56 protein-coding genes and 4 pseudogenes (2 of these 60 cut by a window edge) are annotated in these 55,273 nt (G+C 65.1%); 21 read left to right on the top strand and 39 right to left on the bottom strand.

Going from position 1 to position 55,273, the window contains the following annotated elements; translation table 11 throughout:
- From FOY91_RS00545 to FOY91_RS00535, 3 genes are all read right to left on the bottom strand, one after another.
- Positions 1 to 225, bottom strand: the beginning of a protein-coding gene (locus FOY91_RS00545; protein ID WP_145147071.1) for a class I SAM-dependent DNA methyltransferase. 2,664 nt of this gene lie to the left of the window's left edge; only the first 225 of its 2,889 coding nucleotides appear in the window; it begins with the start codon at positions 223 to 225; the stop codon falls past the left edge of the window.
- Positions 226 to 630: 405 nt separating this feature from the next.
- On the bottom strand, positions 631 to 1,029 hold the full coding sequence (locus FOY91_RS00540) for a type II toxin-antitoxin system VapC family toxin (RefSeq protein ID WP_116463056.1): 399 nt from the start codon (positions 1,027 to 1,029) through the stop codon (positions 631 to 633).
- Positions 1,022 to 1,384, bottom strand: a complete 363-nt coding sequence (locus FOY91_RS00535) for an AbrB/MazE/SpoVT family DNA-binding domain-containing protein (protein WP_198355614.1) — start codon at positions 1,382 to 1,384, stop codon at positions 1,022 to 1,024. The genes FOY91_RS00540 and FOY91_RS00535 overlap by 8 nt, the downstream gene beginning before the upstream one ends.
- Before the next feature lie 120 nt (positions 1,385 to 1,504).
- On the opposite strand from FOY91_RS00535, the gene FOY91_RS00530 reads away from it, so the two are divergent.
- Complete coding sequence (locus tag FOY91_RS00530) at positions 1,505 to 2,161, top strand: recombinase family protein (protein WP_018251285.1); 657 nt, start codon at positions 1,505 to 1,507, stop codon at positions 2,159 to 2,161.
- A gap of 107 nt (positions 2,162 to 2,268) precedes the next feature.
- Here the strand turns inward: FOY91_RS00530 and FOY91_RS00525 are convergent, their stop codons facing one another.
- On the bottom strand, positions 2,269 to 3,618 hold the full coding sequence (locus FOY91_RS00525; RefSeq protein ID WP_145147069.1) for a DUF4403 family protein: 1,350 nt from the start codon (positions 3,616 to 3,618) through the stop codon (positions 2,269 to 2,271).
- Between the two features lie 366 nt (positions 3,619 to 3,984).
- On the opposite strand from FOY91_RS00525, the gene FOY91_RS00520 reads away from it, so the two are divergent.
- Positions 3,985 to 4,554: a DUF4142 domain-containing protein gene (locus FOY91_RS00520; protein WP_018251282.1), complete on the top strand. Its 570-nt coding sequence runs from the start codon at positions 3,985 to 3,987 to the stop codon at positions 4,552 to 4,554.
- A 65-nt stretch (positions 4,555 to 4,619) separates the two neighbouring features.
- On the opposite strand, the gene FOY91_RS00515 is transcribed toward FOY91_RS00520, so the two are convergent.
- The 6 genes from FOY91_RS00515 to FOY91_RS00490 form a co-directional block, all read right to left on the bottom strand.
- Positions 4,620 to 5,051, bottom strand: coding sequence for a MarR family winged helix-turn-helix transcriptional regulator (locus FOY91_RS00515; RefSeq protein WP_145147067.1), 432 nt, complete (start codon positions 5,049 to 5,051; stop codon positions 4,620 to 4,622).
- Positions 5,052 to 5,151: 100 nt separating this feature from the next.
- Positions 5,152 to 6,579: an efflux transporter outer membrane subunit gene (locus FOY91_RS00510; RefSeq protein WP_145147065.1), complete on the bottom strand. Its 1,428-nt coding sequence runs from the start codon at positions 6,577 to 6,579 to the stop codon at positions 5,152 to 5,154.
- A complete protein-coding gene (locus FOY91_RS00505) occupies positions 6,579 to 8,105 on the bottom strand; it encodes a DHA2 family efflux MFS transporter permease subunit (RefSeq protein WP_018251279.1) in 1,527 nt (508 codons plus the stop codon). The genes FOY91_RS00510 and FOY91_RS00505 overlap by 1 nt, the downstream gene beginning before the upstream one ends.
- Entirely contained in the window at positions 8,105 to 9,343 is a 1,239-nt protein-coding gene (locus FOY91_RS00500) for an HlyD family secretion protein (RefSeq protein WP_018251278.1), read from the bottom strand. The genes FOY91_RS00505 and FOY91_RS00500 overlap by 1 nt, the downstream gene beginning before the upstream one ends.
- 33 nt (positions 9,344 to 9,376) lie before the next feature.
- On the bottom strand, positions 9,377 to 9,781 hold the full coding sequence (locus FOY91_RS00495) for a PaaI family thioesterase (RefSeq protein ID WP_162527088.1): 405 nt from the start codon (positions 9,779 to 9,781) through the stop codon (positions 9,377 to 9,379).
- On the bottom strand, positions 9,778 to 10,191 hold the full coding sequence (locus tag FOY91_RS00490) for a PaaI family thioesterase (protein ID WP_018251276.1): 414 nt from the start codon (positions 10,189 to 10,191) through the stop codon (positions 9,778 to 9,780). Before FOY91_RS00490 ends, FOY91_RS00495 begins: the two co-directional genes overlap by 4 nt.
- 90 nt (positions 10,192 to 10,281) lie before the next feature.
- On the opposite strand from FOY91_RS00490, the gene FOY91_RS00485 reads away from it, so the two are divergent.
- The 4 genes from FOY91_RS00485 (at position 10,282) to FOY91_RS00470 (ending at position 14,465) form a co-directional block, all read left to right on the top strand.
- Positions 10,282 to 11,226, top strand: coding sequence for an MlaD family protein (locus tag FOY91_RS00485; RefSeq protein WP_018251275.1), 945 nt, complete (start codon positions 10,282 to 10,284; stop codon positions 11,224 to 11,226).
- Positions 11,227 to 11,349: 123 nt separating this feature from the next.
- Positions 11,350 to 12,027, top strand: coding sequence for a TetR/AcrR family transcriptional regulator (locus tag FOY91_RS00480; RefSeq protein WP_145147061.1), 678 nt, complete (start codon positions 11,350 to 11,352; stop codon positions 12,025 to 12,027).
- Positions 12,027 to 13,625 carry an ABC1 kinase family protein gene (locus tag FOY91_RS00475; RefSeq protein WP_018251273.1) on the top strand — a complete coding sequence of 533 codons (1,599 nt, stop codon included), beginning with the start codon at positions 12,027 to 12,029 and terminating at the stop codon, positions 13,623 to 13,625. Before FOY91_RS00480 ends, FOY91_RS00475 begins: the two co-directional genes overlap by 1 nt.
- Before the next feature lie 162 nt (positions 13,626 to 13,787).
- Positions 13,788 to 14,465: a sigma-70 family RNA polymerase sigma factor gene (locus FOY91_RS00470; RefSeq protein WP_237751636.1), complete on the top strand. Its 678-nt coding sequence runs from the start codon at positions 13,788 to 13,790 to the stop codon at positions 14,463 to 14,465.
- 147 nt (positions 14,466 to 14,612) lie between these two features.
- Here the strand turns inward: FOY91_RS00470 and FOY91_RS00465 are convergent, their stop codons facing one another.
- The 6 genes from FOY91_RS00465 to FOY91_RS00440 form a co-directional block, all read right to left on the bottom strand.
- Entirely contained in the window at positions 14,613 to 15,437 is an 825-nt protein-coding gene (locus tag FOY91_RS00465; protein WP_145147059.1) for an SDR family NAD(P)-dependent oxidoreductase, read from the bottom strand.
- Positions 15,434 to 16,420 carry an aldo/keto reductase gene (locus tag FOY91_RS00460; RefSeq protein WP_030541330.1) on the bottom strand — a complete coding sequence of 329 codons (987 nt, stop codon included), beginning with the start codon at positions 16,418 to 16,420 and terminating at the stop codon, positions 15,434 to 15,436. The genes FOY91_RS00465 and FOY91_RS00460 overlap by 4 nt, the downstream gene beginning before the upstream one ends.
- A gap of 68 nt (positions 16,421 to 16,488) precedes the next feature.
- Complete coding sequence (locus FOY91_RS00455) at positions 16,489 to 16,920, bottom strand: DUF892 family protein (protein ID WP_203234444.1); 432 nt, start codon at positions 16,918 to 16,920, stop codon at positions 16,489 to 16,491.
- 502 nt (positions 16,921 to 17,422) lie between these two features.
- A complete protein-coding gene (locus FOY91_RS00450; protein ID WP_116463046.1) occupies positions 17,423 to 17,947 on the bottom strand; it encodes an RES family NAD+ phosphorylase in 525 nt (174 codons plus the stop codon).
- A gap of 2 nt (positions 17,948 to 17,949) precedes the next feature.
- The gene (locus FOY91_RS00445; protein WP_116463045.1) at positions 17,950 to 18,348 is read right to left on the bottom strand and encodes a hypothetical protein; all 399 of its coding nucleotides are present in this window, start codon (positions 18,346 to 18,348) and stop codon (positions 17,950 to 17,952) included.
- Positions 18,349 to 18,636: 288 nt separating this feature from the next.
- Positions 18,637 to 19,191, bottom strand: a complete 555-nt coding sequence (locus tag FOY91_RS00440; RefSeq protein WP_116463044.1) for a hypothetical protein — start codon at positions 19,189 to 19,191, stop codon at positions 18,637 to 18,639.
- A gap of 431 nt (positions 19,192 to 19,622) precedes the next feature.
- Here FOY91_RS00440 and FOY91_RS00435 point away from each other — a divergent pair, with 431 nt between their 5' ends.
- Positions 19,623 to 19,823, top strand: a complete 201-nt coding sequence (locus FOY91_RS00435) for a hypothetical protein (RefSeq protein ID WP_115381507.1) — start codon at positions 19,623 to 19,625, stop codon at positions 19,821 to 19,823.
- Here FOY91_RS00435 and FOY91_RS00430 read toward each other — a convergent pair.
- The 6 genes from FOY91_RS00430 to FOY91_RS00405 form a co-directional block, all read right to left on the bottom strand.
- Positions 19,808 to 20,215, bottom strand: a complete 408-nt coding sequence (locus FOY91_RS00430) for a hypothetical protein (RefSeq protein ID WP_115381509.1) — start codon at positions 20,213 to 20,215, stop codon at positions 19,808 to 19,810. The two genes, FOY91_RS00435 and FOY91_RS00430, sit on opposite strands and share 16 nt — an antisense overlap.
- Positions 20,216 to 20,291: 76 nt before the next feature.
- Positions 20,292 to 21,518: a Fic family protein gene (locus FOY91_RS00425; protein WP_116463043.1), complete on the bottom strand. Its 1,227-nt coding sequence runs from the start codon at positions 21,516 to 21,518 to the stop codon at positions 20,292 to 20,294.
- A gap of 153 nt (positions 21,519 to 21,671) precedes the next feature.
- Positions 21,672 to 24,665 carry a MobF family relaxase gene (mobF, locus tag FOY91_RS00420; RefSeq protein ID WP_116463042.1) on the bottom strand — a complete coding sequence of 998 codons (2,994 nt, stop codon included), beginning with the start codon at positions 24,663 to 24,665 and terminating at the stop codon, positions 21,672 to 21,674.
- Positions 24,662 to 25,474 carry a hypothetical protein gene (locus FOY91_RS00415; RefSeq protein WP_115381515.1) on the bottom strand — a complete coding sequence of 271 codons (813 nt, stop codon included), beginning with the start codon at positions 25,472 to 25,474 and terminating at the stop codon, positions 24,662 to 24,664. The genes mobF and FOY91_RS00415 overlap by 4 nt, the downstream gene beginning before the upstream one ends.
- Positions 25,471 to 25,788 (bottom strand): hypothetical protein, encoded by a 318-nt coding sequence (locus tag FOY91_RS00410; RefSeq protein ID WP_116463041.1) that lies wholly within the window; start codon positions 25,786 to 25,788, stop codon positions 25,471 to 25,473. The genes FOY91_RS00415 and FOY91_RS00410 overlap by 4 nt, the downstream gene beginning before the upstream one ends.
- Before the next feature lie 345 nt (positions 25,789 to 26,133).
- Positions 26,134 to 26,505 carry a hypothetical protein gene (locus FOY91_RS00405; protein ID WP_116463040.1) on the bottom strand — a complete coding sequence of 124 codons (372 nt, stop codon included), beginning with the start codon at positions 26,503 to 26,505 and terminating at the stop codon, positions 26,134 to 26,136.
- 77 nt (positions 26,506 to 26,582) lie between these two features.
- Between FOY91_RS00405 and FOY91_RS21500 the strand changes: the two genes are divergently transcribed.
- A complete protein-coding gene (locus FOY91_RS21500; RefSeq protein WP_162527087.1) occupies positions 26,583 to 26,756 on the top strand; it encodes a hypothetical protein in 174 nt (57 codons plus the stop codon).
- Positions 26,757 to 26,786: 30 nt separating this feature from the next.
- Here FOY91_RS21500 and FOY91_RS00400 read toward each other — a convergent pair whose 3' ends face one another.
- The 3 genes from FOY91_RS00400 to FOY91_RS00390 are packed head-to-tail and all read right to left on the bottom strand — an operon-like array spanning position 26,787 to position 28,356.
- On the bottom strand, positions 26,787 to 27,074 hold the full coding sequence (locus tag FOY91_RS00400; RefSeq protein ID WP_116463039.1) for a hypothetical protein: 288 nt from the start codon (positions 27,072 to 27,074) through the stop codon (positions 26,787 to 26,789).
- Positions 27,071 to 27,466: a hypothetical protein gene (locus tag FOY91_RS00395; RefSeq protein WP_115381523.1), complete on the bottom strand. Its 396-nt coding sequence runs from the start codon at positions 27,464 to 27,466 to the stop codon at positions 27,071 to 27,073. Before FOY91_RS00395 ends, FOY91_RS00400 begins: the two co-directional genes overlap by 4 nt.
- 53 nt (positions 27,467 to 27,519) lie before the next feature.
- The gene (locus FOY91_RS00390; protein WP_133177347.1) at positions 27,520 to 28,356 is read right to left on the bottom strand and encodes a hypothetical protein; all 837 of its coding nucleotides are present in this window, start codon (positions 28,354 to 28,356) and stop codon (positions 27,520 to 27,522) included.
- Positions 28,357 to 28,517: 161 nt separating this feature from the next.
- Here FOY91_RS00390 and FOY91_RS00385 point away from each other — a divergent pair, with 161 nt between their 5' ends.
- Positions 28,518 to 29,681: an IS110 family RNA-guided transposase gene (locus FOY91_RS00385; RefSeq protein WP_145147057.1), complete on the top strand. Its 1,164-nt coding sequence runs from the start codon at positions 28,518 to 28,520 to the stop codon at positions 29,679 to 29,681.
- A gap of 449 nt (positions 29,682 to 30,130) precedes the next feature.
- On the opposite strand, the gene FOY91_RS00380 is transcribed toward FOY91_RS00385, so the two are convergent.
- Both FOY91_RS00380 and FOY91_RS00375 read right to left on the bottom strand, forming a co-directional pair.
- Positions 30,131 to 30,499 carry a protealysin inhibitor emfourin gene (locus tag FOY91_RS00380; protein ID WP_133177346.1) on the bottom strand — a complete coding sequence of 123 codons (369 nt, stop codon included), beginning with the start codon at positions 30,497 to 30,499 and terminating at the stop codon, positions 30,131 to 30,133.
- Complete coding sequence (locus tag FOY91_RS00375) at positions 30,496 to 31,020, bottom strand: hypothetical protein (RefSeq protein WP_133177345.1); 525 nt, start codon at positions 31,018 to 31,020, stop codon at positions 30,496 to 30,498. The genes FOY91_RS00380 and FOY91_RS00375 overlap by 4 nt, the downstream gene beginning before the upstream one ends.
- A 118-nt stretch (positions 31,021 to 31,138) precedes the next feature.
- Between FOY91_RS00375 and FOY91_RS00370 the strand changes: the two genes are divergently transcribed.
- Positions 31,139 to 31,420 (top strand): helix-turn-helix domain-containing protein, encoded by a 282-nt coding sequence (locus tag FOY91_RS00370; RefSeq protein ID WP_115381532.1) that lies wholly within the window; start codon positions 31,139 to 31,141, stop codon positions 31,418 to 31,420.
- Positions 31,421 to 31,982: 562 nt separating this feature from the next.
- Here the strand turns inward: FOY91_RS00370 and FOY91_RS00365 are convergent.
- The 4 genes from FOY91_RS00365 to FOY91_RS00350 form a co-directional block, all read right to left on the bottom strand.
- Positions 31,983 to 32,201, bottom strand: a complete 219-nt coding sequence (locus FOY91_RS00365; protein ID WP_125471575.1) for a hypothetical protein — start codon at positions 32,199 to 32,201, stop codon at positions 31,983 to 31,985.
- 393 nt (positions 32,202 to 32,594) lie between these two features.
- Positions 32,595 to 33,785, bottom strand: a complete 1,191-nt coding sequence (locus FOY91_RS00360) for a replication initiator protein A (protein ID WP_116463034.1) — start codon at positions 33,783 to 33,785, stop codon at positions 32,595 to 32,597.
- Between the two features lie 79 nt (positions 33,786 to 33,864).
- Entirely contained in the window at positions 33,865 to 34,920 is a 1,056-nt protein-coding gene (locus FOY91_RS00355; protein ID WP_116463033.1) for a ParB/RepB/Spo0J family partition protein, read from the bottom strand.
- A gap of 50 nt (positions 34,921 to 34,970) precedes the next feature.
- Positions 34,971 to 36,119, bottom strand: coding sequence for an AAA family ATPase (locus tag FOY91_RS00350; protein WP_116463050.1), 1,149 nt, complete (start codon positions 36,117 to 36,119; stop codon positions 34,971 to 34,973).
- Positions 36,120 to 36,212: 93 nt separating this feature from the next.
- Between FOY91_RS00350 and FOY91_RS00345 the strand changes: the two genes are divergently transcribed.
- Both FOY91_RS00345 and FOY91_RS00340 read left to right on the top strand, forming a co-directional pair.
- A complete protein-coding gene (locus tag FOY91_RS00345) occupies positions 36,213 to 37,091 on the top strand; it encodes a site-specific DNA-methyltransferase (RefSeq protein WP_238995145.1) in 879 nt (292 codons plus the stop codon).
- Between the two features lie 344 nt (positions 37,092 to 37,435).
- Positions 37,436 to 37,747: pseudogene (locus FOY91_RS00340) on the top strand (integrase core domain-containing protein); the annotation flags it as partial.
- A 338-nt stretch (positions 37,748 to 38,085) separates the two neighbouring features.
- Here the strand turns inward: FOY91_RS00340 and FOY91_RS00335 are convergent.
- Positions 38,086 to 38,199: pseudogene (locus FOY91_RS00335) on the bottom strand (transposase domain-containing protein); the annotation flags it as partial.
- On the opposite strand from FOY91_RS00335, the gene FOY91_RS00330 reads away from it, so the two are divergent.
- Genes FOY91_RS00330 through FOY91_RS00320 form a run of 3 tightly spaced genes read left to right on the top strand, consistent with a single transcriptional unit; the run spans position 38,147 to position 40,409 of the window.
- Complete coding sequence (locus FOY91_RS00330; protein WP_232474430.1) at positions 38,147 to 39,166, top strand: acyl-CoA dehydrogenase family protein; 1,020 nt, start codon at positions 38,147 to 38,149, stop codon at positions 39,164 to 39,166. The pseudogene FOY91_RS00335 and the gene FOY91_RS00330 overlap by 53 nt on opposite strands.
- Entirely contained in the window at positions 39,163 to 39,816 is a 654-nt protein-coding gene (locus FOY91_RS00325) for a PIG-L deacetylase family protein (RefSeq protein WP_145147055.1), read from the top strand. Before FOY91_RS00330 ends, FOY91_RS00325 begins: the two co-directional genes overlap by 4 nt.
- A complete protein-coding gene (locus FOY91_RS00320) occupies positions 39,813 to 40,409 on the top strand; it encodes a class I SAM-dependent methyltransferase (RefSeq protein ID WP_145147052.1) in 597 nt (198 codons plus the stop codon). Before FOY91_RS00325 ends, FOY91_RS00320 begins: the two co-directional genes overlap by 4 nt.
- Positions 40,410 to 40,504: 95 nt before the next feature.
- Here FOY91_RS00320 and FOY91_RS00315 read toward each other — a convergent pair whose 3' ends face one another.
- Entirely contained in the window at positions 40,505 to 42,673 is a 2,169-nt protein-coding gene (locus FOY91_RS00315) for a catalase (RefSeq protein WP_145147050.1), read from the bottom strand.
- 337 nt (positions 42,674 to 43,010) lie between these two features.
- Here FOY91_RS00315 and FOY91_RS00310 point away from each other — a divergent pair, with 337 nt between their 5' ends.
- Positions 43,011 to 43,247 (top strand): diguanylate cyclase, encoded by a 237-nt coding sequence (locus tag FOY91_RS00310; protein WP_238995150.1) that lies wholly within the window; start codon positions 43,011 to 43,013, stop codon positions 43,245 to 43,247.
- Positions 43,248 to 43,346: 99 nt separating this feature from the next.
- Positions 43,347 to 44,522: a zinc-dependent alcohol dehydrogenase gene (locus FOY91_RS00305; protein ID WP_116732693.1), complete on the top strand. Its 1,176-nt coding sequence runs from the start codon at positions 43,347 to 43,349 to the stop codon at positions 44,520 to 44,522.
- Positions 44,523 to 44,646: 124 nt separating this feature from the next.
- On the opposite strand, the gene FOY91_RS00300 is transcribed toward FOY91_RS00305, so the two are convergent.
- The gene (locus FOY91_RS00300; protein WP_238995144.1) at positions 44,647 to 46,137 is read right to left on the bottom strand and encodes a putative bifunctional diguanylate cyclase/phosphodiesterase; all 1,491 of its coding nucleotides are present in this window, start codon (positions 46,135 to 46,137) and stop codon (positions 44,647 to 44,649) included.
- A complete protein-coding gene (locus FOY91_RS22175; RefSeq protein ID WP_238995143.1) occupies positions 46,134 to 46,544 on the bottom strand; it encodes a hypothetical protein in 411 nt (136 codons plus the stop codon). The genes FOY91_RS00300 and FOY91_RS22175 overlap by 4 nt, the downstream gene beginning before the upstream one ends.
- A 149-nt stretch (positions 46,545 to 46,693) precedes the next feature.
- Here FOY91_RS22175 and FOY91_RS00295 point away from each other — a divergent pair, with 149 nt between their 5' ends.
- The gene (locus FOY91_RS00295; RefSeq protein ID WP_145147049.1) at positions 46,694 to 47,404 is read left to right on the top strand and encodes a hypothetical protein; all 711 of its coding nucleotides are present in this window, start codon (positions 46,694 to 46,696) and stop codon (positions 47,402 to 47,404) included.
- A gap of 38 nt (positions 47,405 to 47,442) precedes the next feature.
- On the opposite strand, the gene FOY91_RS00290 is transcribed toward FOY91_RS00295, so the two are convergent.
- Positions 47,443 to 48,105 (bottom strand): recombinase family protein, encoded by a 663-nt coding sequence (locus FOY91_RS00290; RefSeq protein ID WP_238995142.1) that lies wholly within the window; start codon positions 48,103 to 48,105, stop codon positions 47,443 to 47,445.
- A gap of 61 nt (positions 48,106 to 48,166) precedes the next feature.
- Between FOY91_RS00290 and FOY91_RS00285 the strand changes: the two are divergent.
- Positions 48,167 to 51,063 (top strand): annotated as a pseudogene (locus FOY91_RS00285) (Tn3 family transposase).
- Positions 51,064 to 51,203: 140 nt separating this feature from the next.
- Positions 51,204 to 51,510 (top strand): annotated as a pseudogene (locus tag FOY91_RS00275) (integrase core domain-containing protein); the annotation flags it as partial.
- Positions 51,511 to 51,674: 164 nt separating this feature from the next.
- Here FOY91_RS00275 and FOY91_RS00270 read toward each other — a convergent pair.
- Together FOY91_RS00270 and FOY91_RS00265 are read right to left on the bottom strand one after the other, a co-directional pair.
- The gene (locus tag FOY91_RS00270) at positions 51,675 to 52,529 is read right to left on the bottom strand and encodes an SDR family oxidoreductase (protein ID WP_145147047.1); all 855 of its coding nucleotides are present in this window, start codon (positions 52,527 to 52,529) and stop codon (positions 51,675 to 51,677) included.
- Between the two features lie 29 nt (positions 52,530 to 52,558).
- Complete coding sequence (locus FOY91_RS00265) at positions 52,559 to 53,398, bottom strand: DODA-type extradiol aromatic ring-opening family dioxygenase (protein ID WP_238995141.1); 840 nt, start codon at positions 53,396 to 53,398, stop codon at positions 52,559 to 52,561.
- Between the two features lie 91 nt (positions 53,399 to 53,489).
- Here FOY91_RS00265 and FOY91_RS00260 point away from each other — a divergent pair, with 91 nt between their 5' ends.
- Positions 53,490 to 54,398: a LysR family transcriptional regulator gene (locus tag FOY91_RS00260; RefSeq protein ID WP_145147045.1), complete on the top strand. Its 909-nt coding sequence runs from the start codon at positions 53,490 to 53,492 to the stop codon at positions 54,396 to 54,398.
- Between the two features lie 218 nt (positions 54,399 to 54,616).
- Here FOY91_RS00260 and FOY91_RS00255 read toward each other — a convergent pair whose 3' ends face one another.
- On the bottom strand, positions 54,617 to 55,273 hold the 3' portion of the coding sequence (locus FOY91_RS00255) for a zinc-binding alcohol dehydrogenase family protein (RefSeq protein ID WP_075800947.1). 360 nt of this gene lie beyond the right edge of the window; 657 of the gene's 1,017 nt are visible here — the last part of the coding sequence; its start codon lies beyond the right edge, outside the window; its stop codon occupies positions 54,617 to 54,619.

Raw genomic sequence — 55,273 nt, 5'->3', positions numbered from 1 at the left:
ATATTCCCAGGCGAAGCAGCCTTTGCGCCAGACATCGGCCCACCCCTCTCCGCCGCTCGTTTTGCTGGCACCCTTCTCGAAGGTGAACCAGTCACCCGTAGGATCGGCCGACACCGGATCTGGCAAGCCAAGGAGCGCGCAGAGATCGATGAAGTGGCTCTGTGACGCCGACCGCTCCTTCAGTTCGTTCGCACGCCACTTGGTGAGAAAGTCGTAGGGCGTCATAACATCCAAATCGAAGCAGCGGGGAGGATGCAGGGCATAACTGATTGTGCTCCCCGGGCAATCGCGCTGGAGCAGCGGTCAGCCTCGTGGACCGACGCCACGCCCACATGGCGCCCATCCGGCACCCGCTGGAGCGAGTCCGGCGGACTGAACTCGATCGAGCGTCCGCATCCGGCGAACATAGTCGTATTTCCGGCATTACCAGACGCCGGCGACGCAACATCGGCAGTATGGCAGCTGCTTCCGGCTTTGCGATTGTAGGTTTCCCTGAAATAGTGGACGTAATCCGTCCACAGCAGCACCAGAAAAGAGTAGATTTGTGCCTTAACCAGTGGACGTCGGGCGCACTGGTCGACCGCGCCGCATCCGCGTGAGCCTGCCGCACCCAAAAGCACGAATGTGCGACTACTCTGCCGGAGGGCGCACGTTGGTGATGGTGATGCCTACATCAGCGCTCGCTAGTGGTCCGTCCGTCGTGAGCATCTCGGCCTGCAAGTCGATCGCCAAGGCAAGGCACGCCCGATCGCCGAGAGACAGACCGAGCGCCTTCGTTGCTGGCCGGAGGTCGCCTACTATGAGTGCCTGGGCAGGAGTGAGCGGCCGGACATCGAGGTGCAGCCCGCCAAGCGCCTCACGCACCTCGTCGAGCGGCAATCCCCGGTCCCGAAGCTTGGAAACGACCTCAGCGAGATTGGCCGTTCCGATGATGCTGCGGGTCAGGACGTCGACTACCCGATCCGCACCGGGTTCATCGTTCAGAAGGCAGAGCAGGGCGGAGGCGTCGAGTACGACTTTGCTACTCACGCTCCGCCTCACGCCGACGCTCCGCGATCAGCTCGTCAGCCAAGCCGACACCTTCGGGCACATACTTGCGCAGGATCGCGCGAGCACGCTCAAGTGCCTTAGGTACGGAACGTACCCGCAACTCGCCATCGTCCACATCGACGAGAACGGTGTCACCCGTGGTGATCCCGAGCTCACGGCGCATTGCTGCCGGGATAACGAGCTTACCACCGTCCACGATCTTGACCCTCTGTGCTTCCATCTGCACCAAACCCGCTGTTCCGACCTGTCCAACGGCTTTATACCGGAGAACAAAGTCGGACGCCAGTGCGCAGGTAGGGATCGATGCACGGCCGATCACCGAAATAGCGTTCATCGATGATGGAGCAGCTACTTAGACCCGGTCCGCTTGGCTACGCTACGTAGGATCGGTAGTTGCCGTTCTGAGCCGACTGGGGCATGACTGGCTCACAAGGGTGTACCCAACGGAGCCAACATGAGTACGACCGTCCGCGCTGCTCGCGTGTACCTGCGCGTCAGCACCGATGAGCAGGATCTTGAACGCCAAGAGGCGATGGTCGTGTCCTCGCGTACCGCGGGGTATTATGTCGCAGCTGTTTATCGCGAGAAGGCTTCCGGCGCGCGTCCTGACCGGCCCGAGTTGCTTCGCATGATAGCCGACCTGCAAATGGGCGAAGTCGTTATCGCCGAAAAGATCGATCGGATCAGCCGCCTGCCGTTGGCTGAGGCGGAGAGGCTCGTCACCGCTATCCGCGACAAGGGAGCGAGGCTAGCCGTACCAGGAATTGTGGACCTTACCGATCTTGCTGAGGACAATGGCGGGGTGACGCGCATCGTCCTAGAGGCCGTTCAAGACATGTTGTTGAGGGTTGCGCTTCAGACCGCTCGCGATGATTACGAACTGCGCCGCGAGCGGCAGCGGGAGGGCATAGCGATCGCCAAGCGGGAGGGACGCTATACCGGTCGAAAACCAGACTTGGCCCATCATCGCCGCATTGTCTCACTTCGTGAGGCAGGGATGAGCATAGCGAAAACGGCGGCGCTAGCGGGCTGCAGCATCGCACAAGTCAAGCGCGTTACAGCCCTCCACCGGGCGACCAAGCAGAGCGATGCGTGTCCGACGATACCGTGAGATAGAGCCGGACTCAATTCGACCTCTGAATAATTCTGCTAGGATGGAAAGAGGCGGCAGCGTTGCCGCTGGGACGGTCAAGCAGCCGTGAAGGCTGCAGCGAGATCTCAATTTCTGGCCCGTACTGGCGCAAGGCTAATCGTGGCCGTGCCGCGCCCCCATACCGGTAGGTAGACGCCTTGCCCCGCCGCCTTCAACTGGCCCGTCCGCACGTCCGTCACACGGGCACGCACGATTATGTCGCCAATCCGCTTTTCGTCGATCGCACGGGTGATCTTGCCGATTAGCTTGTCGAAATCCTTTTCGAAGTTCTGGGTCAGCGCGGCTGACACAGTGCCTGATATGCCGGGAGTGTTGGCGAGCTTCAGGAGCAGGCTTGTCCCGACCGAGTCGGCCACACCGGCGACAGTGAGATCGTCGAACGCTACACGGCGATCGTTGACGGCGTTCCGCGGCGTGGCGGTAAGCCAGATCGTGCCTTGCGCAGGCTCCCCACCTTCGGCTGCCGCACTGAAGCGAAGCCCGACCGCGATCTTGTCACCCGTGGTGCCGTAGACGGTCACCTGGTGAAACTGCGCGCGCACGGCCCCGACACCAGGCACTTCGAAGGGCCGGCGGGAACGCTTCGCCAATGCCTTGGCGAGCACAGGCTCCAGCTGAGGATAGTCGGCGATGACGGGGATGGCGAACAGGATGCGGCCGGGTCCGGGCTGCGTGCGCGTCATGTCGGGGAGCGGCCGGCGCTGCGGATCAGGCGGCCGATCGCCGACAAAAGTCTCCGTCCCCGCCGTCATCCCTAGCGCCAGGTTCACCCGGTTGCGCGAAATGGTGTAGCCTCCGTAGCTCAACTGCCGGGGCGTGATCCGCATCCACACCGGCGGGTTCGCCCGGTTCAGTTGGACGGGGGGGAACGCCGACCCCCAGACCTGCGCGATCTGCTCGCGCAGCTGCAATCTGCCGAGCTCCTGCGGCAGCGAGCGCTCCAGGCGCTCGACGACGCCGGCGAGCTTGGCGTCGGCCTTGCTGGTGAACTCGATTCGCTGGCCGAGGAAGTCGACGTGCGGCTCGTCGGTCCAGTCGTAGGCGATCGACACCGTTGCGCGCGGCGACCAGTCGCGGGCGATGTCGAGCCTGACCACGGCCCGGACGCGGGCGTCCGCCTCCGCCGTTTCCCGGCTGAGCACGCCGCCCACGTCGCGGGCGCTGATCGCGGCGTGAAGCGGCATGGTGACAATGATCGTTTTGCCCGAGCCCTCCAGCACCAGCGGCCCTCGGACGACGGTGCCGGTGATGCGGCACTGGATCGCGGGCGTCTTGATCTTCGCGAAGAGGATCTTGACCTTTTTCGGCGGGAGGCAGGTCTGCCCCGGCTTGTCGATCGACCAGAGGCGACGCGGAACCGCCTGTTCGAGGCTTGCCGCCAGCTTGTCCATGTCTGCAACAATCGGGACATCCATGGTAGAAGTCTGCGGGGGCACGCTGATGGTGTCCGTCGCTCGCGGAGGCGCCTCGCGAGGAGTCCGGTCGCAGCCACTAAGGCATGCAACGCAGAGCAGGGCGGACACGATCGAGACACTCGAGAGTTCGTTCTCGCGAAAAAAAGCCCCGGCAATCTGGCCTGCCGCTTCAGCTATCGACCGACTCGGCGTTGAGACGGTTGCCCGAGCGGTCGTGTTCTTCATCGCCGCGCACCTCCAGCCGTCCGAGCGGCCACCATCCCATAGGTTTGCCAAATCAGTTTCGCAAAAGGGAACCGTTCCGTTTCTTTATCGTTCGGCCGGTTGATTTCGGTCAATGCCTGACAACACCAACGGAGGCCCTCTATGAAGATTGCGATTGTCGCTGCGCTGCTCACCCTGGCGCCGGTTACGGTGTTGGCGCAGGCCGTTTCGCCCGCCACTTCGGGAACGATGACCAGCGCCGACGTCGGCGTCTCGCCGATCTCGGGCCAGAGCGGCCCTAATTACGTGCTCGCCGCGGCCGACGCCAACCTCTACCAGATCAAGGCCGCGCAGCTCGCCGCGACGCGCGCGCAGCGGGACGACGTCAAGGCCTACGCAAAGCGCGTGCTGGCGGAAACGCAGAGCAGCCACAAGGCGCTGCTGGCAGCGCTGAAGAATGATCAGCGCACGATCAAGGCGCCGCCCTCGAACCTGTCCGCCGACCGCGCCGCCCTCCTAAAGCTGCTCCAGAAGGCGCCGAAGAGCGCTTTCGACAACCTGTATCTGACCCAGTCGGCGCAGGTTCAGCAGGCTGCGTGGGCGGTGCATAAGGGCTATGCACAGGATGGGACCGACCCGGCGCTGCAGCAGGTTGCCGGTACTGCGGTCCCTGTGCTGGAAAACGAGCTCACCACCGGCAAGTCGCTTACTCCCTCCGGGCTTGCAGGATAGGTGATACCCGCCGGGCCAGGTCGACGAAGCCCCCTTCGACCTGGTCCGGCACTTGTTTGCGGCGATCACTGCCTGGAGTGCAGCCGGCGGAATTGCTCCCGTGCTTCGCCGCGCATGAGCTGCTGCATTACGATCCAGTAGCCCGTGACGGCTGTTTCTCCTGCCGCTTGGTAAGCGTTCGCCATGTTGCGCCTGAGATCCTCGAAAAGCGCGTTTTCGAGCGCTCGCCCCTCATCGGTCAAAGAAAGCAGCTTTTGACGACGATCGCGCTCCCCGACACGGCCGCAGACGAGCCCGCGATCCATCAGATCCCGCATTACCCTGCCAAGCGATTGCTTCGAGACGCAAAGAACGTCCAGCAGTTCGCTGACAGAGATTTCCGGGTACCCGCCGAGGAAATACAGGGCGCGGTGATGCGCCCGCCCGAGGTTACGCTTCGCCAGTTCGGCGTCGGCATGCGCCAGATGGGATCTGTGGGCGAAGAACATCAGGTCCATTCCTCCCCTGATCGCGTCATCACGCAGATACTGGGCAGGGGGCGGCAGAAGCGGAGCCGTCACGCGGTCGGCGCCCTCCGCTCGCATAGTTGGAAGACCGTCACGGCTGGCTCCATCCAAGTCCCATCGCCTTTTGAAGGGCAACGAAGGCACGATCAAGCTCGCCAGTGGCTTCCAGCACCGACTGGTCGGCAGCCAGCGCCGCGCGTTCGGCATCGATGGACGTGGTCAGCGGTATCGCTCCCTGCGCGTATCGCTGCCCGGCATAGGTCGCTGACTGCTTGGCGCCGTGCCGGCTCTCGATAGACGAAAACAGGTTCCGGCGCTGATTCCCGAAGCGGGTCAGGCTGCTTTCCGCGTCCGACAGCGCGCCGAGAACCGCCTTGCGGTATTGTGCTTCCGCCTCGTCGCGGTCGGCCCGCGCCTGCTCGACCCGGGCACGGTTACGGCCGAAGTCGAGGAAGCTCCAGCTGATTCGCGGCAGGAGGAGGCCCGCGACGCTGTCAGGATCGATCACATCGGCAATATTGGGACCACCGAGGCCAATGATACCCATGATGCTGACTGATGGGAACTGCCGGGCGACGTTGACACCGATCTGCGCGTTCGATGCCGCCAGCTGCCGCTCGGCTGCGCGAATGTCCGGCCGGCGTCGCAGCATGGCGGCCGGATCGCCGATCGCGACATTCCTCGGGATCATCGGGATCGGCGCGGGGGAAGACAGCAAGGCGTCGTGAGCACCGGGTTCGTCGCCGGTGAGCAGGGCAAGCTGGTCGAGCGTGGTTGCGATCTGCCCTTCGAGCGGCAACAGCCCGGCCTCCGTGCGGGTCAGCTCGGTCTGGAGCCGAACCACCTCGTCGCGCGACGATGCACCGCGTTGCTCACGCTGTTGAAGCAGGGCGAGTGATCGCTGCTGAAGCGCTGCGGAGCGGCGGGCCAGGATCAGACGCTGCTGAAGTTCGCGCAAGGTCACATAATTCTGGGCAACCTCCGCCGAGAGACGAACCTGCGCATCGGCCCTATTGGCTTCGGCTGCCTGCGCCTGGGCTTCGGCACCTTCGGCGCCACGGCGTCGGCCGCCGAACAGATCGATCTCCCAAGACGCGTCCAGGCCGGCGTTGTAGAATTCGGCCCTGGTACGATCGGATTGCTCGCCTTGCGTCGGCAGCGCGAGCGAGCCGGCGGGAAGATCGGCGACGATCGCAGTCCCTGACCCCGAGACGGTGGGAAGCTGGTTCGCGCGCTGTTCGCGCAAGCTGGCGCGCGCCTTGCGGATGCGCGCCTCGGCGATCGCCACGTCCGGATTAGAGGCAAGCGCCCGGTCGATCAGCATCGTGAGCTGCGCGTCGCCCATGCCTTCCCACCAGCGTGCGACAGGGGTCTGCGGTGACGTGACGGCCTGATCCGCGCGGCGAAATGTCGACCCGGCGCGCTCCCCGCTCGCAACGCCCGGCGGGCCTCCATAGTTGGGGCCGACGACGCATCCAGTCAGGAGTGCGGGGAGAATGGCCCAGCCAAGTCGCTTCATCAGTGCATCGCCATCTGCGTGTCGGAGGAGATCGGGCGGAGGAACAGCGCCAGCGGCGTCGTGATCGCGATCGCGACGCCCAGCGCAAAAAACAGGTCGTTATAGGCCATGACGGTAGCCTGTTCGAGAAGTTGACCGGCGAGCTGCCGATACGCGCCGGCTTCGCCGGACGGCATGACCATGGCTTTAGCGAACCATTCCTGCGTGGTCGCCGCGTTGGCCGACACCGTTTCGCCCAGCCGGTTGAAATGCAGAAAGGTCTGCCGGTCCTGGAGGGTCGCCATCAGCGCCAGGCCGATCGATCCGCCAAGGTTTCGCCCCGCGTTGAACAGCGCGGACGCATCGCCTGCGTCTTCGGGCGCCACGGCGCTGATCGCGGCCTGGTTGAGGAACATCATGGCGAAGATCTGCCCAAAGCCGCGCACGAGCTGAGAGTTCGTCAGGTCCCCACCGGCCGACCGCGCGGTGAGATGCCAGTCCATCGCGCAGCTGACGCCGATCAGCGTCATGCCGACAAAGACCGCCAGCCGGACGTCGAGATATTTGAACGCGAGCGGCAGGAACGGCATCAGCATCAGGGCGGGGATGCCGGAGACGAAGACCACCTTGCCCGATTGCAGCGCGCTGTAATCCGCCATCGACGAGAGAAACTGGGGGATGAGGAAGGTGACCCCGTAGAGCACGACGCCGATGATGAGGCTGAGGACGAATACGCTGCCGAAGGAGCGGCTGAAGATCAGTGACAGCTTGAGCACCGGATGCGCGGAGCGGACCTGTCCGATCGTGATGAGCGCGAAGCCGAAGACCGTGGCGATCGCGAGTTTCACGATCATGGCGGATTCGAACCACATCTCGCGCTGCCCCTCCTCGAGCATGACGGTGAGCGCACCCAGGCCGATTGCGAGCCCTGCGATCCCGAACCAGTCGGCATGGCGCAGCTGGTCGAGCCGCAGACGCTCATGCTTGAGCCCGAACAGCAGGAGCAGGACGAGCCCGGCACAAACCGGCACGTTCAGGAAGAAGGCGTAGTGCCAGCTGTAATTGTCGGTGAGCCAGCCGCCGATGATCGGCCCGAGCACCGGACCGAGGATCGCGGTGCCGCCGAACGCGGCGGTGCCGATCGGCTGTTGCGATGGCGGCAGCCGTGTCGCGATGATGGTCATCGCGGTCGGGATCAGCGCACCGCCGGTGAAGCCTTGCCCTACACGCCCGGCGATCATCATCGGCAACGTCGTCGAGATGCCGCACATGATCGAGAAGCCGGTGAAGCTGATCGCCGCACCCAGAAGGAAGTTGCGCAGACCGAACAGACGCACGAGGAAGGGGCTAAGCGGGATCATGACGATTTCCGCCACGAGATAGGCGGTCGCGACCCAGGTGCCCTCCGTTCCGCTCGCGCCGATCTCGCCCTGGATGGTGGGCAAGGCCGCATTGACGATCGAGATGTCGAGCAGCGCCATGAACGACCCGATCGTGCCCGCTGCGACGGCGAGCCAGTCGCGCAGGCCGGCGCGTTCGGCCGCCATCAGCGCCCGCCCTGCGTCTCGTCGTGCTTAAGCCGCTCGGTTTCCTGTTCGATCCGGTCACGACTTCCTTTTGCGCTGATCGTGTCGACCGTAACCTCGACCGACAGGCCGGGACGCAACACCCGGCGCGCCTCCGGCCCCGCTTCAATGCTGATCCGCACGGGCACTCGCTGAACGATCTTGGTAAAGTTCCCGGTCGCGTTCTCGGGCGGGATGAGCGAGAACTGCGCGCCCGTGCCTGGCGAGAAGCTCGCAACCCGGCCGCGCAGTTCGGCGCCGTCCAGTGCATCCACCTTGATGGTCACGGGTTGCCCGACGCGCATCAGCGCGACCTGGGTCTCCTTGAAATTGGCCTCGATGTAGAGTTGATCAACCGGCACCACCGACATCAGCCGGGTCGCAGGCTGGACATATTGCCCGGCCCGGACCGCCTTGTCGGCAACAACGCCGTCGATGCTGCTGCGGATCTCGACGGCGCCGAGGTCCGTCGAGGCGCGCGCAAGCTGCGCCTGCGCGGTGCCGCGCTGCGCCTCCGCCTGGCCGATGCGAGCCGCTTGTGTGGCGACACTGCGACGGGCGGCGAGGTAGGCGGCGCGCTGCGCGCGCAGCTCCGCGGCGGCTCGATCACGCTGCAGGACGAGGTTGGCGAGGCGCTCGCGCGATTCCGCCCCTGTCCGAGTGAGCGGTTCGTAACGTCTTACCTCGTTTTCTGCCGCTGCCGCGGCAGCCTCGGCGCTCGCAACCTGGGCGGCGGCCTGAGCGACAGTGGCCTGCTGCTCGTCAAGCGTCCGGCGCGCGGTCGTGATGTTGGCGCCGGCCGCGGCAATCTGAGCTTGCGCCTGTTCGACATTGGCGCGGTAGTCACGAGGATCGAGGACGGCGAGCAGCTGGCCGCGGCGGACAGGCTGGTTGTCGGCGACGAGGACACGCTCGACATAGCCGCCCACCTTCGGTGAAACGGTCACGAAGTCCGCGCGCACATAGGCGTTGTTGGTCGACTGCAGGTATTGGCCGCTCGCGCGGTAGTTCATGTACCAGACGACCGCCGCGACGATGCCCGCAACGAGCGCGGCGATGAGGACGTAGCGGATGATCGGATAGCGCTCGAGAAGCGAGGGCTTCTTTACGCCGTCGTTCTCCTCGACACCGTCCTTCGACCTAGCTTCTGGCTGGGAATGCGCATTCCGGTCGTCATGCGGCGCATCGCCGCCTCGATCTTCAGCATGCTCGTCAGCCACTCAGCAACCCTAACGTATGTAAACCGGACCGTATCATAGTATGTGGCGATCGGCACTGCCACCCACTCTGATGGGCTCGTGCACAGCAAACTCAAGCTGCGCGAAACAAACAGCCGCTGGATCTTCGCGGCGGAATGCTTCGGCGTGAACGACTGCGATCCGACGTCCGACACGCCTGACCTTCGGCGTCGTGACAAGTGCATCCAGCCGAGCAGAGGCAAGGAACTGGAGGTTCACGCTGATGAGCTTCGGGAAGTACCCGGGCGGAAGTTTGCGTGCAAGGGCACGCTTCGCTGCCACTTCGAGAAAGGATGCCACAGCTCCGCCATGCAAGGCGGGAAGGAGAGGGCTGCCGATCATGTACTCCACTGGCGTCAAAACAAAGGCGTCACCGCTCTCTGAAATCATGGAGCCTAGCAGCTGCGCGAAGCCGGTCATGGCCCGACAGCCCGATTGATCGAAAAGACGCCTTGGGCAGTCGCGATCAGGTGAGAAGGATCGGTATCCCAGACTTCGGTCCGTACGAACGCACGGCGCTCGGTAGCGTCGTAACAATGCGCCCACGCTGTCGCGGAGCATCTCGCCTCGGGGGACCGCACATGGTCCACCTTCAGGTTGAGGGTCGAGATTGCCAATCGCCTTCCCAGTCGGGACATTACGGCAACGCCGCAGGCCTGATCGATAAGGCTCGTCAACACGCCCGTTGCTAAAGTCTCGTCCTCGTCGGCCAGCTCCTCACGCCAACCGACACGTAGCGAGCTGAGGCCATCGCCGATCGAAACCAACTCCAGGCCAAGCCTGTTGCCCCACGGTATGTCGCCTGGTTGCAGGCTCCAGTCTCCAGCCACGATTCCATCCTCGTCCTGATCAGGCCTTGCCACCTTGGAAACGGTACGGTTTACAAATTTGGTCCGGCTTCCTAATGGTTATGGTCTCTCATGGAAACGCGGTCGAATAAATTCCTTGTGCTCGCGGTCACCAGCCTTCTGTTGGGTACGCTCCTCGTCTTTACCCTTTGGCTGTTTGATGCACGCAATGAAGACGGAAACCCTTATCTGATCCGCTTTACCGGAAGCGTTGCCGGTCTGGAGAAGGGGTCGCCGGTGACCTTCTCGGGCGTACCGGCCGGTCACGTCACGTCGATACGGTTCGACAAGGAGGACCCGTCAGCGGTTCTCGTCACCGTCAGCCTTGAACCGCGGATCCCCATCGTCGCAGGCGTGAAAGCGTCGATCGCAAGATCGGCACTGGCCGGCACCGCGAACATCAGCCTCGACGGTGCAACCTCTGGCGCGCCCCCGATCGTTGCGGCGAACGACGGGGAGCTTCCCGTCATCCCCACCAAGGAAGGCGGGCTCCTTGGCGGCGGAGGGGACCCCGTCGCACTGGTCGAGAAGATCAGCCGCACCGTGGACTCTGTCTCGCGCAACCTCGACGCCGCTCAGCAGCAGCGGGCCAGCGATCGGCTGGCGGCGCTCGCGGAGAGTTCCGCTGGTTGGGCTGACAAAGCCGGAGCAGCGTCCGATGCTCTCACCGGTGCGCGCGGCCGCGTGATTGCCGTGGGAGACGCCTTGCAGCGATCCGGCGACAGCGCCCAACAACTGAGAGCGGCAGCGGACGAACGCCGCGCGACCGTCCTCGCGAGAGCGAACCGAACATTGTTGAGAGCCCGAGACGGTGCCGATCGATTCACGGCTCGGCTAGAGGCTATTCGACCCACGATACGCGGCACGGCCGCCAAACAGGCCCAACTGCGTGAAACGGTTCGTTCAGCGAGGAACAAGGTCGGTGCTGTCAGGGATGCGGCCGTTCGCATCGATCAGGAGGGACTGGGCGTGGGGGCTCCGTCCCTTCCCATCTACAAGCCGAGGCCACGGCAGTGATCGGCCGCGATACAAGGACAGCCATTGGCTGAGATCTCGCTGGCGGGTGAGCAACCGACCGTCTCCGTTTGATTTCTCGCCAACCGGTCCGGATCGCGCTACTCTCGATCCAGGAGAACGAGATTGAGCGATGACGAAAAGAAACGTCGGCGTCCGAGGAAAATGGGCAGACCGACCACTGAGGATGCGCTCCGCCTGACCTCGCACATCCTCAAGAGCGCTCGCGAGCTGTTTTTCGAACACGGGTTCGACGGCGCCAGTGCCGACATGATCGCCGAACAGGCGCGCATTTCCAAGCGGACCCTGTACGCGCGCTTTGGCAGCAAGGCGCGTGTGTTCGAGGCGGTCATTCTCGACGAGATCGACACGCAGCTGCGGGCGCTCGAACCGTCGGGCAGCGACGAACCCGACATTGGATCGCGACTTGGCGTGATCGCAGATCGGTTGCTCGAGTGGCTCCTGACGCCCCGGATCGCGTCCATGGAACGCGTCGTCATCGCGCAAGCCGTGCGCTTTCCCGCGCTAGCGGCGAACATCCATGACTTCGGTTACCAGCGGGCCGTCCAATGGGTGGCGTCGATCCTCGCCCACGCCGATGCGAAGGGAGAACTGTCGCTGGCGGACCCCGTGTTCGCTGCCGAGCAGTTCGTCACGCTCGTCGTGGTCGCACCCATGCGCCGCGCAGCGCTGGGGCTGTCTCCTCCAGCATACGACGAGGCAGCGCGGGATCGCATTTCGCGCGGCATCGACCTGTTCCTCGATGGCTGCCGCCCGCGGCAGGAGGATGGTTGCAGCGCGTGATGCCCACCACCGACGACGAGTCTCAAATCGGTGAGCGCGCGCGGCTGGCCGAGCTCATCCAGATCATGGGGCGCCATGGGCTGAACGGGCTCGCCTCGCGCCTGGGCCTGCTGCCCGGTCGCTCAGAGCAGCCGGTAGACCTCGGTACGCCCGAGCGGGTCGTCGCGCTGCTGCGAGACCTTGGACCTGTCGCGGTCAAGCTGGGGCAGGTGCTCGCCACCCGCGAAGACCTGCTCGGGCCGGAATGGGTGCGGGCGCTGTCGACGCTGCAGGATCGCGTGACCCCGCTGCCGTTCGAGGCGCTGGAGCCGACGATCCTGGCCGCGCTCGGCTCCCCGATCGCTGATGTGTTCGCGAACTTCAACCGCGAGCCGATCGCGGCGGCGTCGATTGCGCAGGTTCATGCTGCAACCTTGCGCGACGGGACCGAGGTCGTGGTCAAGGTACGCCGGCCGGGGATCGCGGAACGCGTCGATGCCGACCTACGGCTGCTCCGCCGCATCGCGCGGCTCGCGGCCCGGCACTCACCGGAGATCCGCCGCCTCAAGCCCGACGAACTGCTGCGGTTTTTCGCGGAGAGCTTGTCGCAGGAAATGGACCTCAGCGCAGAAGCGGCAGCCTGCGAGAGCATCGGCGCGTTCCTGCAGCCGCTCGGCGTCCGGACGCCGGCCTTCTACTGGGATCAGGTCGGCCGCCGGATCAACGTGCAGGAGCGGCTTGACGGCATGCCCGTCCGCGAGGTTCTTGACGTGGCGGGTGAGGGCGGTGCTGACGTCGCCGGCAGATATGCCGATGCGGTGCTGCGGATGATCATCTTCAACGGTCGGTTCCACGCGGACCCCCATCCCGGCAACGTCTTTGTTCTGGCCGACGGGTCGTTGGCGTTCATCGACTTCGGGGCGGTCGGCGTGCTCAGTCCCGCCCGGCGGAACGAGGTTGTCACGCTCGTCCTTGCCATCGCGGGTGAGGACACACGATCGGTGACGGACGTACTGCTGCAATGGTCGGGCGAGACCGATGTCGATCGCCAGGCGCTGACCCGCGACCTCGACGCGCTGATCGGCCAGTTCCGCGGGGCGGTACTCCAGCAGATCGAGCTCGCCGACATCTTCGGCCGCGTGTTCGCGCTGCTTCGAACCTATCGTCTGGCGCTGCCGCCGGACCTCGCCCTGCTGCTGCGCACCTTGCTGATCGCCGAAGGGTTCGTGCGACGGCTCGATCCCGGCTTTGACATCACCGCGCGCGCCGCACCGATCGCGCGCGAACTGCTGCGGGAGCGGATCGGCCCGGCCGGCCTCAAGCGTGGCGGACGCCGGCTGGCGACAAGCCTTGGCCGTCTGGCCGCCGCCTCGCCCGAGCTGGTGGCCTTCGCCGAGCGGGTTGCGCGGTCGGGTGCGCTGCCGATCGAGTTGCAGAAAGGTGCCGTCTCCTCACCACCGGCATTGCCCCGGGGCGCAGATCCCAACGTCCTGTCCGCCGGCCTGCTGGTCGCCGGCGCGATCCTCCAGCACGACCATGATGTTGTTGGAGCAATCCTGATGGCTTCTGCGATACTCCTTGCCGGCTGCGCTTGGTACGCGAACAGGCAGCGGCGCTGACCTCTTGTTGTCAGCCTTTCATGTACCCAGTCGCGCGCGATTGTTTCGCTACTGATATTTCATCTCCGACGAGCGGAACGAACCAATCGGCTTGGCGTTTTCCGAAAGTAAACCGGTTGGTACCAAAGCAGCTGACCGGTTCGATTGAGCGAGGGGTTCCGCGTGTCCGAACAAACGGTTGACGAGCCGCATCTGCCATCTGAGGGCTGGTCGGACTTCGGTGCCGAGCTCAGCGCGCTTATGCCTAGTCTGGCGCGCTATGCGCGATCGCTGGCCAGGAATCCCGATACTGCACAGGACCTTGTTCAGGAAACCGTGCTGAAAGCCTGGCGCAGCCGCGCATCCTTCGAAGCCGGTACAAATATGAAGGCGTGGACCTTCCGGATCCTTCGCAACTCATTTCTTTCGCAGGTACGCCGTCGAGGCACGGTACAAGTTAGCGAGACCGCCGAACTCGCCGACATTCCGGTGGCGTCGAACCAGGAATCCGTTGTGACGCTGAGCGATGTTCGCCGTCTATGGCCGCGCCTGACGCCTGAGCAGCAGCGGTGCATCAATTTCATCGGGATCGAGGGATTGAGCTATGAGGAGACAGCCACAATCGAGCAGGTTCCCGTCGGCACAATCAAGAGCCGCGTGGTAAGAGGGCGGCAGATGCTGCGCGCACTCCTAGATCACATGAACAGCGATAAGGGATACAAAACGGAATCTCAGGTCGTGGCGGCCGGTGCAACCTGTCAGGCCGAGCCACCAGTTATCGACGAGGTGCACGAGAGACAGATCGAGCTGCTGCAAAGCTGGCGGACGAAGCGTGCGGCCGACCGCTGTTTGGTAGGCTGAGTGGGCCGGGATCTCTTGATCCCGGCTTCGTGCGGCCAATTTCAGGTCCTTTACCGTCTCGGTTAGCAGAAGACCTGTCGCTAGGGATATCGCACAAAAGGACGAAGAGACCACGGCTGGCCGAGCGGATATGTCCTGTGGTCTGCCCTAACAGCCTACATCCTCCAGCGTGTCAGTTGTGGGCTGACTTCCGGGCTGCTCTCCCATCCACCGCCGGGCATCCAGGCGCTTACCCGTCACCGCCGCGGCAGCGTCAGAGCAGAGCCAGAGCAAGGGCGGCACCACGATCTCGGGCGACAGCAGTCCGTCGCGTGCACTATCCGGCAGTCCTTCGGGAATCATGCCGGTCAGCGTCGCGCCCCCCGGCAGGAGCGCGTTCACCGTGATGCCGCTGTCCGCAAGGTCCTGCGCCCAGATCGCGGTCTCCGATTCCAGCGCCGCCTTGGACGGGCCGTAGGGCGAGAAGCCGCGCCGTCGCATCGTCTCGCGGTTCATCGAGATGTTGACGATTCGGCCCCATCCCGCCTCCAGCATGGCGGGGACGGCGGCGCGCGCCATCAGGAACGGGCCGTTGACGTTGGTGTCGGTCACCATGCGCCAAGTGTCGGGGGCGACCTCCCAAAACCGGGTCGGTTCTGTCAGGAAGGTGTCGCTCACATACTTCATGCCGCGCCCGGCATTGTTGACCAGGATGTCGAGCCGGCCGAAGCGCACGAGCGCCGCGCGCACGACTGCGGCACAATCCTCCACCCGCGTCACGTCGGCGAGCAGCGGCCGCACCCGATCGTCGCCGCATGCCCGCTCTGCCTCCCGTGCGACCGCTTCGACCTCGGCGAGTTCGCGCGCGGCGGTGGCGACGACCCGCACGCCGGCCTGCGCCAGCCCGAGCGTCATCGCGCGGCCCAGCCCGCGACCGCCGCCCGTCACGATCGCGACGCGGCCGGCAAGGCCGTGTCCGTCGCTCCCGCTCATCGGTTCAGCGCCTGCATCTGCGGCGCGGCGTAGCGCTCGCCCGCCGTTGCCCCCTTCGGCGCCGCGCGGTCGAGCCGCTCCAGTTCGCCTCGGGTGAGCGTCACGTCGAGCGCGCCGACATTCTCCTCCAGGTAGCCGCGGCGCTTGGTGCCCGGGATCGGCACGATGTCTTCGCCCTGCGCCAGCACCCAGGCGAGCGCCAGCTGGGAAGGGGTGCAGCCCTTCTCCCGCGACATCGCCTCGACCGCCGCGACGAGATCGAGATTGCGCTGGAAGTTCTCGCCCTGGAAGCGGGGGCTGTGCCGGCGATAGTCGTCAGGCGCGAGATCCTCCACCCGCCGGATCGCGCCGGTCAGGAAACCGCGGCCGAGCGGGCTGTACGGCACGAAGCCGATGCCGAGCTCGCGCACCGTGTCGAGGATCTCGCCCTCGGGATCGCGGCTCCACAGCGAATATTCGGTCTGCAGCGCCGCGATCGGATGCACGGCGTGCGCGCGCCTGACCGTGGCGGGCGCCGCTTCGGAGAGGCCGAGGTGGCGCACCTTGCCCTCGCGGACCAGCCCGGCCATCGCGCCCACCGTGTCCTCGATCGGCGTGTCGGGGTCGACGCGGTGCTGATAGTAGAGGTCGATCGTCTCGACGCCGAGCCGTCGCAGGCTCGCCTCGCAGGCGGAGCGGACGTAATCCGGGCGCCCGCACACGCCCTTGAAGGTGCCGTCCTCGCCGCGAACGTTGCCGAACTTGGTGGCGAGAACCACCGCGTCGCGGCGATCGCGGATCGCACGCCCGACCAACTCCTCGTTACGGCCTACCCCGTACATGTCGGCGGTGTCCAGAAACGTCACGCCGAGATCGATCGCGCGCTGAATGGTCGCGACCGCCTCGGCTTCGTCGGCCTGCCCATAGAATTCGGACATGCCCATGCAACCGAGGCCCAGCGCAGATACGCGCAGCCCGTCGCCCAGCTTTCGTTGCTCAAGCACCAATTATCTCCTGTTGTAAGATCATGCCGGTTGGCCAGTCGTCGGTAGCAAGGCGGGCCGGCACCGGTTCAGCCTTCAGACAGCAACTGCTCGGCGAGCTGGCTGTGCTTTTCGTCGGCCTGCTTGGCCTCGTCCGCGCACGCCTTCATGTCGCGCGCCGCATCGTCCATGCCGGTCTGCCGGCAGTAATTGGCCATGGTCCCGAACGAAGCGATCCAGTAATGAAGCGCGAGCTGCCCGCTGGCGATGATGCCGAGGTCGCGTGAGGCATCGTCCGGTGCCGCTTCGCGGATCCTGCGGCTCACCTCGTAATGCGCTTCGAGCACAGGGTTGTCCTGCTGATCGGCCGGGCCCGCCTGCTCGGCGGCGCGACGGATGCGGTCCGCCCATTGGCGGGAAGTCCGGTTGCCCTCTTCGAGCGCGGATCGCAGCGCCGGGTGGCGCGCGTCGTTGTTGATCTCGTCGGTCGCCTTGGCGGCGACGTCGCTGCCGGCCCGCATCGCGGACAATCCTTGCGCGACCAGCTTCTTCAGGTTGTTCTCGTTCATCAGGTTCGTCCTCGTCCTGCCGTGCCTCGTTCAGGCACGGTGAGGGATTCTAATCTCGTCGCTCCGTTCTGTTCCGTCGGTCCTTCCTCGATCAGAGCGCAATCAATGTTTGGAGCTCATGGCCGACCTCCCGGCCTGCACCTCCTGCGGCTTGCAGGAGCGGGCTGCGTGAACCAGCGCGGCAGGGCAGGCATGCGGGAAGCTCGGACCGGCGTTGCAGGCGTGAATAGCGTCGTAAGCGGTCCGAACCGAGCCGAAGCGGACCTTCTTGAGAGCCTTCCCGACAGGAGCATGCTGACGGTGGCTCCAGGCTGAAGTGATTGGACGGAGGCGCTGCAGTGACGGGAGCCCGCGGAAAATATCGCTCAGATGCTTAACATAATCTATGTTATCGAACTTCGTTGCCGCCGTAGCTTTTGCGTTAATTGCCCTCTCAACTCGGAGCAGCTCGCCTCTACGGGTCCCACGAGCGCTGATCTCTCGGCAGCATAGCGTCAGGGTCGTGCACCGCAAGCCGATCAGCAGCGGTCAGGTTGGCGCTGAAGATCACGAGGCTTGTGCCACCGGGCTGATGGGTTGACGGAAACAGCAGACCCGCAGTACCCGACCGGATCGCCTCATCGCCAAGTTTCCACGACGGTGGCACCTTGTGCTCAACCCTCGCGATCCAGCGCCAATCGCAGTCCCAATCTGCCCAATGAGGCGTCCAATAATCCGAATCGTAGCCGGCCGACAGGTCGACGACGTCGTGTAGATCTAGCTCATAGGCGGCAAGGGTTGCCGGGCGTGGCAGGCTGGAGCCTTGCTTGTACTCGGCTAGCGCGGTCTCCGGCTCGGCCGAAAGGTACAGGGCTTCGACCCCAGGGCGATTGAACCTGCCGCCTGCGCCTGCGGCTCCAGCGCCACTGAGCGGCAGATAGGCCCATTTCGGCGTAAGACAGCGATAGAAATGCCTGGAGCCGGTCGCGATGTGGAGCACGACTACCCGTTCGCGCCGTCAACCAGTTCGGACAAATGAGTCATGACCGCGTCGCTGTGCCCTGCGGCAACAAGCTCGGCAGCCGTTTGGCGCTTAAGCGTTACAATCGGTTCGTTCCTGAACCAGTAGACCGCCTGCTCGATGTCACCTGTCAGCTCGCTTGCAGCCACGATCACGCGCACCATGTCCCGTAACCGATCCTGAAGCCGCTCCGACGCGGGATTGGAGAGCGTGTTGCGGTGGACGCCGGCGATCTCCGCTAGCCGGGACAGTTGGACGCCCAACACATGCGCGACGCGCTTGGGTGAGATATAAGGGGTCTTCGGCTCCTGCAGGCTTGCAACGAAGCCGGAAGCAAGCCGCGTCGCGCGTTGCTCGTCAACTAGGAAGGCGGTAGCCATAACGCGTCTCCGCTGGATTAATGCACAATATATGCACATGCCCTCGTATGTCAACGATCGACGGCTGCGTGTGCTCGCGGAGACTGCCCGGTCTTAGATGATAAGCAGGAGCCGCCGAGCGCGTACGCTCAAGCGGCTCCTGGCCTGGCAAGCAATCCCTGCCAGCGGGTCCCGCACTGGTACTGCTAGCCACGGGCAAACTCAAGTGCGTCACCTCGCCATACGACCGTGATTCAGGATAAGTTAATTGGAAGACTGCGGTTTGTCATTGCCAGCACGGATACAGCTCTACGCCTTGCCTAATGCACGCATCGTATCAGGCAACAGCGTGTACACCGCCTCACGCCGGGCGCCCCGATTGTGGTGATCCACGCGCCAGCCCTCATAGTGGCGCCGGACCAGCCCTGCCCGGACCAGCTCCGACACTGCCCGGCTGACATTACACCGGCCGGAGCGGCGCACCCGCTCCAGCACTATCTGGTCCACTAATCGTGACGCTGCGTCAGGGTCTCCGGGCAGTTGCCCCTGCTCTGCTAGTTCCACCCTCACCTGCTCGGCCAGCGCCACCCGCTTCGGATCGCGGGCTGCCATCGGAGCGAGCGCGTCGCACAACCAGTCGCGCAGCCGAACGGCCCGCCCCTGCTGGACGACGTAGGGTCCTGCCTTGCCCCCCTGCCCTGCCGCACGCGCGATCAGATTCAGGACCATGAAGGCGTAGCGCGGCCGGGTCGACACCTGCGCAATGACATCGATGATCGACGGCAGACCCTCAGCCAGGGGTAGCTGGGAGGGAAGCTGCAGCGGGATTGCCGGGGATGCGGAGAACAAGTCACCCTGGATCATGGGAACAGGAGAAGCACGAAACGCGAATCGTGTGAATCCCATCCGGGCCGGCCGGCGACGTTTCTGTCAGCTGCGACACTTTGCCGCTGGGCAGAGTGTCACCATGGGCACTTCGTAGCTAGCTGTTTCGAGGCGCTCACACCCCCAATCGGCGTTCTCGCAATCAGGTCCCGGCTGCCGTCGCTCCGACCAGCTACGCTTCTATGGGAAGCCGCACCCGCTGCACCTGGTGCTCGATTTTGAAAACGTCGACCGGAACAATGGCTGCATCCGCGTGGCAAGCCAAGATCAGGTAGCCACTGCCCTCACCTTCGCGTGAACACGAGGCCGGCTCCCCGGTCATCCACTGCTATCGCGGTGTCGGTCGCTCTGCCGGACTGGCACTAGCAGTCGTCGCGGACCGGATCGGGCCGGGCAGCGAAGACGAAGCGATGAACCGGCTGCTAACGATCCGTCCAGAGGCGACGCCCAATATCGTAATCGTCAACCATGCGGACGCGGTGCTCGGCCGCGACGATGATCTGCTGCATGCCGTGGCTGCCTGGGAAGCGAGAACACCGGAAGCCGTTCGGCTGCGTGAGGTCCGCCGTTCGTTCGTCGAGCAGCATCCCGAACTCTATGGCAGGCGCTGACTGTCGTCGGGCACCTCACGGGTGTCTGCGGCGTCCGGCTCCAAGCGCCTCCACGACCATCCAGCTCCCGCGAGCACCTCCTCAATCCACTGCGCGACCTGCCCCGGCTCGCCGCTGCAATACCAGGTGAGGTCGTCCCCCTCCTCGCGCACCCAAGCCACGGCATGACCGGCCCGCCGAAAGCCGTAGGAGACCTCCACTCCATCCGGCCCGAACCAACGAGTGTTGGTGAGCGCGCACCAGAGGTCGACGCCGCACGCGCCGTCCGCTCTCACCTGCTCGCCGAGAAGACGGTCGAGAACGGCCTCGAACGCCTTGTAGGGCCGGTAGGCGCGGCTGCTGGGCTGACCTTGAAAGTCGGTGCGGCTAAAGAACGGAAAGGCTGCCTCCATACGTTGGTCCGCACTGGCGCGGTCCCAGGACCATATCACCTTACGCCTTGCGCCACACCGCCGATCGCTCGGGCGGCTAACGCCGGCTTCCCGCGTCCGGAAACAACCCCGGCATCCAGTTCCCCGCCAGCTTGGCTGGAAAGGCGATCTGGAGAGGTGCCCGGGAGCTGTCGGCCGTCAGCACGCCGAGGCTCGTCAGCGCCGAGGTGACCCGGCGCGCCTGGCGTTCGCCGGTGCCGACGATGCTCTCCACCTCGCCACGCGGGAGCTCGCCTCGGTACAACGCTGCGTCGATCACCTGGATGGCCTTGGCCGGCAGCCTTCCCCGATCCGTCTCTTCGGCCGCCCAGCGCCGGATGCGACTGCGCAGCTGCTCGGGCTCGACCAAGCCGGCCATGAAGTCGACCTGGTCGATACAGGTTTTGAGGAAGAAGGTTGTGAAGCTCGCCAGCTCCTCCTCGCTCAGCGTGCCCCTGCCATCGAGGTCGTTGCGGCGGGCCAGGTCGCAGGCGGCAAGGTGTCGCTTGTAGGCCTGCACGTTGCGGCCGAGGCCGCGCGCGATCGACCACACGCCGCCCGTGTCGAACGCATCGAGCAGCATGGCATGCGACATGAGGCGGGCGACCCGACCGTTGCCGTCGAGAAACGGATGGATCCAAGCGAACCGGTGGTGCGCGGCCGCCAGCAATACGATGGCGTCGGTTGCGCCGCGCTTCTGATACGCCCAGGCGAAGTGCTCGAGGAAGCGCGGCACGGCCCCGGGACTAATCGCAATGTGCTGCCCGACCCGGACATCGCGGGTCCGCAAGGCACCGGGCTCGACCGGAACGCGCTCGCCGCCGTCGACCGGTTCGATCCAGAGCATCGACTCGGGCAGATGCTCGCAGAAGCGCCGATGGACCTCACGCAGGCCCTCCACGCTCGTCGCGCGGCCCTCCAGCCCTCCCCCATCAATCCAGCCCTGGACTGCGATGTGCGCGGTCGCTTCCAACTGGAGGTCACGCTTGGCCGGGTCGGCGCTGAAATCGTTCTTCAGCGCCCGTTCGATGTCGACGGGATGAGTGTCATGCCCCTCGATCAGGTTGCTGTAGTAGCAGTTCATCGCCCGGACGAGGTCGGCGAGCCCCATCCGCATGGCGGGTGGCAGGCTGCTGCGGAACGCGGCAGATTTGGCGGTCAGTTCGAGCGCGAGATCGACGGCTTCACGGTATCGTGAACCGCCCTCCCCTATCTTCATGGGCTGCATGGCCCCGATGCCCTCGCCCCGGTCGGCGACCGCCTGGATGTCCGGTTCTTTGGCCATGTCCCGCAGCCTCTAGATCACTCTCTTGCCTCGCTAACGTTGTCCTATGCACGTGATACCGGGCCGCTACAATGTCCGGTTTGGAGGCCGGCAAATCAGTGAACATTGAAAAGAACAAAGCTGGTCCGCCCGCCCATATCGCCTTGCGATCCCTCACATGTCGAAGTCGTAATCGTGGTCGATTTCGATCTCGGGCTCCTTTATCAGCTCTTTCACGGGAACCGGCGCTTGCCGGATAGCCTCCGGGGCTGGTTTGGTAGGCTCGCTGCCAATGGATCGGAGGGCGGCGCTCATTGCGTCCAGCTGGCGACGATCGCTTGCGCCTGGATCGTCCAGTCGGGGCAGCTCGCCCGTGGCTGGATCGAACCGCTCCCTGCCGGAAAGTGAGAGCTCGGGTGCCACGTCGCTTGCGTGCGGAACGTCACCACGATGCGCCTCGATCGCGCTAGCGAGTGCTTTCTTGTCGTCGGTGTGCAGCGACACGTCCTCGCGCGCGCGGGTCTGGAGCACGTAGTAGAGGCTCTCGCTGTTGAGCAGCCTGTCGCGGCTGTCCATCACCGTGATCGCGCGATCGACCGTCATCCCTTGCGCACGGTGCATGTTGATCACGGCGCCATGGCCAAGCCGCTCGCGCATCGGGTCGTCGGGCCCGATCACATGATTCCGGTCACGGCCGGACAGGTGGAGCGTGTCGCCATCGATCGCAGTAAGGGTCACTGCGGCACCGTTCGACATCCCACGCTTCAGGTCGCTGGCCGTAAAGACCAGGCGATCACCCTCGCGCACCTCGATCTCGCCGGGAACGGAGAGCGCGGCCCCCTCCCCTCCCGATCGGAGGCTCTTGGGATCGAAGAGCCCGGTGTGACCGTCACGGGCGAGCTCGAGCATACCGCTCGCCCGATCGATCAAGCCAACCTCGTAGGATCCCGGCACAAGCCCTGACTGGTGGCGGTAGATGTCGAGCCGCATACCCTCAGCCCAGTGCCGGATCTGGCGCAGCTCCTCACGGGTAAGGTTCAGCGTATCCCAGCTCCGCAGGCTCACGGCATCCTCGCCAAGCTTGCCCTGAGCAAGCAGCTCGGCCCTGACCGTTTCCAGCACGGCTTCGCGCAGGACGTGGCCTGAGGTGAGCAAGGCGGTGCGGTCGCGCTCCTCGGGCAAAAGCTTCAGATACTCGACGACGGCCGCTCCCGCCGGATGAGCGCTCTCCTGCACCTTGTCCGCGAGCCGTTCGAAGGCGGCAACGACCCTGCCCTCGCGCGCAAGGGAAGCGGCATCACGGAGCACATCGGTCTTTTGGCGCCGGTTCTCGGTGAGCCGCACCGTCGGAGCTCCCGCCTCCTGCAGCAGCGCGAAGGGTCGCCCCGCCTCAACCGCCGGGATTTGCTTCACATCGCCTACCAAGACCAACTTGGCGACGTCGCCGTTCCGGGCGACCTCGAACAGCCCGGCAAGCTGACGCGAGGACACCATGGAGGCCTCCTCCAGCACCACAACCTTGCCCTTCATCAGCGCCGAAAGTTGCTCGTTCGGCTTGGCCGGGCCGGCGCGGCTACCATGCTCCTTCAGCACGGATGCGAGCGAGCGCACCTCCAGCCCCCGTCCGGTCAGGTCATCCAACAACTTGTTCTGCGGGACCAGTACCAGCATCCGCGCCCCTACTTCCGCGCCAATCTCCCGTACGAGTTCGAAGAGGAACGACTTGCCGGTGCCGGCATCGCCTTGGACGACCTGGATGCGGTTGGTGCCGGACAGCATGGCGTGCGCCGCAACGCGCTGTTCAGCGGAAAGTGTGACCTCGCGCCGATCGGCCGCGCGGTCGAGTGCGGTGTCGACCGAGGCCGCATCGAGGATGGGTGTCCCCTGCCCCACCCCGCCATGCGCGGCCGCAACCAGCGCCTTTTCCGTCACCAGCATGTCGCGGGTCGTGAGCCGGTCTGCGTGCAGGCTGCCACGCGGCCCCGAGATGAGGACACCCGCCTCGCGCAGCCGCTCGATGCGCGCCTCGATACCGCGCACCGTCGCGCCCTTCTCGGCCAGATCGAGGCTGCTCTTCAGCAGGTCCGCGTAGGTGAAGCTCGCTTCTCGCTCGCCGAGGTGCCGAACGCCGGCCGCGACCGCGTAGCCGCTCGCCAGTTCGCCGCTCCGGCGCACCGCATCCGTGCCGTGGAGCAGCGGCTCGGGTCGTGGTCCGAAGGCATGGGTGATGCGCTCGAGCAAAGCGGCACCCCAGGCACGCACAGTGCTCAATACCGACCGCGGCCGCTCGACTCCTCGCGCGGCGTCCACGACGGCGGAGATGGCGGCACCATGTACCTCGGCCTTCTCGGCCCACATGGCGCGGGCAACCGTGGCATCGCCCGCCTGTTTGGCATCGCGGGTACTGACCGCGATCGTCTCCATCGCCTTGGGGCCGGAGGCGCCGAGCTCAGCCGCCCGGCTGAGGATCTGTTCGCGCCGGGCGCTAAACGCATCGATTGCGGCACGCGGTATACCGCTGATCTCGAATTGGCCGTGCTTGCCGGTGATCTCGGTCCGGTAGCCGAGCTGCTCCAACCGGGCACGGAAGTCGGCGTGGAAGACGGCACCGATGGTGCTAGAGTGCTTCCACAGGGCCGGATTGTGCAGGGCGACCCAGCGGCCGTCGCCGCGTTGCGCGGCGTTCGCCACGACGACATGGGCATGTGCCTGCGGATCGAGCTTTCGGCTCAGGTCATGGTGAAAGATCGCGTACACCAGGCGACCGGGCTCGATCACCGCGCCGGCCTTGCCTGACCGCACCTCCCCGAACCGCTCCTCGGCCCACGCCATGGTGCTCCGAATAGCTTCGGCAAATGCCGGCATGACCCGCTCATCGCGTCCGATCAAGGCGACCAGCGACACTGACTTCGGCGCGCTGAACGTCAGCTCGAAACCCGGCGCTCGCTCGCCGTTGCCGCCTCTTGCAATGACGGCCCCGTTGGGCAGTTTGCCGTCCAGCACCTCGGAGAATGTTCCGGCATCCACGGTGCCGGACAGACCGAGTTCCTCGGCCCCTCCCCCGCCCCATTCTGACGGTCCCGCCTGCTCGCCGGTGTAGTAGTTGTCGGCCGCGTAATAGCTCGCCGCATCCCCGCCGCCGGCGATCGAGTTTGGGCGAACGGTCACGGCGTCTTGCTTTCCAGAGGCGGAAAGGTGAGCCGGCAGGGAAACGGCTTCTTCATGCGCTTAGCATGGGCCGCGCACTCGGCGTACCGGACCCGAAATGTGTCACTGGCGAGAAGGCCTTTTGTCTCCGCCATGAGCTCGCCAGTCGTGCGCCCATCGCCTGCCAAGCTCCATGCCGCAGGTACCGCGTCACTTTCACCCAGGAGACGAATTGAGAGCCAGCGGGTAGGTGCGGTATTGGCGAACAGCAGACAGATCAGAACAAGTCCAGCGATGCCAAGGGCGGCACCTACGCCAAGCTTTGTACGCGTATCCGACTGACGCTTCTCAATCCGGTCGAGCTGCTTTCCGAAGCCCTTTGCCTGCTCCTCGACGGCTTTAGTGACATTGCCAACGGAGACGGCGAGAGCACCCTGCGCTTCCTTGAACAGGACCGTGAAGTCGGTCTGGAACTTCGCGATCAAATCGCGGAGATGTCCGGTCCCGCCGGTCTCCTTGATGGTGGTCTTGATCGCGTCGAAACCTGCGTTCAAGGCGCCGGGTAGGTCCTTCGATTGTTGGGCGATCAGGGCCGAGACGCGACGGGTAACCTCGCCGATTTGAGCGGTCTGTTCCTCCATCCGATCGGCATGGCGGCGCTCGCGCTGTTGACGCACGGACAAGGCCGCTTGGGCCTCCCTGTCGAACATGGTGGTGACCGCCTGTTCCACGAGATCACGGATGGGGATGTTGCGCCGCTTGGACTCGGCGTCCAGCCGGCTGTGGACGTCACTCGAGACGTCGATGCGCCTGCGACCAGCGTCGGTCATCGCCGCAGTCTCGAACGCGCTTCGGCCAGCATGCGGGTCGCCAGCTCGGCCCGTCGTTGCCGCAACTCGGCAAGACCCTTCTTGCTGTCGGGGCCACGCCCGACCTGCGCTTCCGCGACGACCTCCAGGCCGGCACGGACCTTGGTCAGCTGGTCGAGAAGGATCTCGTCCAGCGGCAGCAGCTCGTCTTCGAGTGAGCGCACCAGCGTGTCCGCTACCCAGGCGCTGCGCGTCTTGCCGACCTGGCCCGCGCGGCGCTCAATGCCGGCGAGCTGGTCGGGTTGCAGGTACACCGTGATCGGTACGCGCGCCATGCGGACACCCCTTCTGCCCGGTAGCGAGTGTGCATTGCGCCTACGGAGCGCGCAAGGAGGAAGTGCAGAGCAGCGCAAGCAAAAACTGCGGGTTTCCTTGCCCTATCCGCTCTGTGGACCAGGACGGACCAGATGGTCCGGGCGCAGTATCCGCATAGGACCATGCGGCCGGAACGACGCAAATCTGCCCTTTTCTGCACCCCTTCGGGGTGCATCGCGTGTGCCCCCTAACCCCTACTTCTCAGGTCGCTGGATGTTGCTGCTGTTCGGCTGTTCGGGGCTGATCCGGCGTCCGGCGGGGCAACCAGGCCGGCGTACAAGCCGGCCAGTCGGATCAGTACCGGCTCACCTTGTCGAGACTGCCCGTAAGGCCGCGAGGGTCTCCCCGTCCATCGCTTCAACCCTTTGCACCAATCGATCCCGCATGGCGCGGCGCGCTAACCGGATGAGCAAGGCCAACTCCGGCGCTTCGAACGGGTCGTTGATCGCCAGCTCGCGCGACCGCTCGCCGGCGGTGATGGTGAGGTGGAAGATGCGGGCGTCGGCTGCCGGCAACGCCGGGTCGGGCCGCGTAAAGAAGTCGATCGCATCGGCATGAGCGACGAGATTGAACCAGTCCTCCGGCGTGATTTCGTCGAGCCTGCGACCCTCCTCATGGTAGAGGGTTCCGTGCGCAGTGAACCAGCCCGAGATACCAAGGGTGACGGCGTTCGTCATGAGCTTGTACCCTCCCCTATTCCAGCACCACGCTGATGGTCATGATGGTCGGATTCAGCACCCGGCGACTCAGTTGAATGAAGCGGCATCGCCGCGTTCCCCGGGACGGCTTCGACCGTGTCGATCGCGTGCTGAAGCCGGGCGGCGGCAAGGGTGCATCCTGCCCGATCGAGCAGCGCCATGGCCATGCGCATCAGGGCCAAAGCCGTCCTGGTATACCGGTGCTCGACTTCGCTCATCGGGTCGCGTGATCCAGTCTGTCGGGAGGTCACGGACGCCAGTCAGCGGTCCTGCTCGGCGACGGGTCTCAACGTCAGATGCGGCATCAGGTTGCGCCGGATCTCGTCGTCACTGCCTAGGCCGTACCAGGTCGCGCAATGCTCTTCTTCGGAAAACCGATGCCAGGCTTTGAGCGCCACTTCCTCGCTGATCGCGATGCCGTCGGAGGCCATCGCAGTCACGATCCGGCGCAGGTCGTGCCGACCGTCGACAAGCATCCGCTGCTCCCACTCGAGAGGCTTCAGAACCGCTTCATAGCGCAGCCGTTCGTGTCCGGACTGATGGGTCATCCGGCGTCTTCCGAACTCGTCATCGTCGCAGGCATTCCGAGCCGTTCACGCTGCTCATCGCGGGTTACGTAGCGGTCGGACTTGGCGCCCACGATGTCGGATTCGGAGCCATACCCAGCGATCACGAGAGCGGCCCGGATGAGCTCGCCAATGTCATGCGACCCGGCCTTCGCTTCGAGGCTCGCGAGCATGGGGTAAGGCAGGTCCAGCTTGACCCGGATCATCCAATCTCCCGCCGCGGTTCGGGTCGGATAACCGCCATGTCCGGGCTCGCTCCAGTCGGTGCCGGCAAAGATCAGCCGCAGGTCCGTAGAAGGGTCCGCCGACGCATAGGGCGGGGTCTCATGGGAGGGCAGAGGCGTCGGTTTAAAGTCGCTCAGGTCGAGGGTCATGATGGAGCTCCATTCAGTGTCTCAGTCGTATGCGAATTGGGCGGATCGACCCCTCAGAGTCCGTAAGTGCAGGGCGTCGAGAAGGTCGGTGCCAGCGCGTCGCGCCGCGACCAGAAGGTGGACTTGCCGTTGGGCGTCAGCCTGGTCGCAGGCACCGCGATCTCGACCATGGGTCCGCGGATCTGGATGACCGTGCCGCAGTTGGTTACGGTGCCGATCGCGAGCTCACGCCGAAACGTCTCGCGGTGCTTCTGCTCGGCCTCGCGATCGGCGACGTAGCTGTCCTGCGCGCGCTGGAACCATGCCGCCGAACGGATCTGGTCGGGGCGGTAGGCGTAGACCGCGGTGCGGGTCGGGACCATCGACACGCGGCTCATCAGCCGGCTGCCGAGGTCGCCTTTGGTAGCGACTTCGGTCGTATCGTAGGTGATCGCGACGAAGCCGCCGAGCACCTGGTCGGCGCCGCGCGAGCACACCGCCGAGCTGCCGGACCAGAAGTGCTTGGACTCGCCCCGGGGCGGCAACCTGCGACCGAGCGCGCGATCACGGAAGGTGCGCGCCGCGTCGCCGTCTTCCGGTTCGATCCGACCGCCCTTGGCGGCGCATTCCTGCGCGAATGCATCGCGGGCGCGCTCGGCCGTCGCCGAGCCGTTGGCGGTGATCTTTTCGGAGAAGAAGCGGTAGCCGATGATCTCGTCGGCGTCGTCGAGCAGCGGAAAGACCTGCGGCGACGGGCGGGTCCGAAGCGACCCGCTCGTCTTCATGTCGGTATCGCCGCCGATGGTGATGAGGAAGCCGGCAATACCGGGTGACTGCTGCGCCATGGCCGGAATGCCCGCCAGAGCCGCTGTGAGCGCCGCTAAGGCCTGAAATGCACCCTGCCCTGCCATAACTGCCTCCTCGTCGTCTGGAGGCGTTCTCCGGCCCGTAAGCCGGGTGTTAGGAACCCGGGCTCTCGCGCGAGCGCTGCCGCTTGTGGGTTAGCTGCTGCCCAGGCGACGGCGAGAGGCGTATCCTTTTTCGACCAACGGTGACGGGAAGGGAGCAAGTCATGTCGAAGAAGATCGTGGCGCCGGCCTATGTCGCGGCGATGGCGCGGGCGGAGGCGGATCCGGCGTCAGCGCGGTTCTGGGTGGGGCTGGATATCGGGTTCAAGAGCACGGCGGTTTGCGTGGTCGATGTCGACGGCGCAGTGGTCCACCAGGTGTCGATGAAGAGCCACGCGACCGAGATCGGCCGCTACCTGCGCCGCAACTTCAAGTCGCATGTGACGCTGATCGGCATGGAGACGGGCGGTTTGTCGCCGCACCTGGCGGGCAAGCTGCGCGAGCAGGGCTTCCAGGTGGCGGTGCTCGATGCGCTACAGGTCCACCGGGTGCTGTCGGTGAAGCGCAACAAGACCGACACCAACGACGCGCGCGGCATCGCCGAGATCACGCGCAGCGGCCGCGACTATCTGACCGAGGTCTACGTCAAGTCGAACCTGTGTTTCGAGGTCCGGGCGTCGCTGATCATGCGCGACCGCCTGGTCAAGCAGCGGCGCGAAACCGAGGCGATGATCCGCGGTCTGGTCCGGGTCTATGGCGGACGGATCGAACCCGGCAGCGACAGCCCGGCGACGTTCCGCGAACGGGCCATCGACCAGCTGTGCCTCATCGCCGACACCGAAGGCGTCGACCTGCGCCCGCGCATCATCCCGCTTCTCGACCTGTGCGAGCGCTTCTACATCGAGGCCGGGCGGATCGAGCGCGAGCTGGACCTGCTCGCCGCGTCCCATCCGGTGTGCAAGCGGTTCATGGAGATCCCCGGCATCGGCACAATCACGGCGCTGTCCTTCTACAGCGCGATCGAGGACCCGACCCGGTTCCGGCATGTCGACGATGTCGCGGCCTATCTCGGCCTGACGCCGCGCGTCTACCAGTCGGGCGAGAGCCTGACGCACGGCGGGATCAGCAAGATGGGCAACCAGCTCACCCGCACGCATCTGGTCGGCGCCGCGACGGTCATGCTGGCGAACACCAGGTCGTTCAGCACGCTCAAGGACTGGGGCATGAAGCTCAGCAAGCGCGTCGGCTTCAACAAGGCCAAGGTCGCGCTCGCCCGCAAGCTGGCGATCGTGATGTTCAGCCTGTGGCGCGACTGCACCCATTTCATGGCCAAGGCCGCCGACGTGGGGCCGCACCGCGACCTGATGCGGGCACGCGCCAGCGCATAGACAATTTCAGGGTCACACCAGGTTCGTCCGCACAAGAGCGGCGAAACCATCCTCCCGGGAGGCGGAGGGACAGGAGACTTCGGGCCTAAAGGTGAGGTGGCGACAACCTCGTGATGCTTGTTGAAGCTCCACCCTTTGCACGTAAATGCCCATAATGCGGCAGGCGACAGGCCTAAAGGCCACGCCACGCGCCCGACCGCGAAGAGACTGTTGCACTCCGGGAGCGATGACGGATGATCTTGCAAAGATCCGACAAGGAGCAGATCATGAGGTAGCGGAAAAAGTCGGGATATTCCTCACACCGAGGGGCAGCAGCTAGAGACTTTAGGCGGAGCCCTGGACATGCGCGACAGCCACCCGGCCGACAAACATGTCGACCGGCCGAGAGACTCTGAGGTTCCTACGCCTCACCGCCAGGACTGACCGGGCGGCGCGCGGATGCTATCACGTCATTGGCACGGGGAAAACGGGAAGGTTGCTCGCTCCCCTGCCCTACAGCGGCGCACGGTCCGGACCAGTTGCGCCAGCTCCGGTGCCTCGAACGGCTCAGGCACCGTCAGCAGCCGCGAGTGACCGCCATGGACGAGGCGGATGCTGTACGTGCGAGCGTCAGGGCGGAATGATGCAGCCCCATTCAGATCCGGGCAGGTGAACAAATCACTCGCCTCGGCCGCGGTGAGCAGCTCGGCGACCAGTGTCGGATCGAGATCGGCGAGATGGCGAACCCGCTCGCCAGCCCGGCTGGGAAAGTGCGCGATCCCGCCGAAGATCGTCACGCCGACCAGATCCCCGCCTGTTTCCGGCTTAGAGCCGGTCACGCAGGCGCCCTGCCCTGCCTGGCGGCACGCCGCTCGCGAGCTCGACGGCGTCGTTCCTCGTCGCGCGCGACCTGGGCGGCATCGATCACCGGTGCTTCGACAAGACGAAACCCTTCCGCTCGCCGAGCAGCTTCCCTCCGTCGGACTCGCTCTGCCTGAACCTCGATTCTCAGATCGGAGCGGGTGACCACGTAATCCAACTCGTGCTCATGCTGCCTGATCAGCGCGGCCAGCGCATGGACGGTCACCTCGTGGCCCACGGCCGCATCCACAGCTTGTAGCCAGCGAGGTGACGCATATCGGTGCCGTTGGACCCAAACATCGCGGCCGAGTTCCAGGCCTACTACCAGCGCCCACGCGACCGCATAGAGGCGGCTCGCCACCACAGGCGTCGTTCCGGTCACCTTGTCGACGACGGTGAGCGCGATCAGCCCGGCCCAGAAGGTTAGGATGCTGACGACCGGACATGGGTAGGTCCGGCTGACCTCCAGGCGAGCGACGAAGCGATCCAGCACCGGCACGGACTCTTTCCTGTCCGCCGATGCACATCTTTTAGCATTTCGGTCGTTTTCCATCGGATCACGCTCGCAAAAAGCTAGTCACGCGATATACGCTTTACGTATACTAGGCAAATGGTAGATGCCTGAAATGCGTTCTCCTGCCTCGTCTGACCTGCATGGTCGCATCGTGCACCTGCTCACAAAGGCACGCCGGGATGCGAAGCTGCGGCAGGTCGATCTCGCTGGGCGGCTTAGTTGGCAACAGGCTTACGTGTCGCGGTATGAAACCGGCGAGCGACTGCTTGGCGTTGACGAGTATGTTGCCGTGGCATTGGCTATCGGAGTCGATCCGGTCATGTTGCTGAAGCAAGCTCTCGAGATTGCAGTTGGTAAGAGGGTTGATGAAAGACCAACTGAATAGCCGGCATCCGCTTAGTTGGTCGCGCCGGTGCGATCGACGAGCTGCGAGTCATGGACACGGTTCGTTGAAGACGCCGATATCACCCCACCCGTCCTTCGTCACCGCGCCACTGCACTGACTGGGGCCTGGATCGAGCAAGTCGCTGCCCGGTCCTGACGATTTACGCTAGCGCACGGCACTGGGGGTGAAATGCGACGCCAGAGCCTGCCTTTCTGAATCTCCAAAATTCAAAGAAAAGCATCTCGCGGGGTTAGAGGGTTCAATGAGAGGTTAAGAGGTTAAGGGTGCCGCTGTAGCTGCTCAAGTCAGCGACTTTCCACGATTCGTTATGGAAGGTGCGTTCCCGGAGTATCGTTGCAGCGTTCCTGAAGGATCAATGCTCGCGTTCCCGATGTATCGCCTCGCCGTTCCGGGAGTGTCGATGAGCGTTCCCGGAGTATCGATGATCGACGGACGGGTGGGAAATGAGCGCTCTGATTGAATCAGTTTGTGATGGCGTTGCGCCGGCGACGTTCAAATTGTCCGGGTCTGCGGTGCGCGACGAGGCCGTAGGGAGGATCAGTCACTCGCCACGCGATACATCCGGAACGCCATCGTCCTTGCGGATAATCTCGATGCCCGTGGAACGCGGCTTTTGCGGGACCAGTCTGCTGCAATGGACGTCGACCTCTTGCCGCTCTTTGGATACCTCCACGACGCGGCAACAGCTCTCGCCCACCAGGATCAGTTCGGCGCCCTGCAAATCCAGGCTGTAGCGGAAACCACCGTACATTCCGGGCACCGGGAACTATCAATCCCCGGAGGTCTCTAGCATGGGTGCCAGTCGTGGCAGGCGGAGTCCGCTTTTTGCCTCCAGATCACCGACGCGGCCACGGATGACGGCGTGAAAGTTCGCGCAGGCTCCGCCAAGCGCCCCGTGTGATCAGAGCCATCGTTACGGATGACGGTCCATAGCCATGCGCCACCTGATGCAGCGGCGCGAAGCCGGATGTGCCGCCCGGCCAAGAAGTGTTGGCGAGCGCCGGCATTGTCCGGGCCATTTCAACAACCGTCGTTCAGTTGTAGCTCCGTGCCGCGTTTGCCAAATATCGCGTTGCTGCTCGATGTTCGGACGCAGAACTCCGCGCTTGCCGACGCCGTCCCACTCGGTAGCCATGACTCGGAGGTGACCTCGTTACCGCAGCGTATGTCGGTTCTTTGCATCAAAGCGCCGGACATAGCCGATGAAGGCGTTCTGGTAGCTCACCGGGGTTCGGCCTGCGTCCGCTTCGATCCAGGTGCGGAAGTCTGCGTGGAGTGTTTGATAGTCCCAGCCCGGGCATTCGGCGCGCAGCGTTGCCAGCGTGGCGTCGGTGATCTCGCCGAAGGTCGAGCGGGTGGAAAGGCTTTTCACGCTGCGGCGGATCAGCGCTGCGGCATCGACGCCGGGTTCGGCCGCAGGCTCCGCAACGGCATCGGGCTGCGGTGCGGGGGAGGATGCCTTGCCTGCTTTCGTCGTTTTGGCTGACAGCAGTGCCTTCGTTTCGCCCTCGCTTCTCCGACGCATGCGCAGCGCGGGCTCGCGCTTGCCCTCTGGCTGCTCAATCAACAGCGCATAGCCGGGCAGCTCGTCGCGCTCGGCGATCTTGGCGATCTCGAACTTGAAGCGGCGGTACTGCCCCTCGGCGCCCGACTTCTCGAACAGCGTCGGCATGGAGATGGCAAAGCCAGTCTCGCCGGCGCCGCCCGCGTGTTTGCGCGCGACCTTGTACAGCCAGCGCTCGCGCCCGCCGGTGATGTCGAAATAGGCGCGGTCGATCGACAGCACGCCGCCGGTCATCATCACGCCCTCCCAGAACCAGTTCGATAGCTCGATGGTCATACCGCGCGAGCGCTCGGTCTTCTCGTCGACCAGCTGCGTCCAGCCATCGAGCCAGCTGAACGTCGCCTCACGGCGGTTCTCTGCGCGAATGTTGGTCTTGACCGTGGTCGACACGAGCCGGTCGAGTGCCTGGCCGAGCAGCTCGTAGGCGCGCCCGGTCGGCTGCCGCCCGATCGCGCGCAGCAGGTCGTAGGGCATCAGGTGGAGCTTGCGCGGCACGTCGTTGACGCCGCGGCGCGCCATGTCGGCGAGCATCGAGGCGCAGTAGATCAGGATGTCCGCGTCCCAGATCGTCGCCATGCCGTAATCAGGATTGGCCGAGACGTGGACCCACAGCTTGCCGTCCGGCGATCGGTAGTCAATCGGCTTCACCCGCTTCGACTTGGCTAGGCTGAAGAATGGCCGCTCCATCATCTCGCGCTGGTCACGCAAGGGCAGGTCGGCGAGATAGGGTAGGAACAGCTCGAACTGTTCGGAAACCGCCTCGCGGCGCGCGCGCGTCACGCGATGTTTCCCCGGGGAAACATCGACCAGCGGTTTACAAAACCGATGCTCTGCCCCTGCGTGTTTCCCCGGGGAAACATCAGCGCTGGAGTCCCTTCCCGGTTGCCTCGAGGTGGGCGAGCGCGTCGCGCAAGGCGGTCACAAGCTCGTCCGTGTCGGCGCCCGATCCCGCGTGCAAGCGGATCGTCACGCCCTGCCGGTTGGCCGATTGCACCGTCAAGGCCGTGCGACCGTACTTGGTGGCGTAGCGGTACGGCTCTGGCTTCTCCTCGCCCGCCATGGGCTTCGGCGCGTCGAGCAGCCGCCGCAGCACGTCCGCGGCAGGGTAGGGAAGGTCACCCGCTTCGCGCCGCGCCGCCTGTTCCTTGGCGACCTGCCGCGCCATGGCGGTGATCGCCTTGCCCGTATTCTTGTCGTCGAGCGCCTGGGCGAGCGAATAGGCCGGCTTCAGCTGCACGTCGCCCGGGGACGCGAAAGCTGAGATCACCACCTCGGGGATCGTTGCGACCTTGAGCATCTTGGACAGCCAGCCCTTTGAGAGCTTCAGCCGCTCGGCCATCCGCGTCTGGTGGTTGCCGTAGTGTGCCTTCAGCGCGTCGAGGTAATTGCGCGCCCGCTCTAGGTCGGACACGTCGGCGCGCGCGCGGTTCTCGAGATCCGCGAGCCGGAACGCGGCCTCGTCGTCGAGGCTGGCGACCTGTGCCACGAACTGCATGTCAGGATAACTGTGCGAGCGCAGCCAGCTGATCGACCAGTGCCGCCGCGTGCCGGCGATCACTTCGAACTCATAATCGGCATCGCCGTCGACGCGCCGTACCACCGCGGGCACCTTCTGCCCGCCCTCGGCGACGATCGAGTCGATCAGCTCGCGGCAATTCTCCTCTGAGAGGTGCGCGTACGTGCGAGCGTTGCCGGGCCAGATGCGCACGCGGGCAGGATCGAGAAGGAGTTGCGTGACCTGCCGCACCTCGCCGCTCGCCACGCGCGCAAGCGCAGACTCGCGACCGAGCAGCGTAGTGGCCCGTGGGCGCTCCGGTTGAGCCTCGCGCGCTGGTGCAGGGGAGGGGGCCTCGCCTCGCTCGGCCGTGTCGTCCGCGAGCAGCGCCGCCAGATAGTCCGATTGCTTACGCGCCATGCCGCACCTCCCTCGCAGAACGTAAGCAGAACATTGTGCAATAGGAAAGGTTAGGCCGCGGCATGAATAACCGCCTCCTCGCTAGCCGGTTCGACCCGCCCCCAGCCCTGGCGGACCAGCTGCTCCACCTGCCTAAGCGCCTCGTCCAGATTGGCGCGGCTGCGCTTGTGCGTCTTGGGCGTGCCGATCGGCTTTTCCAGCTCATACACGGTCATCATTCGCATCGCCGCGTGGCTGATCTCGGCCGACTCCAGGATCGGAACGGGAAGGAGGGCAGGGCCGAAGCTCTGCTCCATGATCGCGCGCACCATGGCGTGGCTGGGATCGTTGCCGTCGAACTTGGAGCAGATCAGCCGGACAAATTGGTAATCGACCTCGATGCCGGCCCCGGTCAGCTGGTGCAGCACCTGATCCATCATCGACAGGAACTGCACGGTCGAGCAGAAATCCGGCGTCGTCGCCGCCAGCGGCACCAGCAGAGCGTTTGCCGCCTGCATCACTGCCAGGCTGATCGTGCCGAGGGCAGGGGGCGGGTCGAGCAGAACGATGTCATAGTCGCGCGCGAGATCCGACAAACCGCGCTTCAGCTTACGGAAGCGTGCCGCCAGTACCGATCCGCCGTCGCTGCCCGCCGCGGCGAGCTCATACTCCACGTCGAACAGCTCGAGGTTGGACGGGATCAGGTCCACGTTCGGCCATGGCGTCCGCTTCACCGCGTAGAGCAGGTCCGCCTGGGTCGGGTCGATCGAGAGATAGGGGTAGAGCGTCTCGTCGCGCTTGATGTTGAAGTGCGGGTTGAAGCCGAACAGCGTCGTCGTCGTCGCCTGGCTGTCGCAATCGACCACCAGCACGCGATAGCCCTGCACCGCGAAATAGTGCGCGAGGTGCGTGGTAACGGTCGACTTGCCGACGCCGCCCTTGAAGTTCTGCACCGCGATGATCGCCGGCACGTCGAGCGGCGCGCGGGCAGGGGAGGCGCCCAGCACCTCGCGCATCCGCAGCATCTCCTCGACCGTGTAGCCCAGCCGGCGTCCGCTTTCGGAAGCCGGGGCAGGGGGGAGCCGCCCGTCATCCTCCGCCATGCGGATGCGGTTGGTGGAGCAGCCGAGCAACTGCGCCGCCTCGGCGATGCCGAAGCGCACATTGAGGCCCTTGCGGCTCTCGGGCAGAAACGCCTTGCGTCGGAGGCGCTCGATCATCCGCTCGCCGGCATCGGCTAGGTCGCCGATCTGCGTCAGCACTGCACCATCCTGCGTCAAGACAAAGCCCCTTGAACCTTTTCACGCGCGACCTTGCCAGATTTCATTCAGGACGGCAAGAAAGCGGCTGAAGGGGAAACAATGCTGATCCTGCACTGGCTGACACGCGACCGCGACGTGAAGGCGGCCGATGCCGTACCGTACCGCCTGCTGGAGCGCGACGCGGCGCTTTCCGCGGGTGCGCCCGGCAGCGGCAACATGCTGATCCACGGAGACAATCTGGAGGCGCTCAAGAGCCTGCTGCCCTATTATCGCGGGCAAGTGAAGTGCATCTATATCGATCCGCCATACAATACCCGCAGCGCGTTCGAGCATTACGACGACAATCTGGAGCACAGCCAATGGCTGGCGATGATCTGGCCGCGGCTGGAGCTGCTGCGCGAGCTGCTGAGCGAGGACGGCAGCATTTGGGTGTCGATCGACGACAATGAGAGGCACTACCTGAAAGTCATCATGGACGAGGTGTTCGGGCGCGCCTCTTTTCTGTCTACTATGATCTGGCGCAAGAACTACTCACCTAAGTCAACAGCTCGCCACTTCTCGGAGGATCACGACTATATCTTAGTCTACGCGCGGAGTAGCGGCGTATGGCTGCCGAACCTTATGCCCCGGTCAGAAAAGCAGGATAGGGCGTATAGGAACTTGGACGATGATCCGCGAGGCCCCTGGAAAACAAGCGACCTATCTGCACGCAATTTCTACAGCAAGGGCAAGTACCGGATCGTGGGTCCGTCCGGCCGGGTCATCGAAGGTCCCCCGGGTGGTAACTACTGGCGTGTGTCCGAAGAGCGATTTTGGGAGCTTGATGCGGATAGACCTTGCGCCCTTCCGTATTCTCCACGCGCAAAGTCTGGATGGTGGCGACGAACACGCACAGGTGGCGCGACAGGTCGGCGGTGGTCAGCCGGGTGAAATCGGCGATGTCGAACACCCGCACCGGCTCGCCGAAGACTGCGGCCAGTGCCTGGCGATAGGGATGGCGCGGGTTGTTCAGCGCATCCACGGTCTGCCGGCGGATCGTCGTGGTCGGCACCAGCCACAGCACCGGCGGATAGTCGCGCCCGATCCACGCATCGCGCGCGACGGCGATGCTGTGCGCGGCGAGCAGCGTCTTCGAGATGAACTCCGGCCCATAGCACATCGGGAAGCGTCGGAACGGGAGCCGCCAAGGCCCTGATGAAGCCTGCGGCCGCTACGCGGCCTTGTCTTCATCAGGGCCATAGCGGCTCCCAAACCAGCGCTTCCCAATGTGCTACGGCACCGAACTGACCAGTCATGCCGTGCTCGCCTGGTGTCAGGATACCGGCGTCGAGTGGCATTATATCGCGCCCGGCAAGCCGCAGCAGAACGGCTTTGTAGAATCGTTCAACGGTCGCTTGCGCGACGAGTGCCTGAACGAGCACCTGTTCCCATCGCTGGCTGCGGCGAGACGGATCATCGAGGCATGGCGGACGGACTACAACACCGTGCGTCCGCACAGCAGCCTTGGCGGGTTGGCACCCGCCGAGTTTACGAACCGCCCCCGCCAGGGGCATATGGACACCGAAGCTAAGTTATCAGCGGCCTGAAAAGGGGGAGCAGGTCAATATTGTCTGGGGTAGCGTGATATCCATCTACCGCTTCGGCAGGCGGAATGTTGCCGTGAGCTCCAGCAGCTGGCGATGGTTAAGCGAGTCACGCCTCTAGAGAGGTGTACTCATTACTCGAAAAATGTCTGGAGCCCGTGGCGATGGATGATGGCGTTACGGACGCAACTGTGTTCGATGCAGGCTCGGTTCGTTCATCGAATAGGTGCCGTTCCCATGCTCTAGCTGATGCCTCGTGGAGATTACCGTCCCGATCGACGCAGTCTGCCACACCTGGTCTGCCTCTATCTAAGCCGTAAGCGTCCGGTGACGGCGTCACATCAAGCGGGCCGGTAGTTCCACGGCAGCAGTTCAGCGACCCGGCGGGCCGGATGGTCTGCGATGCGTCTGATGGTGTCGGCCAGCCAGGCCTCGGGGTCGACGCCGTTGAGCCTGCGTCATGGGATCGTCGCGGCGGGGTGGGCGACCGATCCCGCCGGCGATCCGACGACGCCCAAGGCATATCTGGACCTGCTCCGCCCTCTTTACGCTGCGGGACGCCGGGATCTCCCCATCGGGCGCCTGCTTGAGGGGCATGTCGATGCGGTGCAGATCGTGTTTCGATACGGCACGTCGTCCCAAGTCGCTGCGTTGCGGGCGCGCATCGCTGCGGGAGCGACGTTGGGTGTTTGGAATGCGGGCCTGCCGGGTGAGCCGCTGGTGCTTACCGGCGGACGGCTGACCGGCGGCAAGGGCTATGCATCGGGGGCGGGGATACTGACTCACGCGCTGGTAACCGCGAATAGCGAACGCGGACCGCAGCTGCTCCTGCTCGACCTCGAGGCCGATCCGCCTGCCATCGATCGGGAGTGGTGGCAGACGATCGGCATGCAGCGCTCGGAGACACATCTGGTGCGCTGGTCCGGCTCTGTGATCGGTGAAGACAGCCGTATCGGCGAGTCCGGCAGCTATGCGCGGGAGCCGTTCTTCAGCGGAGGCGCGCTGCGCTTCGCCGCGGTTCATGCCGGCGGCATCGCCGGCCTGCTCGATGCAGTGCGTGACCACCTGACCACCCACGAGCGCGCTTCCGATCCGTTCCAGGCATCGCGCCTCGCCGACCTGTTCCTGCTTGCCCAGGGTGCAGCGGCGAGCATCCGCGACACGGCGGGCGCCTGGTTCAGCGGGACGGATGCGGAACGCCTCGCCCGGGTGTCCGCTGCGCGGCTATCGATCGCCGGCTCTGCCGAGCGCGCCCTCACGATCGCGCAGGAGGCGGTGGGGCTGCCGGGATTGTTCCTGTCGCATCCGCTGGCGGCAAAGATCGCCGATCTCATGGTGTACCTGCGCCAGCCTGCGCCCGACGCGCATCGCTTTCGCGTCGGCCAGGCTGTCGCCGAGCACATCCTCGACCCCATTCTGTGAGGATCCCGCTGCGAAACGTACGTGTCGCGCTGGTGATCGCCCCGCACCCGGATGACGAGGTCATCGGCGCGGCAGGCCTCATTGCGCGGCTTCGCCGCCATGGAGCTCGGGTCCGGGTTGCGGTCGTGACCGATGGTGCCGCGTCTCACCGGGGCAGCCGACAATGGCCGAGAGCGCGACTGGTCGCGGCGCGCCAGCGTGAGAGCCTTCATGCGCTACGTCGTCTCGGCATCGTTGCTGGCGACGTCTCGTTCCTCAATTTGCCCGATGGCCAGTTGCCCTCGATCCCGGGACGCTGTTATCGCGCGCTGCGCCGCCAGGTCGCACGATGCCGGGATCTCGATCTCATCGTCGGACCGGCCTGCGATGACGACCATCCCGATCACCGCGCCGTAGCAGCGGCCGTCGCCCGATGCCCGGGTGGCGCCGGTCGGCTGACCTACCGCGTGTGGCCGCCTCGCCCGGACAGGTCCGGACCGGCATGGCGCATCGCTGTGCCCGGGGGAGTTTCGGTGAAACGGTCCCTGATCCGCGTCTACCGGACGCAGCTCGGCGCCGTTTCCGATGACCCAGCAGGCTTCACGATCGCGAGACACGAGCTTGCGGCCTTTGCTCGTCCGGTCGAGCGCTACCGGCCGGGTTCGAAGTGACGAGCCCGATCGATCTTGCCGGGTTCGCCGCCAAGTTCGCCGGCGACGACGATCCCTGGCGCACCCTCACCGCCCGTGACGAGGCGGTGAAGCGTGCCGCGATCCTGCACGCGATAGGTCACCGACCGGTCGGACGGGTGCTGGAGCTGGCCAGCGGCAACGGATCCAACAGTGCCGCGATCGCGAGGATGGCGTTGCGCCTCGATGCGACCGAGGGCACGAGGGAGGGGGTCGACCTGACGGCACGCGCCGTCGCCGCCTGGCCTCGTGCGTGCGCATCGCTGCTCGTGCTCCCCGGTCGACCGCCAGGTCTCGTCTATGACGTGATCGTGATCGCCGAGATCTTGTATTACCTCTCAGCGCGAGAGATGGCCCGGGTTGCGCGTGAGATGGCCGCTCGCCTGCGCCCAGGCGGCATCATCGTGCTCGCGCACCACAGGATTGATTTCTACGATTTCGTCCAGCATGCGGCAGGGATCCACGCCCGGTTCCTCGCAGAGACCGGGCGTTGTTGGACGGTTCGCACCGCGCGCCGCACCGGCCGCTGGGTCGTTACCGCGGCCCGCGCCGATGGTATGACCCGATCCCGTTGAACGCGAGCGAGGCAGCACGTCCCACGTCCGTGCGATATGAGGCTTGCCGTTAAGTGGAGCGGCAGGACGTCCACCTGCCGCTCCCGCCAGGGTCGTCAGGCCGCCGCGTCGAGATCGACCTTCATCTCCCGAGCCCAGAACCTGAGGTCACGACAGGTCGTGACGAACGCCTTGACGTCCTTGCTCTTGCTTAGGGCTACGAAGCCATCGTCAAGCTCCGGCACCCGAGAAGCGTCGAACAACGTGGCGGCTGCATCGGTGTAGCCGATGAACTTGCAGTGGCCGAACGCGTCCGCCACGAAGTCCTTGGAGGCCGCATCCTTGGCGAGCATCGCAGCCCCCTCCTCGGACGGGAGCACCGCGACGGCATCGAACAGGACCGAAGGTCCGCCATCGATCTTCTGCTTGGCCGCGACCTTGGTGCCGTCGTCGAGCGTGACCCCGCCGATCTTCGGTGCGACCACCTCCCAGACCGCGCCTTCGGCTTCCAGCGCCTTGGTCAGCGCATTGAACAGCTCGGCGCTCGACCCATCGGTCAGCAGCAGGCCCATCTTTCGCCCGGCGAAATTCGCCGGGCCGTTGGCGACGATCGAGAGCGCCGACGATGTCGGCAGGTCTAGCGTCGGCTTGGCCGCCTTGGCGGCGTCCGGCAGGTCGAGGCCGAGCCCGTCCGCAACGGTAGCGGCGAGATCCTCGTCGATGTTGCGCAGGTGACTGACCGCCCGGGCCCGGATGTCGACACGATCTACCTTCGACAGCTCGAACACCAGCGCGTCGCCGATGTGCTTCTGCTCGATTGGCTGCTGGCTGAGATAGAACTGCCGTGCCTGGCTGTAATGATCGGCAAAGGTTTCGGACCGAATCCGCTGCTTGGTCCCCTGAACCTCGGCGGGGAAGCTGGTGAAGCCGATCTTCGGGTTCTCGCGCGGACCGCCTTCCGCGCCCCAGCTGTTCGGCTCATAGTTCACGCGCCCCTTCGGATTGCGCATCGCCATGTGGCCGTCCTGCTGGAAGTTCATCACCGGACAGCGCGGGGCATTGATCGGCAGGTGGGTGAAGTTCGGGCTGCCGAGCCGCTTCAGCTGGGTATCGAGATAGGAGAAGTTGCGGCCGTGCAGCAGCGGGTCGTCACTGAAGTCGATGCCCGGCACGATGTTCTGCGTGCAGTAGGCGACCTGCTCGGTTTCGGCGAAGAAGTTGTCGACGTTGCGATTGAGCGTGAGCGTACCGACGATGCGGACCGGCACGTCCTCCTCGGGGATGAGCTTGGTCGAGTCGAGATGGTCGAAGGGAAGCTTGTCGGCGGTTTCCTGATCGAACAGCTGGACGCCGAGATCCCATTGCGGGAAGTCACCGCTCTCGATCGCCTCCCAAAGATCGCGGCGATGATAGTCGGGATCGGCGCCGCTGATCTTGACCGCCTCGTTCCACAGCACCGACTGGAGCCCCTGGCGCGGCTTCCAGTGGAACTTGACGAAGGTCGACCTGCCTTCCGCGTTCACCAGGCGGAAGCTATGGACGCCGAAGCCCTCCATCGTCCGGAAGGAGCGGGGGATCGTGCGATCGGACATGATCCACATGATCATGTGCCAGGCTTCCGGGGTGAGGCTGGCGAAATCCCAGAAATTGTCGTGTGCGGTTTGCGCCTGGGGGAACGCCCGGTCGGGCTCCTGCTTGGCCGCATGGACCAGATCGGGGAACTTGATGGCATCCTGGATGAAGAACACCGGGATGTTGTTGCCGACGATGTCCCAGTTGCCCTGCTTCGTGTACATCTTGACGGCGAAGCCGCGCACGTCGCGCGCCAGATCGCGCGAGCCCTTGTTGCCCGCTACCGTTGAGAAGCGGACGAACACCTCCGTCTGCTGCCCGACCGTGCTCAGCACGTCGGCGCGGGTGTAGTCGGCCAGACTGTCGGTCAGCTCGAACACGCCGTGCGCGCCATAGCCGCGTGCGTGGACGACGCGCTCCGGGATGCGCTCGTGATCGAAATGGAAGATCTTTTCGCGGAGGATGAAGTCCTCGAGCAGCGTGGGGCCCCGCAGACCCGCCTTCAGACTGTTCTGGGCGTCCGCGATCGGGATGCCCTGCTGCGTGGTCATGGTAAGTGCCGCGTCCGAAGTCGTCTGGCGGGTTTCGCCGCCATGGCCCTGCTGCTCGGCATAATTCGTCGGCTGGTCGGCACCCGCCGGCAGCGGCGGTGCCTTCTTGGCCGTCTCGCCCTTGAGTTTCACCGCGTCGCTTTTGATGCTCTTGCGTGCCATGGACGTAATCCTCCGATCACGCCCTTAATGCCACCAGCGCCACGGCGGTGCGAGGCATAAATCTTTGTAGCGACTGGGAACCAACCCGGAGGAGCGAAATCAAGTTATGTCAGTCGAGCATGGTAGCCGGTTCGGACGACAGGCGCGGGCTCGGCAACGTAAGTGTTCATGGCTGCGCAGAACCCGACTGCGGCTTCCTCGGTCCTGGATCACAGCCAGGGAAAGCCGATATGAACCGGTTGGGGATGTCTTGAAGCCTTGCCGTTAGCCGAGCATGATGTACTCCCAGGTCGTACAGGTTTTCGACCGCGTCCGGCACGACCATGATCCGTGGTTGGTGCTGCTCGCCGGCCTGGTTTGCCTCTGCGGAATCTATGCGTCGTTCGCCCTGGCCGCCCATGCCGTACGCTCCGGACGTAAGACTCGCCGCCCCTGGGGTCCTGTCAGCATCGTGTCGGCCGGCTGCACGGCTTGGGCGACCCACTTCATCATCTGTCTGGCTTTAAAGCCGGGCATGCCGTCCGCGTTCGACCCGCTGGCCGTACGGCCGTTTTACGGCCGCTCGTTGATGTGAACGATTTAAACGGACGGGGACCCGTGCCGCGGCTCAAGGCGTTGAGCGTCATAGAAATGGCCCTGACGACAGGGACATGCACTCAGATGAGGAAACGACATGCGCGCACTATGCTGGCACGGTAAAGGCGATGTCCGCGTCGACACCGTCGCGGATCCCGAGATCAAGCACCCGCGCGATGCGATCATCAAAGTAACCGCCTGCGCGATCTGCGGGTCGGACCTTCACCTGCTGGATGGCTACCAGCCCACCATGGAGGCCGGCGACATCCTCGGCCACGAGAACATGGGCGAGGTCGTGGCGCTCGGGTCCGAGGTCACCAACCTCAAGATCGGGGACCGGGTGGTGGTGCCGTTCACGATCAGCTGCGGCGATTGCTGGTTCTGCAAGAAGGGTCTGTTTGCGGCCTGCGATCGGACCAATCCGAACGCCGAGATGGCCGCCAAGGCGATGGGCCATTCGCCCGCCGGGCTGTTCGGCTTCAGCCACATGCTGGGCGGCTACTGCGGCGGCCAGGCGGAGTATCTCCGGGTGCCGATGGCGGATGTCGGTCCGATCAAGATTCCCGACAACGTAACCGATGAGCAGGCCCTCTTCCTATCGGATATCTTCCCGACCGGCTACATGGCCGCCGAGAATGCGCAGATCGAGCATGGCGACACCGTCGCGATCTGGGGCTGCGGTCCGGTCGGCCAGTTCGCCATCCGCTCCGCGCTGATGATGGGCGCCGGCCGCGTGATCGCGATCGACGAGGTGCCCGAGCGACTCGCCATGGCGGAGGCCGGTGGCGCTGAGACGATTAACTTCGCCGAAACCGATGTCTATGACGAGCTGCAGGCGCGAACCAAGGGCCGGGGCCCCGACAGCTGCATCGATGCTGTCGGCTGCGAGGCGGCCGCGCACGGGGCGGCGGACGCGGTCATGGACAAGGTGAAGGCAAGCATGATGCTCGCCACTGATCGCGTCCACGTCCTGCGGCAGGCGATCATGAGCTGCCGCAAGGGCGGCACGGTCTCCGTGCCCGGCGTCTACGTCGGGATGGGTGACAAGCTTCCGATCGGTGCAGCGATGAACAAGGGGCTGACGATCAAGCTTGGGCAGACCCACGTGCAACGTTACACCAAGCCGCTACTGGATAAGATCGTCGCGGGCGCGATCGATCCCAGCTTCGTGATCACGCATCCGGCCAGTCTTGAAGACGCGCCAGAAATGTACGCTAAATTCCGCGACAAGGAAGAAGGTGTAATCAAGGTTGTCATGCGGCCGCACGGCTGATTGGCGGAACAACCGGGAACAGGACGCTTATCGATGCCGATCGCCACCGCCGCTGTGGATTATGTTCAGCGGCGGTGTCGATCAGCTTGAGACCAAGTATGTCGACGGACCTAGGCAGCTGCCTTTAGCCGAGCGTGCCGCCTGGTCGAGTAGATCGGTGGCCTGAGCCGGCGAGAGCGGCTTTGCGAAAAGATAGCCCTGGATCGCGTTGCACCCGGCTCGGGCCAGGATGTCCGCCTGCTGCTGCTTCGGATGCGGTGGCGGTCCTCAGCGGCAAACTGCGCGAAGCAACCAACCACTGCCGGAAATCCTCCGCCTCCATTGGTCGTGCGAAGTGGTAGCCCTGTGCTTCCTCGCACCCCATCCCGGCCAGCATCGTCGCAGCGGCGGCGCTCTCAACGCCTTCGGCAACGACGCGGTAGCCCAGATCGTGCGAGAGGGTGATCATTGAACGAACAAGGGCTTGCTCCCGCTCTTCCTCCGCCAGGTGCCGGATGAATGACTGGTCGATCTTGACCACCCGCGCCGGTAGGCGCTGGAGATAGGCAAGGCTGCTATAGCCCGTGCCGAAATCGTCGATTGCCAGCGGCACCCCGGCGGCTTTCAGCTCGCGAAGCTGCGTCATGGCGCGACCGCCATTCTCCATCACGGCACTTTCCGTCACCTCCAGCTCGATCGCATCCGGGCGCAGCCGGTGCTTCAGGAGATAGAGCTGCACGCGTCCGGCGAAGTCGCTTTCTTCGAGATTGGCCGCAGAGACGTTGATCGAAAGCTGAAGGTCGAGCCCCTCTTTCCGCCAGGCTGCAAGCTGTCGCATGGCCGTATCAAGCACCCATGCGGTAGTGGGCTTCGCAAGCGAGGTCTGCTCGATGATCGGAATGAACTCTCCGGGTGACACTTCCCCCAAGCGAGGATGCTTCCAGCGGAGCAGCGCCTCCGCCCCGACGCACTGCCCCGAGGCGACATCGACCCGCGGCTGAAATACGAGCCTGAGCTGACCCGGCTGGTCGAGCGCGGCACCAAAATCGTTGAGGAGCGTGAACCTGCGACCGTGAACGCGGTCCTCGTCGGGTGAGTAGAGGCTAACGGCGTTCTCTGACGCACGGGCGTCCTGGGCGGCGCTATAGGCGGTGCGCAGCACATCGCGCGGGTCCGCCTCACCAAGAATGACGGACGTGACGCCAATCGCGGTGGTCATGGCGAACCGAACGACGGAAGCATTCTGGGCTGTCGCCAGCATCGAGCCGAGCAACGCCAGATATGCGTCCCGCTCCGGCTCAGGCGGGGACAGGAACGCAAACTGCGTTGCAGCGACATGGTAGGCCGTTCGTCCGGGGCCGAGTGCTGCCCGGAGCGACCTGGCGGCATCCTGCACCATGTCATCGTCGAGCGAAGGCCCAATCACGCGAAGACGGATGTTGAGCTGGGCGGTACGGGCAGGGCCGAGCAGGACGGCATAGCGCCGCTCGGCAGGCGCATCCCGAGCAAGGTCTGCAAGATCGTGGAGTAACTGGGTACGGATGCGAAGAACGCTGAGGGGATCGATGCGCCCGAATGCGTGCTGCATCTCGATCTGCGCCATGACCATATCGGCCAGATCGCTCAGGCCGGTCATCTCCACCTCAGACACCGTTCGCGGCTCCGTGCCGAGCACACAAAGCGAGCCGAGGCCGAATCCTTCGCGGGTAACGAGCCGAACGCCAGCGTAGAAGCGAACTCCTGTTTCCGCCAGGAGGCTCGTCGCATAGCAGTTGTCGGCGAGAAGGCGGGGATGACCAGCACCTCGGTGGTCTCCGCCACCTGCGCGCACGGTGCCTTGTCGCGCGGTATGGAGCTATGTTCGACCCCGACACGCGATTTGAACCACTGCCGGTCCCGATCGGTCAGTGATACCGCCGAAATAGGCAGATTGAAGATCTGGCTCGCCATGCGCGTGATGCGATCGAAGCTCGCGCTCGGAGGCGTGTCGAGCAGGTTCAACTGGTATAGCGCGTCAAGTCGCGCTTCTTCGTCCTGTTTCACGATCCGTCCCTCTTCGCCCCCAGGACTAGACGGGGTCGGTTCCGGCTGAGGGCGAAATGACACCCTAAGTGGACTGGCTGGGTTTGGGGGGGGCGGCATTCGCGACTTCAGCGAAACTGGCTATGCAGCCCTGAAGGGCCATGTGATGTATGAGCATGATCCGATCTGCCTACATCGCCGCGGCGCTCGTCCTCGGCCAAGTCGCGCCCTTGGCGGCACAGGACACTCCGCGAGCATACGATTTCCAGGAACGCACTCGCGCACTTGCATTTGACCCGGCCCGCTTCTTCCCCGAACGGTCCGAACCGGCAATGGCGGTCCGCTATCTGGGAGACGATTACGGCTTTCCGGTTTACGCGATCGCAGTCCGCAGGGGCTGCACCGATGCCGACCTGGGCGAGGCACGTCGGACATGCGGAGATCGCCTGATAGCCCGGATGGTCCGTTCACCCTATGAAGGTAAACCGCCAAGGGCGCGAGCCCGCGGGCAGCGACTATTTGCCATGATCGCAAAGTCACCGCCGCAAAGCGATGATGCCCTGCTCCGTTCGCTCGATAAGGCAGGACTGGAGTGGCTCGAGGCTGACATTCGCAAATGTCCCATCGCAATGGCGCACCTAGCGACTGGACAAGACCCCAGGTTCTCGTCCGTGTTAAATCAGACCCGCCAGATGCCCGAGATCGTGCTGCACGCCGACAAGATATCGTTCGAGATTGGCGAGTACCTGATGCGATCACGCTACGAGGGATGGCTGAAGCCGGGTAGTCCCGGTGCGTGGGCGAACGACTTCGCAGCGAGCCTGGAATCTTGCTGGAAACCTTCTACGGCGCTCGTGCCTTGGCGGGTGGTCAAACGATAATTCAGCGTCTTCACGACAGGATCAGATGCCGAGAATTCTTACTCCGCGATTTTGATATCGGGAGCCGTGTGCACCCGCGCACGCCCGACGATTGCGGCGACGGTGTTCTTGCTGAGACCCAGGTCGCGGGCAATCCAGCGATAGCTACGGCCCTCGGCGACGAGCGCCAACACCTTGGGGGCGAGCCGGTCGGACTTGGGGCGGTCGCCGGTCTGTCTCCCCAATTTGCGTCCCCGTGCCCGTGCCGCAGCGAGGCCGGAGCGCACCCGTTCGCTCAGCATGTCGCGCTCGAACTGCGCGATGCCGGCAAGCATCGTCGCCATCATCCGCCCGTGCGGGGTGTCGACCTCAAACGTCATGCCGCTCATCGCGACTACCGAGACGCGCCAGCCTGACAGCCGATTGAGCGTATCGAGCAGGTCCTGGGTCGAGCGTCCCCAGCGGCTGAGTTCGGTGACGAGGATCGCATCGATGTGCCGCGCCTGCGCCAGCTTCATCACCTCGGCTCGCGCCGAGCGGTTGGCCTTCATGCCCGAGGCGGTTTCGCGGAAGACCTCGACCACCTCATAGCCGCCGCGTTCGGCGAAACCGGCAAGGTCGCGCAACTGCCGCTCGCACGACTGGTCGGCTGTCGACACGCGGGCGTAGATGGCGGCGCGTTGTCCCAATTGAACCTTCCCGAAATCCGGCCCCGAAAACACTTGATTTGCGTCGGGTCAGTGTTGTCCAAAACAGACTTCTGTTCAACCGGGGCACTGGGCCATGCCGCGCCGCCATATCCTGAGCGCCCGGCAGCGGTCGGCGCTGCTCGACCTGCCGACCGACGAGGCATCGCTGCTGCGGCACTACATCCTGGCCGACGACGACCTGATCCATATCGACCGGCGACGCCGCCCGGAGAACCGAATCGGCTTCGCGCTGCAACTGTGTGCGCTGCGCTATCCCGGTCGGATGCTGGCACCGGGCGAGGTGATCCCGCTGGCGGTGTCGGTCTTCCTCGGTGCCCAGCTCGGCATCACCGGCGACACGCTCGCCCGATATGCCGTTCGCCGCCAGACGCGCCAGCAGCACATGGAGGTGCTGCGCCGGACCTACGGCTACAGGATGTTCCCCGGTCAGGGCGCACCGGGACGGGCATTCCGCGACTGGCTGCTCGCCGAAGCCGAACAGGCCCGCTCCAACGACGATCTTGCCCGGCGCTTCATCGCCCGCTGCCGCGACACCATGACCATCCTGCCGGCGATCACCACCATCGAGCGGCTGTGCGCGGACGCGCTGGTCGCGGCCGAGCGCGGTATCGAGAAACGCATCGCCGCACGCTTCGATCGCGTCGCCTGCACCCGGCTCGACCGGCTGACGACCGAGATGCTGCCGGGCGCGATCAGCCGCTTCATCTGGCTGCGCCGGATCGAGCCGGGCAACAATTCCGCCGCGGCGAACCGGCTCCTCGACCGGTTGGAGTTCCTGCGCGCGATGAACCTCGATGCCGGACTGCTCGCCGGCGTCCCGCCCCACCGCGTTGCCCGGCTTCGCCGGCAGGGCGAGCGCTATTTCGCCGATGGTCTGCGCGACCTGAACGCCGATCGGCGCCGCGCCATCCTCGCGGTCTGCGTCATCGAATGGGTGGCCGCGACCGCCGATGCGGTGGTCGAAACGCATGACCGGATCGTCGGCCGTACCTGGCGCGAGGCAAAGCAGGTGCATGATGCGCGCGCCGCGGAAACCAGAGGAGCGGTCACCGCGACGCTGGACGGGTTCGCCACGCTCGGCCGATCGCTGCTCGACGCACATGGCGAGGGCGCATCGCTGGAGGATGCGGTCGCGCGCGCGGCGGGATGGGACCGGCTCGGCCGCCTCGTCGCGACAGCCCGGACGCTGACCGACACGCTGGGCGACGATCCGCTGGCGCATGTCGATCAGGGCTACCATCGCTTCCGCCGCTATGCGCCGCGTATGCTGCGCTGCCTCGATCTCGCAGCCGCGCCGGTTGCCCGGCCCCTGCTCGATGCGGTCACCGCCATCGCCGCCAGGGGCGAACTGCAGGCGACCGACGATTTCCTGCGCCCGCATTCCAAATGGCGGCGTCAGTTGCGGGTGAAGGGCGATGATGATGCCCGCCTCCGCGAAGTTGCGGTGATGTTCCACCTGCGCGACGCGCTGCGCTCGGGCGACATCTGGCTCGACCGCTCGCATCGCTATGGCGACCTGCGGCACGTCCTCGTGCCGATGGCCGTCGCGCATAGCATGAAGCTGGCGGTCCCGTCCGACCCGCAGGCCTGGCTGGCCGACCGCAAGGCGCGGCTTGCCGATGCCCTCGCCCGGCTCGGTCGTGCCGCGCGCAACGGGACGATCCCACACGGCAGCATCGAGGACGGCACGCTGCGCATCGACCGCCTCACTGCCGACCCGCCGGACAGGATCGAGGAATTGCTGCTCGACCTGTATCGTCGCCTGCCGCCCGTCCGCATCACCGACCTGCTGCTCGAAGTCGATGCCGCGCTGGGCTTCACCGATGCCTTCACGCATCTGCGCACCGGCGTGCCGTGCGGCGACCGGATCGGCCTGCTGAACGTCCTGCTCGCGGAGGGGCTTAACCTCGGCCTGCGCAAAATGGCCGAGGCCTGCAACACCCACGACTATTGGCAGCTCTCCCGCCTCGCGCGCTGGCATGTCGAGAGCGAGGCGATCGACCAGGCACTGGCCGCCGTGGTCGCCGCGCAAGGCGATCTGCCGATGGCGCGGGTCTGGGGCGTGGGCACCACCGCGTCGGCCGATGGCCAATTCTACCCCGCCGCGCGGCTGGGAGAGGCGATGAACACGGTCAACGCCCGCTACGGCAACGATCCCGGCATCAAGGCCTACACCCACGTCAACGACCGCTTCGCACCGTTCTCATCGCGCACCATTCCGGCGACCGTCAGCGAGGCACCCTATCTGCTCGACGGGTTGACGATGAACGAAGCTGGACGCCGGATCGAGGAGCAGTACGCCGACACCGGCGGGTTCACCGACCACCTGTTCGGTATCAGCGCCATGCTGGGCTACCGTCTCGTGCTGCGCATCCGCGACCTGCCGTCCAAGCGACTGTACGTCTTCGATCCTGCCGCCACGCCGACCGAACTGCGCCCGCTGGTGGGCGGCAAGGCACGCGAGGCGCTGATCGTCGCCAACTGGCCCGACCTGTTCCGCTGCGCCGCCACCATGAGCGCGGGGCAGATCGCGCCAAGCCGTATCCTGCGCAAGCTCGCCGCCTATCCGCGCCAGAACGACCTTGCCGCAGCCCTGCGCGAGGTCGGGCGGATCGAGCGGACGCTGTTCATCATCGAATGGATCCTCGACACCGGCATGCAGCGGCGCGCCCAAGTGGCCTGAACAAGGGCGAGGCGCATCACGCGCTGAAGAACGCCCTACGCATTGGCCGACAGGGCGAGATCCGCGACCGCACCACCGAGGGTCAACACTACCGGATCGCCGGCCTCAACCTCCTCACCGCTATAATCGTCTACTGGAATACCCTGCACCTCGGCCATGCCGTCGAGGCCAGGCGCCGCGAAGGGCTGGATACGCCTGACCATCTGCTGGCCCACGTATCGCCGCTCGGGTGGGCGCACATCCTGCTCACCGGCGAATATCTCTGGCCCAAGGACGCCAGCGCTTAGGGTGTCATTTCGCCCTCAGCCGGAACCGAACCCAAGCAGGCGGAGACGGGTACGTCGGTGGCGGAGGTGATCCGCCGGATGGGGATCTCGGAGCAGACGTTCTACCGCTGGAAGAAGGTGTACGGCGGCCTCGGCGTAGGCGAGTTCGTGTCGATAACGGGCCCGAGTTCATCTCGAAGGCGCTCGACCGCTGGGCCTACGAGAACGGCGTCACGCTGGACTTCAGCCGGCCGGGCAAGCCTACGGACAATGCCTTCGTGGAGTCGTTCAACGGGCGCCTTCGGGACGAGTGCCTGAACACGCACTGGTTCCCTGTCGCTGGAGGACGCCCGGGCCAAGATCGAGGCTTGGCGGCGCGACTATAACGAGAGCAGTCCTCACACATCGCTTGGCTGGCTGACGCCGGTCGAATATGCTGCTGCCGCGGCCAAGATCGCGGCCGAATGAACGCCGGAAACTCACCTTCGACCTGGATGAGAAACCGGGGGACCGTCAAATCGCAAAGCCAATTCCGGCCGTCGAACCTGTCACGAGCGCCGTCTTGCCGGAAGGGTCGATATTCATGCGCTATCTCCAGGGATGGTCTTTAACGGTCTGGGGATTGCGTAACGTCAGCCCTGCGCGGCGAGTTGCGCCCGCACGGCGTCGGCCAGCGGTGTCGTCGAACGCCCGATCAGCTTCGAGAGCTGATGGCCGTCATCGAACAACGCGCCCTTCGAGGCATCGACGTCCCACGCGGCAAGCCCTTCGGCGAAGCCGTCGGGCAGGCCGACCTGCTTCAGGATCGCGGCGTAATCTGCCTGCGGCAGATCACGGTACGGGATGTCGCGACCCGTCTGGCGCGAGATCTCGGCGGCAAGGTCGGCGAGCGTCACCGCGTCGTCACCGGCCAGCTCATAGGTCTTGCCCTCATGGCCGTCGCTGGTCAGCACGATGGCTGCGGCTTGGGCATAATCGGCGCGGGTCGCGAGCGACAGGCGTCCCTCGCCAGCGCTGCCGACGAGCGCGCCATTCTCCAGGGCTGCGGGAATCGAGCCGGTGTAGTTCTCGGTGTACCAGCCATTGCGCAGGAGGGTCGTCGAGATACCGGAGGAGGCCAGCAGCGCTTCGGTCGCACGGTGCTCCTCGCCCAGGCTGATCGGCGATCGGTCGGCGTGCAGCAGGCTGGTGTAGACGATACGCTTGATGCCCGCCGTCTTGGCGGCCTCGATGACGTTGCGGTGCTGTGCCTCGCGCTGCCCGACCTCGCTCGACGAGATCAAGAGCAACGTGTCGATCCCGGCCAGTGCCGGAGCGAGCGTCTCAGGCTGCGCGTAATCGAACGCGAGTGCCTCGACACCCAGGTCGCTGGCCTTTTCGGGCGAGCGCACCAGCGCCACGATCGGCTCGTCGGTCGACTTGCGCTTCAAGCTTTCGATGACGAGGCGGCCAAGCTGGCCGGTCGCGCCGGTGACGCCGATGGTCATGACAATTCTCCTTCAGTGACGCGGTGAGATCAGTTGAAACGGAAACCCGAGATGGCGGTCGACAGCACTTCCTCGGCATAGACCCGGGCGCCTTCGCCTTCGGCCGCGCCGGCCGCGACCATCAGGGGCAGCAGATGCTCCTCCTTGGCGGGTGGATGGGCGAACCGCGCCGATGGCGCATCGGCCCAATGCGCCAGACGCTCGGCTCGCTGCGCACCATCCAGTTCCATGCTCTCGGCCAGCCATTGGTCGAACGCCTGCGAGCCGGGCGTCGAGCGCGGGTCGCCATAGGCGCGCATGTTGTGGAAGCTCATGCCCGAACCCAGGATCAGCACACCTTCCTCACGCAGCGGCGCGAGGGCGCGCCCGGCAGCGACATGGAGGGCCGGGTTCAGCCCCCGCTCGACGGACATCTCGATCAGCGGAATGTCGGCATCCGGAAAGGCCACCTTGAGGGGCACGAACACGCCGTGATCCAGGCCCCGTGTCGCGTCGACAGACGAGGGGATGCCCGCATCCTTGAGCAGGGCCGCGGCACGGGCGGCGAGCGCGGGCGAGCCTGGTACGTCGTAGCGCAGCTGATAGGTATGGGGCGGGAAGTTGTAATAGTCGTAGATCAGCTCGGGCCGTTCGGCGCCGGTGAAGGCAAAGCCGTCCGTCTCCCAATGTCCCGAGACGACGAGGATGGCCTTGGGCTTCTCGGCGAGCGTGTTTGGCAGGCTGCGCAGGAACGCTTCCATACCGGTCCACACGCCGCGCGGGTCGTCCATGAAGAAGCAGGGGCCGCCGCCATGCGGGATGAAGTAGGTGGGCTGGACGCTCATGGTCATACACTCCGGTGCAAGCGCCGAGGAGGCGGCCTGGATCATCGTTCGATCTGCTGACCGGAATATGTGCCCGCTATCGCGCGATGATAATCTGCCGAGTAGAAGGATCAGCTTCAACCACGGGTAGGAAATCATGACGGATCGGTTGACGGGTATGGACGTGTTCGTCCGGGCGATCAGGCTCGGTGGCATCTCTGCCGCCGCCCGTGATCTGCACATGTCGCCAGCGATGGCGGCAAAGCATCTGGATGCTCTTGAAGCGCGGCTTGGCACCACGCTGGTGCAGCGGTCGACGCGTCGGCTGTCGCTGACCGAGGCAGGCACCGACTATTTCGAAAAGGCCGAACGCATCCTGATGGAGATCGGTGAAGCCGAGGCGGAGGCATCGTCGCGGTCGATCACCGCGCAGGGGCTGCTGCGCGTCAGTGCGCCCGCCACCTTCGGCGTTCTGCACCTTGCCTCTCTCATCCCTGCTTTCTCCGCACGTCATCCCGAGGTGACGATCGAACTGGGCTTCAACGATCGCTACGTCGACCTGCTGGAAGAGCGATGGGACGTCGCCGTGAGGATCGGGCGGCTGGCCGACAGTGCGCTTGTTGCCCGCAAGCTCGTGGCGATGCGCATCGTGCTGTGTGCCGCCCCCGCCTACTTGGCGCGGCGCGGAACGCCCACCCGCCTGGCCGATCTTGGCGTTCACGATTGTCTCGGCCACACCAACGCGTCGTTGGCAGGGACCACGTCGTGGGCGTTCGGCAAAGACGGGACGATCAAGGTGCCGATCTCCGGATCGATGTGCTCCGACAATGGCGAGGCCTTGGTTCGCGCCGCCATCGCAGGCCAAGGGCTGGTCTATGGGCCTCGCTTTATTGCGGCAGAGGCGCTTCGCGCTGGCCAGTTGAGCGAGCTTAAGCTGGATGAGCCGCCTATGATGCTGGGAGCGGCATATGCCATCACACACCCGACGCGGCGCCCCGCCGCCAAGACGCGGGCGTGGATTGACTTCTTAGCCGAAGCACTCCCCGCTCTTGGCACCGATTGGTGAGATGCCGAGCTAGAAGACGTCCCGAGTTTTCACCCGAGGATCGCGTCTGCTATCTCGAAACATCACGGTCTTTTATGATTGTAGATATCAGTGACCCAGCGAAAGCGACGCCCACAACCGCACATGGCTGGCATCGATAACGCCGAGGCTTGGTCCCTTTCAGTTGGTGCAGCGGGGGCCGCGGGCGCGGCGGACGTTGCGGGTGAGCGTGAACCGCATCACTGCCAACCCTCGATGACGATCTTGCCGCGTGCGGTAGTGCTCTCAAGCGCCTGGTGCGCGCGCTTGAGGTTCGCGGCGTTGATTGGGGAGAACCGTTCGGTGAGGGTGGTGCGCACCTCGCCGGCGTCCACGAGGCTGGCGATGGCCGACAGGATCTGACCCTGCGTTTCCATATCAGCGGTCTCGAACATTGACCGGGTGAACATGAACTCCCAGTGGGTCGACACTGATTTCCGTTTGAACGGTACGACATCGAGTGTCTTGGGGTCGTCGATGAGTGCGAAGCGTCCCTGCGGGGCGATCAGCTCGGCGATCTGCTCAATATGCTCGTCGGTGTGCGTGGTCGAGAAGACGAAAGCCGGCGCGCCGATGCCCAAATTCGCCACTTGCCGAGCCAGCGGCTGGCGATGATCGATGACATGGTGCGCACCGAGCTCACCCACCCAGGCCTGCGTTTCAGGGCGCGAGGCCGTCGCAATGACGATCAGCTCGGGTACTTGGCGAGCAAGCTGGATTGCCATCGAGCCTACCCCGCCGGCACCCCCGACAATCAACAGCGCATGTGCTGCACCGGCTACAGGAGTACGCACGGACAAACGCTCGAAGAGGGCCTCCCACGCGGTGATCGCCGTCAGCGGCAACGCCGCTGCCTC

It is taken from the genome of Alterirhizorhabdus solaris, from assembly GCF_007785815.1.
Lineage (GTDB): Bacteria > Pseudomonadota > Alphaproteobacteria > Sphingomonadales > Sphingomonadaceae > Alterirhizorhabdus > Alterirhizorhabdus solaris.
This window is presented reverse-complemented; position numbering and strand designations above follow the sequence as displayed.

What these genes read in the sequence shown, in the direction of transcription:
- FOY91_RS00535 (WP_198355614.1), bottom strand. Translation starts at nt 1,384, where the DNA reads ATGAACGCTATTTCGGTGATCGGCCGTGCATCGATCCCTACCTGCGCA.
- FOY91_RS00530 (WP_018251285.1), top strand. Translation starts at nt 1,505, where the DNA reads ATGAGTACGACCGTCCGCGCTGCTCGCGTGTACCTGCGCGTCAGCACC.
- FOY91_RS00525 (WP_145147069.1), bottom strand. Translation starts at nt 3,618, where the DNA reads ATGGATGTCCCGATTGTTGCAGACATGGACAAGCTGGCGGCAAGCCTC.
- FOY91_RS00520 (WP_018251282.1), top strand. Translation starts at nt 3,985, where the DNA reads ATGAAGATTGCGATTGTCGCTGCGCTGCTCACCCTGGCGCCGGTTACG.
- FOY91_RS00515 (WP_145147067.1), bottom strand. Translation starts at nt 5,051, where the DNA reads ATGGACCTGATGTTCTTCGCCCACAGATCCCATCTGGCGCATGCCGAC.
- FOY91_RS00510 (WP_145147065.1), bottom strand. Translation starts at nt 6,579, where the DNA reads ATGAAGCGACTTGGCTGGGCCATTCTCCCCGCACTCCTGACTGGATGC.
- FOY91_RS00505 (WP_018251279.1), bottom strand. Translation starts at nt 8,105, where the DNA reads ATGGCGGCCGAACGCGCCGGCCTGCGCGACTGGCTCGCCGTCGCAGCG.
- FOY91_RS00495 (WP_162527088.1), bottom strand. Translation starts at nt 9,781, where the DNA reads ATGACCGGCTTCGCGCAGCTGCTAGGCTCCATGATTTCAGAGAGCGGT.
- FOY91_RS00485 (WP_018251275.1), top strand. Translation starts at nt 10,282, where the DNA reads ATGGAAACGCGGTCGAATAAATTCCTTGTGCTCGCGGTCACCAGCCTT.
- FOY91_RS00475 (WP_018251273.1), top strand. Translation starts at nt 12,027, where the DNA reads ATGCCCACCACCGACGACGAGTCTCAAATCGGTGAGCGCGCGCGGCTG.
- FOY91_RS00465 (WP_145147059.1), bottom strand. Translation starts at nt 15,437, where the DNA reads ATGAGCGGGAGCGACGGACACGGCCTTGCCGGCCGCGTCGCGATCGTG.
- FOY91_RS00455 (WP_203234444.1), bottom strand. Translation starts at nt 16,920, where the DNA reads ATGCGGGCCGGCAGCGACGTCGCCGCCAAGGCGACCGACGAGATCAAC.
- FOY91_RS00445 (WP_116463045.1), bottom strand. Translation starts at nt 18,348, where the DNA reads ATGGCTACCGCCTTCCTAGTTGACGAGCAACGCGCGACGCGGCTTGCT.
- FOY91_RS00440 (WP_116463044.1), bottom strand. Translation starts at nt 19,191, where the DNA reads ATGATCCAGGGTGACTTGTTCTCCGCATCCCCGGCAATCCCGCTGCAG.
- FOY91_RS00435 (WP_115381507.1), top strand. Translation starts at nt 19,623, where the DNA reads ATGAACCGGCTGCTAACGATCCGTCCAGAGGCGACGCCCAATATCGTA.
- FOY91_RS00430 (WP_115381509.1), bottom strand. Translation starts at nt 20,215, where the DNA reads ATGGAGGCAGCCTTTCCGTTCTTTAGCCGCACCGACTTTCAAGGTCAG.
- FOY91_RS00425 (WP_116463043.1), bottom strand. Translation starts at nt 21,518, where the DNA reads ATGGCCAAAGAACCGGACATCCAGGCGGTCGCCGACCGGGGCGAGGGC.
- FOY91_RS00415 (WP_115381515.1), bottom strand. Translation starts at nt 25,474, where the DNA reads ATGACCGACGCTGGTCGCAGGCGCATCGACGTCTCGAGTGACGTCCAC.
- FOY91_RS00410 (WP_116463041.1), bottom strand. Translation starts at nt 25,788, where the DNA reads ATGGCGCGCGTACCGATCACGGTGTACCTGCAACCCGACCAGCTCGCC.
- FOY91_RS00405 (WP_116463040.1), bottom strand. Translation starts at nt 26,505, where the DNA reads ATGACGAACGCCGTCACCCTTGGTATCTCGGGCTGGTTCACTGCGCAC.
- FOY91_RS21500 (WP_162527087.1), top strand. Translation starts at nt 26,583, where the DNA reads ATGAAGCGGCATCGCCGCGTTCCCCGGGACGGCTTCGACCGTGTCGAT.
- FOY91_RS00400 (WP_116463039.1), bottom strand. Translation starts at nt 27,074, where the DNA reads ATGACCCATCAGTCCGGACACGAACGGCTGCGCTATGAAGCGGTTCTG.
- FOY91_RS00395 (WP_115381523.1), bottom strand. Translation starts at nt 27,466, where the DNA reads ATGACCCTCGACCTGAGCGACTTTAAACCGACGCCTCTGCCCTCCCAT.
- FOY91_RS00390 (WP_133177347.1), bottom strand. Translation starts at nt 28,356, where the DNA reads ATGGCAGGGCAGGGTGCATTTCAGGCCTTAGCGGCGCTCACAGCGGCT.
- FOY91_RS00385 (WP_145147057.1), top strand. Translation starts at nt 28,518, where the DNA reads ATGTCGAAGAAGATCGTGGCGCCGGCCTATGTCGCGGCGATGGCGCGG.
- FOY91_RS00370 (WP_115381532.1), top strand. Translation starts at nt 31,139, where the DNA reads ATGCCTGAAATGCGTTCTCCTGCCTCGTCTGACCTGCATGGTCGCATC.
- FOY91_RS00355 (WP_116463033.1), bottom strand. Translation starts at nt 34,920, where the DNA reads ATGGCGCGTAAGCAATCGGACTATCTGGCGGCGCTGCTCGCGGACGAC.
- FOY91_RS00350 (WP_116463050.1), bottom strand. Translation starts at nt 36,119, where the DNA reads ATGATCGAGCGCCTCCGACGCAAGGCGTTTCTGCCCGAGAGCCGCAAG.
- FOY91_RS00330 (WP_232474430.1), top strand. Translation starts at nt 38,147, where the DNA reads ATGCGTCTGATGGTGTCGGCCAGCCAGGCCTCGGGGTCGACGCCGTTG.
- FOY91_RS00315 (WP_145147050.1), bottom strand. Translation starts at nt 42,673, where the DNA reads ATGGCACGCAAGAGCATCAAAAGCGACGCGGTGAAACTCAAGGGCGAG.
- FOY91_RS00305 (WP_116732693.1), top strand. Translation starts at nt 43,347, where the DNA reads ATGCGCGCACTATGCTGGCACGGTAAAGGCGATGTCCGCGTCGACACC.
- FOY91_RS00300 (WP_238995144.1), bottom strand. Translation starts at nt 46,137, where the DNA reads ATGACCGGCCTGAGCGATCTGGCCGATATGGTCATGGCGCAGATCGAG.
- FOY91_RS00295 (WP_145147049.1), top strand. Translation starts at nt 46,694, where the DNA reads ATGAGCATGATCCGATCTGCCTACATCGCCGCGGCGCTCGTCCTCGGC.
- FOY91_RS00270 (WP_145147047.1), bottom strand. Translation starts at nt 52,529, where the DNA reads ATGACCATCGGCGTCACCGGCGCGACCGGCCAGCTTGGCCGCCTCGTC.
- FOY91_RS00265 (WP_238995141.1), bottom strand. Translation starts at nt 53,398, where the DNA reads ATGATCCAGGCCGCCTCCTCGGCGCTTGCACCGGAGTGTATGACCATG.
- FOY91_RS00260 (WP_145147045.1), top strand. Translation starts at nt 53,490, where the DNA reads ATGACGGATCGGTTGACGGGTATGGACGTGTTCGTCCGGGCGATCAGG.